At 71.8% G+C, this 56,822-nt stretch carries 51 protein-coding genes and 1 pseudogene (1 of these 52 running past the window's edge); 24 read left to right on the top strand and 28 right to left on the bottom strand.

From position 1 onward, the window contains the following. Positions 1-344, top strand: partial view of a Dyp-type peroxidase gene (locus ACFV2X_RS17635; protein ID WP_385617128.1) — the final stretch only. Its footprint begins 817 nt before the window's first position; only the last 344 of its 1,161 coding nucleotides appear in the window; its start codon lies beyond the left edge, outside the window; the stop codon is at positions 342-344. Here the strand turns inward: ACFV2X_RS17635 and ACFV2X_RS17630 are convergent. After that, positions 337-2,595: a SpoIIE family protein phosphatase gene (locus ACFV2X_RS17630; protein ID WP_385617126.1), complete on the bottom strand. Its 2,259-nt coding sequence runs from the start codon at positions 2,593-2,595 to the stop codon at positions 337-339. The two genes, ACFV2X_RS17635 and ACFV2X_RS17630, sit on opposite strands and share 8 nt — an antisense overlap. Before the next feature lie 131 nt (positions 2,596-2,726). Between ACFV2X_RS17630 and aspS the strand changes: the two genes are divergently transcribed. After that, positions 2,727-4,541 (top strand): aspartate--tRNA ligase, encoded by a 1,815-nt coding sequence (gene aspS, locus ACFV2X_RS17625; RefSeq protein ID WP_385617124.1) that lies wholly within the window; start codon positions 2,727-2,729, stop codon positions 4,539-4,541. A gap of 141 nt (positions 4,542-4,682) precedes the next feature. Continuing rightward, positions 4,683-5,477, top strand: a complete 795-nt coding sequence (locus tag ACFV2X_RS17620; RefSeq protein WP_385617304.1) for a L,D-transpeptidase family protein — start codon at positions 4,683-4,685, stop codon at positions 5,475-5,477. Between the two features lie 132 nt (positions 5,478-5,609). Here the strand turns inward: ACFV2X_RS17620 and ACFV2X_RS17615 are convergent, their stop codons facing one another. The 4 genes from ACFV2X_RS17615 to ACFV2X_RS17600 all read right to left on the bottom strand — a co-directional run bounded on the left by ACFV2X_RS17615 (position 5,610) and on the right by ACFV2X_RS17600 (position 10,789). Next, positions 5,610-6,083, bottom strand: a complete 474-nt coding sequence (locus ACFV2X_RS17615) for a carboxymuconolactone decarboxylase family protein (RefSeq protein WP_385617121.1) — start codon at positions 6,081-6,083, stop codon at positions 5,610-5,612. Between the two features lie 126 nt (positions 6,084-6,209). Then, positions 6,210-6,626, bottom strand: coding sequence for a hypothetical protein (locus ACFV2X_RS17610; RefSeq protein ID WP_014178065.1), 417 nt, complete (start codon positions 6,624-6,626; stop codon positions 6,210-6,212). Positions 6,627-6,774: 148 nt separating this feature from the next. Next, positions 6,775-8,544, bottom strand: a complete 1,770-nt coding sequence (metG, locus tag ACFV2X_RS17605; RefSeq protein ID WP_385617119.1) for a methionine--tRNA ligase — start codon at positions 8,542-8,544, stop codon at positions 6,775-6,777. Positions 8,545-8,749: 205 nt separating this feature from the next. Beyond that, positions 8,750-10,789 carry a vWA domain-containing protein gene (locus tag ACFV2X_RS17600; protein ID WP_385617117.1) on the bottom strand — a complete coding sequence of 680 codons (2,040 nt, stop codon included), beginning with the start codon at positions 10,787-10,789 and terminating at the stop codon, positions 8,750-8,752. A 262-nt stretch (positions 10,790-11,051) separates the two neighbouring features. Here ACFV2X_RS17600 and ACFV2X_RS17595 point away from each other — a divergent pair, with 262 nt between their 5' ends. Further along, complete coding sequence (locus ACFV2X_RS17595; protein ID WP_385617115.1) at positions 11,052-13,127, top strand: PhoX family protein; 2,076 nt, start codon at positions 11,052-11,054, stop codon at positions 13,125-13,127. Positions 13,128-13,528: 401 nt separating this feature from the next. Then, positions 13,529-14,587, top strand: a complete 1,059-nt coding sequence (locus ACFV2X_RS17590; RefSeq protein ID WP_014178069.1) for a LysR family transcriptional regulator — start codon at positions 13,529-13,531, stop codon at positions 14,585-14,587. A gap of 11 nt (positions 14,588-14,598) precedes the next feature. Here ACFV2X_RS17590 and ACFV2X_RS17585 read toward each other — a convergent pair whose 3' ends face one another. Next, positions 14,599-15,666 (bottom strand): endonuclease/exonuclease/phosphatase family protein, encoded by a 1,068-nt coding sequence (locus ACFV2X_RS17585; RefSeq protein WP_385617112.1) that lies wholly within the window; start codon positions 15,664-15,666, stop codon positions 14,599-14,601. Between the two features lie 154 nt (positions 15,667-15,820). On the opposite strand from ACFV2X_RS17585, the gene ACFV2X_RS17580 reads away from it, so the two are divergent. Beyond that, positions 15,821-16,486 carry a 3,4-dihydroxy-2-butanone-4-phosphate synthase gene (locus tag ACFV2X_RS17580; protein ID WP_385617110.1) on the top strand — a complete coding sequence of 222 codons (666 nt, stop codon included), beginning with the start codon at positions 15,821-15,823 and terminating at the stop codon, positions 16,484-16,486. Between the two features lie 31 nt (positions 16,487-16,517). Here ACFV2X_RS17580 and ACFV2X_RS17575 read toward each other — a convergent pair whose 3' ends face one another. Beyond that, on the bottom strand, positions 16,518-18,056 hold the full coding sequence (locus ACFV2X_RS17575; protein ID WP_385617108.1) for an ATP-dependent DNA ligase: 1,539 nt from the start codon (positions 18,054-18,056) through the stop codon (positions 16,518-16,520). A 198-nt stretch (positions 18,057-18,254) separates the two neighbouring features. On the opposite strand from ACFV2X_RS17575, the gene ACFV2X_RS17570 reads away from it, so the two are divergent. Further along, complete coding sequence (locus ACFV2X_RS17570) at positions 18,255-19,454, top strand: PP2C family protein-serine/threonine phosphatase (RefSeq protein ID WP_385617106.1); 1,200 nt, start codon at positions 18,255-18,257, stop codon at positions 19,452-19,454. On the opposite strand, the gene ACFV2X_RS17565 is transcribed toward ACFV2X_RS17570, so the two are convergent. After that, positions 19,441-19,929, bottom strand: a complete 489-nt coding sequence (locus tag ACFV2X_RS17565) for a hypothetical protein (RefSeq protein WP_385617104.1) — start codon at positions 19,927-19,929, stop codon at positions 19,441-19,443. The two genes, ACFV2X_RS17570 and ACFV2X_RS17565, sit on opposite strands and share 14 nt — an antisense overlap. 164 nt (positions 19,930-20,093) lie before the next feature. Between ACFV2X_RS17565 and ACFV2X_RS17560 the strand changes: the two genes are divergently transcribed. The 6 genes from ACFV2X_RS17560 to ACFV2X_RS17535 all read left to right on the top strand — a co-directional run bounded on the left by ACFV2X_RS17560 (position 20,094) and on the right by ACFV2X_RS17535 (position 27,562). Next, positions 20,094-22,868, top strand: a complete 2,775-nt coding sequence (locus ACFV2X_RS17560) for a SpoIIE family protein phosphatase (RefSeq protein ID WP_385617102.1) — start codon at positions 20,094-20,096, stop codon at positions 22,866-22,868. Positions 22,869-23,340: 472 nt separating this feature from the next. Further along, positions 23,341-24,882, top strand: a complete 1,542-nt coding sequence (locus tag ACFV2X_RS17555; RefSeq protein ID WP_385617100.1) for a sensor histidine kinase — start codon at positions 23,341-23,343, stop codon at positions 24,880-24,882. 14 nt (positions 24,883-24,896) lie between these two features. Continuing rightward, a complete protein-coding gene (locus tag ACFV2X_RS17550; protein ID WP_014178078.1) occupies positions 24,897-25,322 on the top strand; it encodes a roadblock/LC7 domain-containing protein in 426 nt (141 codons plus the stop codon). After that, a complete protein-coding gene (locus ACFV2X_RS17545) occupies positions 25,319-25,678 on the top strand; it encodes a DUF742 domain-containing protein (protein ID WP_014178079.1) in 360 nt (119 codons plus the stop codon). Before ACFV2X_RS17550 ends, ACFV2X_RS17545 begins: the two co-directional genes overlap by 4 nt. Beyond that, a complete protein-coding gene (locus ACFV2X_RS17540) occupies positions 25,659-26,291 on the top strand; it encodes an ATP/GTP-binding protein (protein ID WP_385617097.1) in 633 nt (210 codons plus the stop codon). Before ACFV2X_RS17545 ends, ACFV2X_RS17540 begins: the two co-directional genes overlap by 20 nt. Continuing rightward, entirely contained in the window at positions 26,288-27,562 is a 1,275-nt protein-coding gene (locus ACFV2X_RS17535; protein ID WP_385617095.1) for a cytochrome P450, read from the top strand. The genes ACFV2X_RS17540 and ACFV2X_RS17535 overlap by 4 nt, the downstream gene beginning before the upstream one ends. Positions 27,563-27,609: 47 nt before the next feature. On the opposite strand, the pseudogene ACFV2X_RS17530 reads toward ACFV2X_RS17535, so the two are convergent. From ACFV2X_RS17530 to ACFV2X_RS17500, 7 genes and pseudogenes are all read right to left on the bottom strand, one after another. After that, positions 27,610-28,002 (bottom strand): annotated as a pseudogene (locus ACFV2X_RS17530) (helix-turn-helix transcriptional regulator); the annotation flags it as partial. Positions 28,003-28,049: 47 nt separating this feature from the next. Beyond that, complete coding sequence (locus ACFV2X_RS17525; RefSeq protein WP_385617093.1) at positions 28,050-28,460, bottom strand: VOC family protein; 411 nt, start codon at positions 28,458-28,460, stop codon at positions 28,050-28,052. Positions 28,461-28,603: 143 nt separating this feature from the next. Then, entirely contained in the window at positions 28,604-29,347 is a 744-nt protein-coding gene (locus ACFV2X_RS17520) for a DUF305 domain-containing protein (protein ID WP_385617091.1), read from the bottom strand. Next, a complete protein-coding gene (locus ACFV2X_RS17515; RefSeq protein WP_385617089.1) occupies positions 29,344-30,012 on the bottom strand; it encodes a DUF3105 domain-containing protein in 669 nt (222 codons plus the stop codon). The genes ACFV2X_RS17520 and ACFV2X_RS17515 overlap by 4 nt, the downstream gene beginning before the upstream one ends. A gap of 60 nt (positions 30,013-30,072) precedes the next feature. Beyond that, positions 30,073-30,540, bottom strand: coding sequence for a hypothetical protein (locus ACFV2X_RS17510; RefSeq protein WP_385617087.1), 468 nt, complete (start codon positions 30,538-30,540; stop codon positions 30,073-30,075). An 86-nt stretch (positions 30,541-30,626) separates the two neighbouring features. Continuing rightward, a complete protein-coding gene (locus tag ACFV2X_RS17505) occupies positions 30,627-31,265 on the bottom strand; it encodes a DUF305 domain-containing protein (protein ID WP_385617085.1) in 639 nt (212 codons plus the stop codon). A gap of 102 nt (positions 31,266-31,367) precedes the next feature. Next, entirely contained in the window at positions 31,368-31,775 is a 408-nt protein-coding gene (locus ACFV2X_RS17500; RefSeq protein WP_385617083.1) for a DUF6153 family protein, read from the bottom strand. Between the two features lie 138 nt (positions 31,776-31,913). On the opposite strand from ACFV2X_RS17500, the gene ACFV2X_RS17495 reads away from it, so the two are divergent. Beyond that, positions 31,914-32,759, top strand: a complete 846-nt coding sequence (locus ACFV2X_RS17495) for an aldo/keto reductase (RefSeq protein WP_385617081.1) — start codon at positions 31,914-31,916, stop codon at positions 32,757-32,759. Between the two features lie 173 nt (positions 32,760-32,932). Here the strand turns inward: ACFV2X_RS17495 and ACFV2X_RS17490 are convergent, their stop codons facing one another. The 4 genes from ACFV2X_RS17490 to ACFV2X_RS17475 form a co-directional block, all read right to left on the bottom strand. Next, positions 32,933-33,223 (bottom strand): hypothetical protein, encoded by a 291-nt coding sequence (locus ACFV2X_RS17490; protein ID WP_385617079.1) that lies wholly within the window; start codon positions 33,221-33,223, stop codon positions 32,933-32,935. Next, the gene (locus tag ACFV2X_RS17485; RefSeq protein ID WP_385617077.1) at positions 33,216-33,485 is read right to left on the bottom strand and encodes a hypothetical protein; all 270 of its coding nucleotides are present in this window, start codon (positions 33,483-33,485) and stop codon (positions 33,216-33,218) included. The genes ACFV2X_RS17490 and ACFV2X_RS17485 overlap by 8 nt, the downstream gene beginning before the upstream one ends. A gap of 76 nt (positions 33,486-33,561) precedes the next feature. Continuing rightward, positions 33,562-33,720: a hypothetical protein gene (locus ACFV2X_RS17480; RefSeq protein ID WP_385617075.1), complete on the bottom strand. Its 159-nt coding sequence runs from the start codon at positions 33,718-33,720 to the stop codon at positions 33,562-33,564. Next, positions 33,721-33,912, bottom strand: coding sequence for a hypothetical protein (locus ACFV2X_RS17475; protein WP_385617073.1), 192 nt, complete (start codon positions 33,910-33,912; stop codon positions 33,721-33,723). Between the two features lie 341 nt (positions 33,913-34,253). Here ACFV2X_RS17475 and ACFV2X_RS17470 point away from each other — a divergent pair, with 341 nt between their 5' ends. Further along, the gene (locus ACFV2X_RS17470; RefSeq protein ID WP_385617071.1) at positions 34,254-35,090 is read left to right on the top strand and encodes a Scr1 family TA system antitoxin-like transcriptional regulator; all 837 of its coding nucleotides are present in this window, start codon (positions 34,254-34,256) and stop codon (positions 35,088-35,090) included. Further along, positions 35,087-35,296: a DUF397 domain-containing protein gene (locus ACFV2X_RS17465; RefSeq protein ID WP_385617069.1), complete on the top strand. Its 210-nt coding sequence runs from the start codon at positions 35,087-35,089 to the stop codon at positions 35,294-35,296. The genes ACFV2X_RS17470 and ACFV2X_RS17465 overlap by 4 nt, the downstream gene beginning before the upstream one ends. Before the next feature lie 632 nt (positions 35,297-35,928). On the opposite strand, the gene ACFV2X_RS17460 is transcribed toward ACFV2X_RS17465, so the two are convergent. Continuing rightward, the gene (locus ACFV2X_RS17460; protein WP_385617067.1) at positions 35,929-36,438 is read right to left on the bottom strand and encodes a DUF3558 family protein; all 510 of its coding nucleotides are present in this window, start codon (positions 36,436-36,438) and stop codon (positions 35,929-35,931) included. A gap of 310 nt (positions 36,439-36,748) precedes the next feature. Then, positions 36,749-37,240, bottom strand: a complete 492-nt coding sequence (locus tag ACFV2X_RS17455) for an FBP domain-containing protein (RefSeq protein ID WP_385617065.1) — start codon at positions 37,238-37,240, stop codon at positions 36,749-36,751. A 71-nt stretch (positions 37,241-37,311) separates the two neighbouring features. On the opposite strand from ACFV2X_RS17455, the gene ACFV2X_RS17450 reads away from it, so the two are divergent. Together ACFV2X_RS17450 and ACFV2X_RS17445 are read left to right on the top strand one after the other, a co-directional pair. Further along, positions 37,312-37,881, top strand: coding sequence for a TetR/AcrR family transcriptional regulator (locus ACFV2X_RS17450; protein WP_385617063.1), 570 nt, complete (start codon positions 37,312-37,314; stop codon positions 37,879-37,881). Between the two features lie 50 nt (positions 37,882-37,931). After that, a complete protein-coding gene (locus ACFV2X_RS17445; RefSeq protein ID WP_385617062.1) occupies positions 37,932-39,137 on the top strand; it encodes a GDSL-type esterase/lipase family protein in 1,206 nt (401 codons plus the stop codon). A 7-nt stretch (positions 39,138-39,144) separates the two neighbouring features. Here ACFV2X_RS17445 and ACFV2X_RS17440 read toward each other — a convergent pair whose 3' ends face one another. Together ACFV2X_RS17440 and ACFV2X_RS17435 are read right to left on the bottom strand one after the other, a co-directional pair. Beyond that, positions 39,145-41,718, bottom strand: coding sequence for an ABC transporter permease (locus tag ACFV2X_RS17440; RefSeq protein WP_385617060.1), 2,574 nt, complete (start codon positions 41,716-41,718; stop codon positions 39,145-39,147). Continuing rightward, positions 41,715-42,482, bottom strand: coding sequence for an ABC transporter ATP-binding protein (locus ACFV2X_RS17435; protein WP_385617058.1), 768 nt, complete (start codon positions 42,480-42,482; stop codon positions 41,715-41,717). Before ACFV2X_RS17435 ends, ACFV2X_RS17440 begins: the two co-directional genes overlap by 4 nt. Before the next feature lie 110 nt (positions 42,483-42,592). On the opposite strand from ACFV2X_RS17435, the gene ACFV2X_RS17430 reads away from it, so the two are divergent. Both ACFV2X_RS17430 and ACFV2X_RS17425 read left to right on the top strand, forming a co-directional pair. Continuing rightward, positions 42,593-43,795: a sensor histidine kinase gene (locus ACFV2X_RS17430; protein ID WP_385617056.1), complete on the top strand. Its 1,203-nt coding sequence runs from the start codon at positions 42,593-42,595 to the stop codon at positions 43,793-43,795. A gap of 5 nt (positions 43,796-43,800) precedes the next feature. Next, positions 43,801-44,433 carry a response regulator gene (locus ACFV2X_RS17425; protein WP_385617302.1) on the top strand — a complete coding sequence of 211 codons (633 nt, stop codon included), beginning with the start codon at positions 43,801-43,803 and terminating at the stop codon, positions 44,431-44,433. 34 nt (positions 44,434-44,467) lie between these two features. On the opposite strand, the gene ACFV2X_RS17420 is transcribed toward ACFV2X_RS17425, so the two are convergent. Beyond that, positions 44,468-45,526, bottom strand: coding sequence for a Ppx/GppA phosphatase family protein (locus tag ACFV2X_RS17420; RefSeq protein ID WP_385617054.1), 1,059 nt, complete (start codon positions 45,524-45,526; stop codon positions 44,468-44,470). Between the two features lie 310 nt (positions 45,527-45,836). Here ACFV2X_RS17420 and ACFV2X_RS17415 point away from each other — a divergent pair, with 310 nt between their 5' ends. Next, on the top strand, positions 45,837-46,637 hold the full coding sequence (locus ACFV2X_RS17415) for an MBL fold metallo-hydrolase (RefSeq protein ID WP_385617052.1): 801 nt from the start codon (positions 45,837-45,839) through the stop codon (positions 46,635-46,637). A 209-nt stretch (positions 46,638-46,846) separates the two neighbouring features. Next, positions 46,847-49,273 carry a lamin tail domain-containing protein gene (locus ACFV2X_RS17410; RefSeq protein WP_385617051.1) on the top strand — a complete coding sequence of 809 codons (2,427 nt, stop codon included), beginning with the start codon at positions 46,847-46,849 and terminating at the stop codon, positions 49,271-49,273. Positions 49,274-49,392: 119 nt separating this feature from the next. Here ACFV2X_RS17410 and ACFV2X_RS17405 read toward each other — a convergent pair whose 3' ends face one another. The 4 genes from ACFV2X_RS17405 to ACFV2X_RS17390 form a co-directional block, all read right to left on the bottom strand. Further along, positions 49,393-51,318, bottom strand: a complete 1,926-nt coding sequence (locus ACFV2X_RS17405) for a cellulose binding domain-containing protein (RefSeq protein ID WP_385617049.1) — start codon at positions 51,316-51,318, stop codon at positions 49,393-49,395. Positions 51,319-51,556: 238 nt separating this feature from the next. Continuing rightward, positions 51,557-53,413 (bottom strand): asparagine synthase (glutamine-hydrolyzing), encoded by a 1,857-nt coding sequence (gene asnB / locus ACFV2X_RS17400; protein ID WP_385617047.1) that lies wholly within the window; start codon positions 53,411-53,413, stop codon positions 51,557-51,559. A gap of 123 nt (positions 53,414-53,536) precedes the next feature. After that, positions 53,537-53,938, bottom strand: coding sequence for a DUF1992 domain-containing protein (locus ACFV2X_RS17395; protein WP_385617045.1), 402 nt, complete (start codon positions 53,936-53,938; stop codon positions 53,537-53,539). A gap of 28 nt (positions 53,939-53,966) precedes the next feature. Next, a complete protein-coding gene (locus ACFV2X_RS17390; RefSeq protein ID WP_385617043.1) occupies positions 53,967-55,076 on the bottom strand; it encodes a GlxA family transcriptional regulator in 1,110 nt (369 codons plus the stop codon). 71 nt (positions 55,077-55,147) lie between these two features. Here ACFV2X_RS17390 and ACFV2X_RS17385 point away from each other — a divergent pair, with 71 nt between their 5' ends. Then, positions 55,148-56,551, top strand: coding sequence for an APC family permease (locus tag ACFV2X_RS17385; protein WP_385617041.1), 1,404 nt, complete (start codon positions 55,148-55,150; stop codon positions 56,549-56,551). A 110-nt stretch (positions 56,552-56,661) separates the two neighbouring features. Next, positions 56,662-56,822 (top strand): putative T7SS-secreted protein (locus ACFV2X_RS17380; protein WP_385617300.1); only part of this gene is annotated, 161 nt, incomplete at its 3' end.

The raw sequence follows: 56,822 nt of genomic DNA, 5'->3' as shown, positions 1-56,822 counted from the left end.
GCGTGCCCCTCTCCGGCGGCACCATCGCCTCGGGCCCGGACCTCGGCGCCAAAACGCCGGACGGACGCTACCTCGTCCCGGCAGACTCCCACGCCCGCAGAGCGCACGCCACCGCGGTCGGCGTCGGCCTCATGCTCCGTCGCTCCTACAGCATCGACGGACCCGCCCCCGGCCTGCTCTTCATAAGCTTCCAGAACGACATACGGACCTTCACCAACACCCTCACCCGTATGGACAATTCGGACGCCCTGCTGGAATACACGACCACGACCGCCAGCGCGACCTTCCTGATACTCCCCGGTTTCGACGAACAACACCCGCTCGGTTCCGGGCTCTTCAGCTGAGACCGTCCGGCCTCGCCTCGTGCAGCTCGTACCAGATGCACTTGCCGTCGCCGCGTGGGTCCACCCCCCACGCGTCGGCGAGCATTTCCATCAGCATCAGCCCGCGCCCCGAGGACGCCAGCTCGCCCGGGCGGCGGCGGTGCGGGAGTTCGTCGCTGCTGTCGGCGACGTCCAGGCGCAGTCGTCTGGCGCCGACCCGTCCGCTGACCTCGGCGACCAGGAGGGCGTCGCCGTCGGTGTGCACCAGGACGTTGGTGACCATCTCGGAGAGCATCAGCACCGCCGACTCCACCTGGTCGTGGTCGGTCCAGTCGTGGAGCATGTCGCGCAGCTGCTGCCGGGCCTCGGCTATGCGCTCCGGTTCGGCCTGGGCGACCGTGGCGGCGGTACGCCGCACCGGGGCCGAGCCGGGGCCGACCAGGCACACCTCGGCGTCGCGCCGGATCAGCAGCAGGGCTATGTCGTCCTGGCGGCGGTCGGCGAGACGGCCGGTGGTGTGGTGGGACGGCGGCCCGTGCACCGCCTGGACCAGGGCCTCGGCGAGCGCGTCGAGATCGTCGGCTTCCAGCGCGGCCAGGGCGGCGGGAGAGGCCGAACCTGCCGACGCGTCCACGGCGGCCGCGATGTCCGTGGCACACGACTCGCCCGCAGCGCCTGGGGCGTCCGGGGTGGCGGCACGGTCCGGGGTGGTGCGCTCGAAGACCGCCCGGATCCGGTCCCAGCCCGACTCCACATCGTGCCCGCCGGTCTCGATCAGCCCGTCCGTGCACATCAGCAGCGTCTCGCCGGGCTCAAGCACCACCCGGGTGGTGGGGTAGTCGGTGTCCGGGTCGACGCCCAGCGGCAGCCCGCCCGCGGTGGGGCGGATCATCATGGTGCCGTCGGCGAGCCGTACCGCCGGATCGGGGTGGCCCGCGCGGGCGATGTCCAGCGTGCCGGCGACCGGGTCCACCTCCATATACAGACAGGTCGCGAAGCGCGGATCGTACGGGGCGTCGCCGCCGGGGCCCGGCGGCTCGGTGAGCCCGGCCAGAAAACGGGAGGCGCGGGAGAGCACCGAGTCGGGGTGGTGGCCCTCGCAGGCGTATGCGCGGACCGCGATCCTGAGCTGCCCCATGATCCCGGCGGCGCGCACATCGTGGCCCTGGACATCGCCGATGACCAGCGCGGTACGCCCCGAGGGCAGCCCGATCACGTCGTACCAGTCGCCGCCCACCTGCAGTCCGCCGCCCGTCGGCACATAGCGCGCGGCCACCGTGAGACCGGGGATGGCCGGTTTGTCGGCAGGCAGCATCGAGCGCTGGAGGCCGTCCGTCAGCTCGCGCTCCGTCTCCTGGAGCGAGGCCCGCGACAGCGCCTGGGCGAGCATCCGCGCGACCGTGGTGAGCACCGAGCGCTCGTCGGGCGAGAAGGACACCGGGTGCGCGAAGCTCGCCATCCACGCGCCGATCGTGCGGCCCGCGACGATCAGCGGCAGAAAGGCCCAGGCCCGGCGGGCGACCGGCCGGGTGCGCGCCCAGGAGCCCGGGAACCGGTCCCGGTAGTCGTCCGGGCCCGGCAGATAGATCGCCCGGCCGGTACGGATCACCTCGGCGGCCGGGCAGTCGGCGTCCAGCGGCTGAGCGGGGCAGGGGGCCTCGTCCCCCGCCAGGTTCCCGTGGCGGCCGATCAGCGAGATCCGGTCGCCCTTGACCCCGAAGACCGCGAGCCCGTCCGGCGAGAAGCCCGGCATCGACAGCCCCGCCGCCACCCGCAGCACCTCGGCGGTCGAGGGCGCCTCGGCCAGCGCGCGCCCCGCGTCCAGCAGAAACGCCTCGCGGTTGCGCCGCCAGTCGCCGGTGACCGGGGTCAGGGCCGCCGCGGAGGTGCCGGGCAGCGTCTCGGGCACCTCCTGGAGGGTGCCGACCAGGTCGTAGCCGTTTTCCGCGCCCCGTCTGCTGGGGTCGCCGCCGTGTATCACGGGCCGGCAGCGGCTGCGCACCGTACGCAGCACCCGGCCCTTCTCGTCCACGACCCGCACCCGGGCCTCGGCGAGGGTGCCCTCGGCCACCGCGAGATTCACGATCGCCTTGACCTCCACCCAGTCCACCGGGTGGAAACAGGCGCGGGCGGCGGACTCGGGGAGGGTGACGGGCTCCGCGGGCAGCCCCACCAGCCGGGCCGCCTCCGCGTCGTAGCTCACGGCGCCCGAGACTGTGTCCCAGCGCCACAGGCCGGTCGCGAGGGCGGCGAGCAGATCCTCGGTGCGCATTAGGCCACCATATGGGGATATGCGGCGGCCTTACCAGTGAGGGGCGCGGCGCCGGTACGCTTGCCGAGAAGCTTTTCGAGGGTGCGTACGCTTCCCCGACCCAACGACCGCCCAAACGACTTGGATGAACGATGCATCGGTACCGGTCCCATACCTGCGGCGAGCTCCGCGCCGCTGACGTCGACACCGACGTGCGGCTCTCCGGCTGGCTGCACAATCGGCGGAACCTGGGCGGCATCCTCTTCATCGATCTTCGCGACCACTATGGCCTGGTCCAGCTGGTCGTCCGCCCCGACACCCCGGCGAACGACGCGCTGAGCTCGATCTCCAAGGAGACCGTCGTCCGCGTGGACGGCAGGGTCATCGCCCGTGGCGCGGAGAACGTCAACCCCGACCTGCCCACCGGCGAGATCGAGGTCGAGGTCACCGACGTCGAGGTGCTCGGCGGCGCCGACCCGCTGCCCTTCACCGTCTTCCCCGAGGACGGGGTCAACGAGGAGCGGCGCCTGGAGTACCGCTTCCTGGACCTGCGCCGTGAGCGTATGCACCGCAACATCATGCTGCGCTCCGCCGTGATCTCCGCGATCCGGCAGAAGATGACCGCGCAGGGCTTCAACGAGCTGGCGACCCCGATCCTGTCCGCCACCTCGCCCGAGGGCGCCCGGGACTTCCTGGTGCCCTCCCGGCTGCACGCGGGCAAGTTCTACGCGCTGCCGCAGGCCCCGCAGCAGTTCAAGCAGCTGCTGATGATCGCGGGCTTCGACCGCTACTTCCAGATCGCGCCCTGCTTCCGCGACGAGGACGCCCGCGCCGACCGCTCGCCGGGCGAGTTCTACCAGCTCGATGTCGAGATGAGCTTCGTCGAGCAGGAGGACGTCTTCCAGGTCATCGAGAAGGTGATGACCGAGCTCTTCGAGGAGTTCGGCGGTGGCCGCCATGTCACCTCGCCGTTCCCGAGGATCCCGTTCCGCGAGGCGATGCTGAAGTACGGCTCCGACAAGCCGGACCTGCGGGCCCAGCTGGAGCTGGTGGACGTCAGCCATGTCTTCGCCGACTCCGGCTTCAAGGCGTTCGCGGGCAAGCATGTGCGCGCGCTGGCCGTGCCGGACACCGCGGACCAGCCGCGGAAGTTCTTCGACCAGATGGGCGAGTTCGCGGCTCTGCAGGGTGCGAAGGGGCTGGCCTGGGTCCGGATCGGCGAGGACGCCAAGCTGACCGGGCCGATCGCGAAGTTCCTCACCGACGAGGACGTCGAGAAGCTGATCGCCGAGGTCGAGGGCAAGCCGGGCACGGCGGTCTTCTTCGGCGCCGGGGAGTTCGACGAGGTCTCCAAGATCATGGGCGCGGTGCGGGTCGAGGCCGCGCGCCGGGCCGGACACTTCGAGGAGAACGTCTTCCGCTTCTGCTGGATCGTCGACTTCCCGATGTTCGAGCGGAACGAGGACACCGGCCAGATCGAGTTCTCGCACAACCCGTTCTCCATGCCGCAGGGCGGCCTGGAGGCGCTGCGGACCAAGGACCCGCTCTCCATTCTGGCCTGGCAGTACGACATCGTCTGCAACGGTGTGGAGCTGTCCTCGGGCGCCATCCGGAACCATGAGCCGGATGTGATGTACCAGGCGTTCGAGATCGCGGGCTACTCGCGGGAAGAGGTGGAGCGCGAGTTCGGCGGTATGCTGCGCGCCTTCCACTTCGGCGCGCCGCCGCACGGCGGTATCGCCCCGGGCGTGGACCGCATCGTGATGCTGCTGGCCGACGAGCCGAACATCCGCGAGACCATCGCCTTCCCGCTCAACGGCAACGCGCAGGACCTGCTGATGGGCGCGCCCAGCGAGGTGGACGAGACGCGGCTGCGGGAGCTGCACCTGTCGATCCGCAAGCCGCAGATCAAGCAGGCGGCGGAGAAGGCCGGGGACAAGCCTGCGGAGAAGCCCGCCGGCGAGTGACGGAAAGTAGCTGTTCTGGGCCCCGCTTCCGCTTCCGGCGGAACGCGGGGCAACCAGGTGCCCATGCCAACGGGTTCCCTGAATGTGAATGACAATCTGAGTGTCGTATCGGTACGAGCGGCCCGGCCCGCCCGCAGGGCCGTGGCCTTCGCCGCGGCGGCCCTCGTCATCGCCGCGCTCGCCGGATGCGGGGCGTCGGCGGACGGTCCGGCCGGCGGCCCCGAGCCCAGAACCGGCGCCACCGACGCCGCCGCCGGACAGGGGAGCGCGGCACCCGGCCCCGGCACCACGGCCCAGCGGCCCGCCACCGCCGCGCTGCGCAAGAACCTGCCCGGGCTCGGCCCCCGTACGCTCGCCAAGGTGCCCGAGAACGCCCGCCAGGTGGTGGTCGTGACCGGCGAGGGCCGTGACTCCTCCCGCGCGACCGCGGTGGTCTACCAGCGGCGCGACCCCGACGGCGACCCGGACATGGCCGCGGGCGCCGACTGGCGGGCCGTCGCCACCTGGGACGCGCACAACGCCCGCAGGGGCTGGACCGACCACCACGTCACCGGCGATCTGCGCTCCCCGATCGGCGTCTTCCCCCTCACCGACGCGGGCGGCCGCCTCCCGAACCCCGGCACCCGGCTGTCGTACGACCAGTCCAGCGGCTTCACCATCGGCGGCACCGGCTTCGAGGGCGAACCGCTCGCCGGGTCCTTCGACTACGTCGTGGCCATCAACTACAACCGCAGGGCGGGCACCTCCCCGCGCGACTGGACCAGACCGCTGGGCCAGAAGCGGGGCGGCGGCATCTGGTTCCATGTGGACCACGGCGGGCCCACGCAGGGCTGCGTCAGCATCTCCAAGAAGCACATGAAGAAGCTGCTGCTCATCCTGGACCCGGAGCGGCACCCCGTCGTGGTGATGGGCGACTCGGCCTCGCTGGCCCGCTGAGCCGGTTTCTGCCCGCACGGGACCCAGGGCGGGCTGCTCACCCTGAAGTACCGCTGCTGAACCGCCGCCCCCGCGCTGTCCGGCTCAGCGGCCCACCTGCGATGGGCGAGCCGGACAGCGCGCGGCTGGGGATCAGCCCCACTGGCCGGGCTGGTAGTCGCCCGCCGGCTGCTGGATGATCACGTTCATCCGGTTGTAGGCGTTGATCAGGGCGATCAGGGACACCAGCGCGGCGAGCTGGTCCTCGTCGTAGTGCTTGGCGGCGTTCGCCCAGGCCTCGTCGGTGACACCGCCGGCCGCGTCGGCGATACGGGTGCCCTGCTCGGTCAGCTCCAGGGCGGCGCGCTCGGCCTCGGTGAAGACCTTGGCCTCCCGCCAGGCCGCGATCAGGTTGAGCCGTACCGAGGTCTCGCCGGCGTGCGTGGCGTCCTTGGTGTGCATGTCGGTGCAGAAGCCGCAGCCGTTGATCTGGCTGGCGCGGATCTTCACCAGCTCCTGCGTCGCGGCCGGCAGGGTCGAGTCGCCGACGACCTTGCCCGCGGAGTTGATGTACTTCGCGAACTTGGCCGCGACGGAGTTGCCGTAGTAGTTGAGACGGGCGTCCATGGTGATCTCCTCGCCGTGTTGTCGTTACACAGCACTGACGGAGCGGCCCGGCGAGATGTGACGGCCAGCCGGCCAATTGAGTGTGACCTGCGTCTCACCACTCGTATGTATCCGATGTACCCGAAACTAGTACACGAAGTGCTCGGTCAGCCGCTGGTCCACACCGCACGGATCCGTCCGCTCAGCGCGGGCGGCCCGGTGTACGGCGCGCAGCAGACGTCTCGGCGTGGCCCGGTGCTGCCACAGCACGGCCCGTACGCCGTACTCCACGACCGTCATCAGCTCCGTCTCGCGCAACTCGCCCGTGACCAGCACCACCCGCTGCTCACCGCCCCGCACCAGACGGCGCAGCTCGGCGCCCGCGCGGGCGTCAAGGCGTTCGGCGAGCATGATGGCGACGGTGCCGCGCGGCTCGTCGCTGAACGGACGCGGACGGTGGATCAGTTCGACGGTGGGCTGGTGCCTCAGATGACGCACGACCCCGGCCCGCGAGAGCGGGTCGGGGCCGTGGACCGTCACTGTGACACGTGGTGCGTCGGGCACTGCGCTCCTCGACTTCCCTAAGGATGGACTCCACAGGTTGGTCGAACGCGCTAAACGAACGGTTGTCGAGCGATCAACGGCACGAAGGGGTGGCGGGCCCGGCCCGCCACCCCTCCGTCGTTACGCGTCGTTACGTCGTTACTCGTTGCTAGTCGATGGGTTTGCCCTCGGTCTCCACCCCGGCCGGCGCCCCGCCGCCCGCCTGCTCCGGCGCACCGCCGAAGCGCACCCGGTACGACTCCAGGTCCTCCTCGGTGATCTTGGCGAAGAGCACCGGCGGCACGGTGAAGGCCGTACCGGCCGGGACGGAGGCCAGCGCCTTGGCCTCCTCCTGGCCCACCCACGGCGCCGTGTCGTCCGCCAGCGCGAACGCCGACCGCATGGCCCGCGCGGAGGCCGGGATGAACGGTTCGGAGACGACCGCGTACAGGTGGATCAGGTTCATCGCCGTACGGAGCGTGAGGGCCGCGCCCTCCTGGTCGGTCTTGATCTCCAGCCAGGGAGCCTTCTCCTCCAGGTAGGAGTTGCCCGCGCTCCACAGGGCGCGCAGCGCGGCCGCGGCCTTGCGGAACTGCAGCGCGTCCATGTGCTCCTCGTACTCCGCGAGCAGCCGCGCGATCTCCTCGCCGAGGCGCGCCTCGGCCTCCCCCGTGGCCTTCCCGGCCGGGACCTCGTCACCGAACCGCTTACGGGAGAACGACAGCACCCGGTTGACGAAGTTGCCCAGGGTGTCCGCCAGGTCCTTGTTCACCGTGGCGGCGAAGTGCTCCCAGGTGAAGGACGTGTCGTCCGACTCCGGCGCGTTCGCCATCAGGAAGTAGCGCCAGTAGTCGGCGGGCAGCAGCTCCAGCGCGGCGTCGGTGAACACCCCGCGCTTCTGGGACGTCGAGAACTTGCCGCCGTAGTACGTCAGCCAGTTGAACGCCTTGACGTAGTCGACCTTCTTCCACGCGTCCCGGGTGCCCAGCAGCGTCGCCGGGAACATCACCGTGTGGAACGGGACATTGTCCTTGGCCATGAACTCGGTGTAGCGGACCGTCGGGTCCACGTCGTACCACCACGACTTCCAGTCGCGGTTCGCCGGGTCCAGGTCCGACCACTCCTTCGTCGCACCGATGTACTCGATCGGGGCGTCGAACCATACGTAGAAGACCTTGCCCTCGGCCGCGAGATCCGGCCAGGTGTCGGCCGGCACCGGCACGCCCCAGTCCAGATCACGGGTGATCGCCCGGTCCTGCAGCCCCTCATTGAGCCACTTGCGGGCGATCGACGACGCGAGCGTCGGCCAGTCCTTGCCGTGCTCGTCCACCCACGCCGCGACCTCCCCCGCCAGCTTCGACTGGAGCAGGAACAGGTGCTTGGTCTCCCGCACCTCCAGATCGCTGCTGCCGCTGATCGCCGAGCGCGGATTGATCAGATCCGTCGGGTCCAGCACGCGGGTGCAGTTCTCGCACTGGTCGCCGCGCGCCTTGTCGTACCCGCAGTGCGGGCAGGTGCCCTCGATATAGCGGTCGGGGAGGAAACGGCCGTCGGCGTTGGAGTACACCTGGCGGATCGAACGCTCCTCGATGAAGCCGTTCGCCTTCAGCTCGCGCGCGATGGTCTGGGTGATCTCCACGTTCTGCGCGGAGGAGCTGCGGCCGAAGTAGTCGAACGCCAGGCTGAAGCCGTCGTAGACCGCCTTCTGCGCGTCGTGCTGCTGCGCGCAGAACTCGGCCACCGGCAGACCCGCCTCCTTGGCGGCCAGCTCGGCGGGGGTGCCGTGCTCGTCGGTGGCGCAGATGTACAGCACGTCATGGCCGCGCTGGCGCATATAGCGGGCGTAGACGTCGGCCGGGAGCATGGACCCCACCATGTTGCCCAGGTGCTTGATCCCGTTGATGTAGGGAAGGGCGCTGGTGATGAGGTGTCGAGCCATCGCGGGCTGCTCCCGGGTCGATGCAGTGGGTGACATGTCGCTCTGCGAGCGCTCTGTGAACTATGTGCCGAGCTGCTCTGCGAGTCGTCAATATCGTATCTGAGCGGTGAGGGCCACCTGCGCGGCGATTTTCGTGCCGCGCGGGTGGCCCTCACGTAGTCGGTGCGTATCCCGGGGGTCTCCTGATCCTGCCCCGGGGGTCGGCTCAGCTCAGCACGCCGGCCTCACGCGCCTCCCGCAGCCACTCCGGGAACTCCACCATCAGCTGCCCGTACAGCTCCGCGTTCGACAGCGCGCGCGGGTCCTGGCCCGCGTGGAAGAACCCCGCGTTGTCCACCACCCGCTTGTCCGGCACCGCCAGCTCATCCAGCTTGCGCAGGAAGTCGAACCCCTTCGCCGCCGGGTCCCCGAACCCGATGAACTGCCAGAAGATCGGCAGCCGCGCCGCCTCGCACAGCGCCTTCTCGGCGGCGGCCTTGCTGGTGGGCGCGCCATCCGTCTGGAAGATCACGAACGCGGGGTCGGTGGCGCCGGACGCCTGGTAGTGGTCGATGACCGCCTTGATCGCGTGGTGGTAGTTGGTACGGCCCATGTGGCCGAGCGAGGAGTGCAGCTCCTCGATCCGGCCGCTGTAGTTCGCCAGGTCGACGTCCGCGGTGCCGTCGATGTCCGTGGAGAAGAACACGACCGGGACGGTGCCGTCGTCGTCCAGGTTCGCGGAGAGGGCGAGGGCCTGCTCGGCGAGGTGCTGGACGGTGCCGTCCTTGTAGTAGCTCCGCATCGACCCCGACCGGTCGAGCACGAGATAAACGGCGGCCCGCCGCCCCACGAGCCCCTTCTGCGCCAGCGCCTCGGCGGCGCTCTTGTACAGACTGACGAGCCCGGGCGCGCGGGTCTCGACGTCGCTGAGGGGGATGGCGGAATCTCCTTCGTCGGTGGCCTTGGCGTCGGCGTCGGCCGCGGGGGCGGTCTCCTTCGCCTCGGCGGCGGCTGCCTGCTCCGGTTCCGTTTCGGCTGCGGCCGTCGTGTCGGCACCGGCCGGGGTGTCGCTCTCGGCCTTCGGCGCGGGGCTGTCGGCGACCTCGACCGTGACCTCGGTCGTGTCCTTGTCCGCTACGGGCTCGGCGTCGGCCGTCGCGTCCTTGGCCGGTTCGGCGGGCTCGGCCGCGTCTTCCGCTTCCGCCTCGGCCGGGGTGTCGCTCTCGGCCTTCGGCGCGCTTTCGTCGGCGGGAGTGGCCTCCGCGTCGGCCGTGGCCTCGTCGGCTACGGGCTCGGCTGTGGCTGCCTGCTCGCCGTCAGCTGCGGCCGGTGCGGCCTCCGCTTCGGCGGCGGCCGTCGGCTCGGCCGGAGCGTCGGCATCGCTGGTGGCGGGCTCGGCGTCTGCGGCGGGCTCGGTTGCGGCCTCGGCCGGGGCGTCTGCCGCGTCGGCCTCGGTCTTCGGCTCGGCGGTCGGCGCGGGGGCTTCGGCGTCGGTCGTGGCCTTCTCCGCTACGGGCTCGGCCGCTTCCTGGCCGTCCGCCTCGGCAGCGGGCGCGGCGTTCGCTTCGTCGGTGGCGGAGGCGTCGGCGTCGCCAGTGGTGGCCTCGGCGTCGGCGACGGGCTTGGCTGCGTCGGTCGCTGCGGACGTGGTTGCGGCCTCGGCCGGGGTGTCCGTTGCTTCGGCTTCGGCTTCGGCTTCGGCCTTCGGCTCGGCGGCCGGCGCGGGGTCGTCGGCGGCGGGGGCTTCGGCGTCGGCCGTGGCCTCGTCCGCTACGGGCTCGGCCGCGGCTGCCTGCTCGCCGTCAGTCGCGGCGGGCGTGGCGTCCGGAGCGGCGGCGTCGCCGGTGCCGGCCTTGGTGTCGGCGGCGGGCTCCTCCTCGGCCGCCTCGGCCGTGACCGGCTTCGTCTCGGCCGACTTCGCGGGCTGGTCCTTCTGCCCTGCCTCCGGCGCGGGTCGCGCGTCAGGGGCGTCGGAAGATTCCAGGATCTCGTCCAGCGTCTTGAGCGGTTCGGTCAGCGAGGGGTGCTGGGCAGCTGCCTCCTCGTCGTCCGTCGTTCCCTCGCGCGCGGGGGACGCGGCCGCGGGCTTGGCGGCAGGCTCAGAAGCGGGCGCCGGCTCAGCCGCGGCCTCAGACGCAGGCTCAGGCGCGGGGGCGGGCTGCTCCTGGGAGTCCGGGACAACTGCCGCCTCCGGCGCAGCCGAAGCGTCGTCCCGCGGCGTGCGGGAGCGTCCGAAAACTTTGCGCAGTAGGTCCCGTATGGCCATGGGAGATACCTCATCACGTGTCGAGTCCGGGGCATGGCGGTACATGTCCGTGGTGCGGAAAGGCTAGCGGGCCGATCAGCAGTACTCAGCTGCCGATTCCGGTTACCCGCCGTTCACTCCCGATTCAGGCGACGGTCGCCGGTCCGCGGCTCTACGCCCATAGCTTCGCCCCGGATGGGGTCCCGACACCGTGTCGGCGCGGGTTGCGCGCTGGACGGTCCTACGCGAAATCCATGCGTGCAATCCGTACGGAGGGTAAGACGTGCGCAAGCTCCTGCCGCTCATCAACTCGCACCCGGGCGGTCGTTCCGCCCTGACATGCCGGTACCGCTGTGGCGACGCCTGCTTTCACGAGGTGCCGAACACCAGCGACAACGCCTACATCGGTGAGGTCATAGCCGGTGCGCTGTCGCGCCGTTCGGTGCTGCGCGCCGGTGCGGTGGTTTCGGTCGCGGCCGCGGCCGGGGTGACCGCGGTGGGGCGGGCGCCGGAGGCCGCGGCGGCCGAGAGGGCCGCCGCGGCGACCGCCGCCGACAAGGGGGCGGGCAAGGCCGCCCGTGGCCTGCGCTTCTCGCCGGTCGCACCGAACACCACCGACGCCGTCGTGGTCGCCGAGGGCCACGACCAGAACGTGGTGATCCGCTGGGGCGACCCGATTCTGCGCGGGGCGCCCGCGTTCGACCCGGCCAATCAGTCGGCGAAGGCGCAGGCGGGCCAGTTCGGTTACAACAACGACTACATGGCCGTGCTGGACATCCCGCAGGAGCGCGACCGCCAGCTGCTCGTGGTCAACCACGAGTACACCGACGAGGTGCTGATGTTCGCCGGGTACGACGCGGCGAACCCGACCCGTGAGCAGGCCGAGATCGCCTGGGCCGCGCACGGCCTGTCCGTGGTGGCGGCGCAGGAGGACCGCAAGCTGGGCAAGCTGACGGCCGTGTCGCGCCACCGCCTGAACCGCCGGATCACCGCGACCACGCCGTTCGAGGTGACGGGCCCGGCCGCGGGCAGCAAGCTGCTGCGGACCTCGGCCGACCCGACGGGTAAGCGGATCCTGGGCACGCTGAACAACTGCGGTGGCGGCATCACTCCGTGGGGCACGGTCCTGTCGGGCGAGGAGAACTTCAACCAGTACTTCGCCAACGCCGGTGCGGTGACCGACCCGACCACCGCCGCGCGCCTCAAGCGCTACGGTCTGGCGGGCGCGGCCACCGAGCGCAAGTGGGAGCGTTTCGACAAGCGCTTCGACGTGGCGCAGGAGCCGAACGAGACCAACCGCTTCGGCTGGGTCATCGAGATCGACCCGTACGACCCGGAGTCGACGCCGCGCAAGCTCACCGCGCTGGGCCGGTTCAAGCACGAGGCCGCCGAGCCCCGGCTGACCGACGACGGCCGTCCGGTCCTCTACATGGGCGACGACGAGAAGTTCGACTACTTCTACAAGTTCGTCTCGTCCAAGCGGATGATGACGGGCACCAGCCGGGCCGCGCGTGAGCACAACCGCACGCTGCTGGACGAGGGCACGCTGTACGTCGCCAAGTTCACCGGCGACAGCCCGGCGGCCGAGATCGACGGCACCGGGAAGCTGCCGAAGGACGGCGAGTTCGACGGCTCCGGCGAGTGGATTCCGCTGGCGAGCGGCACGACCTCGTATGTCGAGGGGATGACGGCCGAGGAGGTCTACGTCTTCACGCGGCTGGCCGCCGACAAGGTGGGCGCGACGAAGATGGACCGCCCGGAGGACGTGGAGCCCAGCCCGCGTACGGGCAAGGTGTACGTCGCGCTCACCAACAACAGCGACCGCGGCAAGGCGGGCAAGGCCCCGGCCGACGAGGCGAACCCGCGCAACAGCAACAAGCACGGCCAGATCCTGGAGCTGACCGAGCGCTGGAGCGACCCGGCGGCCCGCCGTTTCAGCTGGAAGCTGTTCCTGGTGTGCGGCGACCCGGCGGACCCGAGCACGTACTTCGGCGGTTTCCCGAAGGACCAGGTGTCCCCGATCTCCTGCCCGGACAACGTCACCTTCGACGCGTACGGCAATCTGTGGATCTCCACCGACGGCAACGCGCTGGGCAGCCACGACGGGCTGTTCGGGGTGGCGACGTCCGGCAGCAGGCGCGGTGAGGTCAAGCAGTTCCTGACCGTTCCGACCGGCGCCGAGACCTGTGGGCCGATCGTGCAGGACCGGCGGGTGCTGGTGGCGGTGCAGCACCCGGGTGAGCTCGACGGCGCGAGCGTGGAGAAGCCCGCGTCCACCTGGCCCGACGGGCCGGGCAAGCTGACCCGTCCGTCCGTGATCAGCGTGTGGCGGCGCGACGGCGGGAACATCGGCGTCTGAAAAAATTCTTCGGAATTGAACTGCGGCGGAATTGTCCCTGCGGCCAATTCAGCTGACGCGCAGATCAGTTGTTGTCTGTGTCGGTCAGCTGTTGTTCGGATGGAAAACCCCGTCCGGAAGGGCCTCGCGGGATAATTCCGCCGCTCGCCGTTGTGGTGCCTGCGGTGTTCACAGTGCCCGCGTTGCCTGCGGGTGAACAGCGCTCGTACCGGTAAATCCGCGCTTATCCGAAATGAGCCCCCGGTGACTTGAGCCCCGTGATCAAGCATCCCGGGGCTAAACTCGTGAGTCCATAAATCGGGCAGAGTTGGGAAGCGAGAGGATTCATGGGCACACCCGGGCCGCTCGGACCACCGACGGCCAACGGGCGAAGCAGACTGCTGCAGAGCCCACTCGCCCTCATGGACACCACGATGGACCAACTACGCACCTTGATCGTGGTCCATGAGACCGGTACCGCGCTGGGCGCCGCACGGGTGCTGGGCCGGGAACAGTCGAGCGTGCAGAAGCAGCTGGACACGATGAACCGCAACTTCCGTGACCTGTGCGGCGAACCGCTCGTCCTCAAGCAGGGGCGCGGCAAGGACGTGCTGTTCACCGGCACCGGCGAGGCACTGGTCGAATTGGCGCGCGGCACGCTGGGCGACTGGCTGGAGGGCATCCACGAATCCCGTCGCCGGCTCGGCAAAACCCTGATGGTGGGCACCACACGCTTCACCCTCGGCTATCTCGCGGGGGCCGGTGAGCGGGTGGCCGAGGAGTTCGAGCAGCGGGGCATCGAGCTCAAGGTCGGGCATGTCCGCACCCGGGACGTGCTGGGCAAGCTGCGCGCCAAGGACGTGGACCTGGTCTGCGGCAGTGTGGTGACCAGCCCGCAGGGGAACGGCGTCGACAACGAGCTGGACGCGTTCGATGTGATGGAGTGGCGCCGCAGCGGGGTGTCGCTGCTGACGAATCTGCCGCACTCCCGGTTGCCCGGCCCGACCGTTACGAGCAGCGAGCTGCGCACGCTGCCGCTCGTCGTCTCGGCCAGCGGGCTGATGGCGGGGGTGCTGCACACCTGGTTCGGCGCCGACTACCGCAACAAGCTGCATATCGCGGCCGAGATCGACACCGTCACCTACGGCTTCGAGCTGCTGCGCTCGGGCCTGTTGCGTGGCTGCATGCTGGTCACCAAGGGTGTCGCCGAGGCGGCCGGCGACCCGCGGGTCGCGTACGGGCGCGGGATGCGGGCCGTCGAGCTGGTCAACGACACCGGGCCGCGGCTCGAGGTGCTGCTCGGCGCCTTCACCCGCCGCGGGGAGCGCGCCCACTACGAAGCGAGCCATCCGCTCAATCTGCTGTGGGACGCGCTGGCGCTGGAGAACGAGCAGTGGCGGCGCGAGCAGCGCTGGCCTACGGAGGGCCTGGAGCCCGACCCCTTCGAGCTGGCCAACTCCTACAACCCCAGCGAGAGCTGAACGTCAAGCGTTCAGTACAGCTCGAGGTCGACCAGCAGCGCCCGGTGGTCGGTGTGCGGCAGATCCAGGAAGCGGGCGGCTCGGGGCCGCAGCGCGTCGCTGACCAGGACGTGGTCGATCTGGGCGCCCAGCGCCGGGGTCGTCAGAGTCGGCCAGCTGGGTGTGCGGGACATGCCGACCGCCCGCGCGCTGTCCCGCATTCCGGTGTCGAGGAGGGAGCGGAAGGCGGCGTGGTCCTGGGTGGCGTTGAAGTCCCCTGCGATCAGGGTGGGTTCGTCGCCCCGGTCGGCGGCGTACGCGCGCAGCCGCCCCAACTCGGTACGCCAGACGTCCAGCTGCCCCGGCATCGGCGGCATCGGATGGGCCACCTGTACATGGAGCCGCCGCCCGGCGACCTGTACGACGGCCCGGGGCATCGCCAGCTTGCCGGAGATCCCGGCCTCGGGGGTGAGCGGGTAGGTGCTGAGGATCGCCGAGCCGTGGGCCGCGTCGCCGGGGACCGTGACGATCTTCCGGTACGGGTAGGCCGCGCGCAGGGCGGCCGAGTCGAGCGCCGCGCCGCAGCGGGTGTCGCACTCCTGGACCGAGACCAGGTCGGGCTTCTCCCGCCGTACCGAGTCGACCAGCCCCTTCGTCGCCCCGCCGAACTCCAGGTTGGCGGTCAGCACGCGCAGCTGCGCCACCACCGGGCCGCGCGGCCGGGGCGCGGGGCCGCCGGGGTCGTACGGCTGAGTGAACCAGCCGGTCACCGAGGCCGCGGCCAGCGCCCAGGCACACCCCAGCGGCCAGCGTGCCGCCACCGCGAGCACCAGGCCGAGCAGCGCGGGGACCAGCAGCCAGGGCAGGAAGGCCAGCAGTTGGGGCACGGGCGTGATCCCGTCGCTGTCCGCCGCCCGGCAGCCCAGCACCACGCTGACCACGGTCAGCGGCAGCGCCGCGCACCACGCGGCCACCTGCCGGGCCCGTCCGCGCGGGCGCCGGGCGAAGCGGCGTACGGGCCGCAGTACGGGCCGTATCAAGCGGCGTACGGGGTGTACGGGCTCGGCAGCCCGGTCCTCCCCGACTGTCGTCGTCTGCACGCGTGCCTTTCTGGTTCGGGGGCCCTCATTCTTCCGTGAGCCTCCCATCGAGCGCGGTCACTCTGGGACGAAGGTCACTGATGGTGCCAAGACCCTTACTTTGTGAGCATTGACACGTCGTCAGGTCCGCTGGCATGTGCCAAAATTCCTCCCCATGGCAGTGGTTGAGCAGACGGTCGCGCCCGAGCGCCTTCTGGCGGTCGAACAGGCGATCGACGCGTTCGCCGAGGGCGGCTTCGTCATCGTCTACGACGAGCTGGCCAAGGAGCATCGCGGCGTTCTGCTGCTCGCCGCCGAGCACTCGCACGAGGGCGCGCTGAAGCAGCTGCTGGACCACACCTCCGGCATGGTCTGCGTGGCGATGCCGGACGGGCACGCCGACCGGCTGCGGCTGAAGCCGCTGACGGTGGACGAGGAGCACCCCACGACGCTGCTCAGCGCTGCCTTCACCGTCCCCGTCGACCTGCTGGGGCCCACCACGACCACCGGCCTGTCCGCCGCGGACCGCTCGCGCACCGTCCAGGCGCTGGCCGATCCGCAGACCACCCCCGACCAGCTGGGGCGCCCGGGGCATGTCTTCCCGGTGTGCGCGATGCCGGGCGGGGTGCTGGAGCGGGAGGGCCATGCCGAGGCGGCCGTCGATCTGTCGCGGCTGGCGGGGCTCTCCGGGGTGACCGCGGTCGGCGCGGTCGTCACGGCGGACTGGGAGCTGGCGGGCCACGAGGATCTGAGCCGGCTCGCGGCCAGCAGGCTGCTGCCGCTGATATCGGTGGCCGACTTGGTGGCGTACCGGCTGGCCCGTAAGGCCCTGGGGCGATAGCGGGGCCGAGACCGGCTCCTCCGTACGGTCCTCACGCGCCGCGCAGCGCCAGCACCGTCTCGACCGTGTCCGCCTCCTCCGCCGGCTTGTCCTCGCGGTAGCGCAGCACCCGCGCGAAGCGCAGCGTCACCCCCTCCGGATAGCGGGAGGACCGCTGGAGCGAGTCGAAGGCGACTTCCACGACCAGTTCGGGCCGTACCCGCACCACCCATCCGTCGTCGCTGACGGCCAGCCGCAGCAGCGCCTCCGTCTGCCAGCCGAGCTGCTTGTCGGTGAGGCCCTTGAAGGTCTTGCCGAGCATGGCGTAGGTACCGTTCGGGCGCCGGGCGCCGAGGTGGAGGTTGGACAGCTTGCCGGTGCGGCGGCCGTGGCCCCATTCGGCGGCCAGTACGACCAGGTCGAGCGTGTGCACCGGTTTGACCTTGAGCCAGCACGCACCGCGCCGGCCCGCGCTGTACGGGGCGTCGAGGGACTTGGCCATGACGCCCTCGTGCCCGCGGGCCAGCGCATCGGCGGCGAACTCGCGCGCCGCCCGCCGGGTCGCCTCGTCCCGCGGATCCTCGGCCACCAGCCTGCGGACCCGCCGTGGCGCGGGCGCCACCCGGGCCAGTTCGGCGTGGCGGTCGCGGGCGGTCAGGTCGAGCAGGTCGCGGTCGTCCACGGCCAGCAGATCGAAGAAGACGGGGTACAGCGGCAGCGAGGCGCTGGCCCCGGCCACGTCGAGCCGTGCGCCGACCCGCCCGGAGATCTCCTGGAACGGCCGGGGCCTGCCGTCGGTGCCGAGGGCGATCACCTCGCCGTCGAGGACCGCCCGCTCCACCGCCAGCTCACGGGCAGCCGCGACCACCTCCGGCAGGCGGTCGGTGATCTCGTCGAGGGTGCGGGTGTAGACGCGTACGGTCTCCTTGTCCCGGTGCACCTGCACCCGGATGCCGTCCAGCTTCTCCTCGACCGCGCAGGGGCCGAGCCGGTCCAGGGCCTCGTCCAGGTCCCGTGCGCTGTGGGCGAGCATCGGCAGCACCGGCCGCCCCACCTCGAGACCGAACTCGGACAGCGCCGGCGGCCCGCTCTCCAGCAGTGCCCGGGCGACCGCGCCCAGCGAGCCGCCGAGCATCACCGCGCGGCGCACCTCGGCGGGGGGCGCGCCGACCGCGGCCGAAAGCCCCTCGACGGCGAGCGCGTCCAGCGCGCCCTGGCGCAGCTCCCCGCCGATCAGCCCGAGCAGAAAGGCCTGCTCGTCCTCGGTGGCGGCGGACATCAGCCCGGAGACCAGCCGCTTGCGCTCGGTGGTGGCGCCGGTGCCGGAGACGGCGGCGACCCGGTCAAGGGCCTGGTGGACGTCGAGCACTCCGAGGCGGGGCCCGGCGGCCGGTTCGGGGCGTACCCGCAGCCCGGCCCAGCCCACCCCGATACGGCGTTGCGGCAGCCTGCCCGCGAGGTAGGTGATCACCACGGGCGCCTCGGCGGGCTCGACGCGGCTGAGCAGCCGGGCCAGGGCCGCGATCTTCTCCGAGCGGGCGGAGGTGGCCGCGACCTCGCGGGAGGTACGGGCGACTTCGGCCAGCAGCATGGCTTCAGCCTCGCCCTTTCCGCCCGCCCGCGCACCCCGGCCGCGTGCGGTGGCCGCGATACCGCCATAGATTGGGCTTGAGCGCGCGGTTCACCCCGCGGGCGCGCGGCGTGGCAGGGCACGAGCAGGGAGCGGGCCACGGGACGGCAGATCGACTATGAAGCGCTGTTCGAGGCCACCCCGAGTCCGAATCTGGTGGTGGGTCCCGATCTGGTGATCGTCGCGGTCAATCAGGCGTATCTGAAAGCCACCCGGACCAGGCGCGAGGATCTGCTCGGCCGCCATATCTTCGACGCCTTCCCCGACAACCCGGCGGATCCGAACGCCACCGGGACCCGAAATCTGGACGCCTCCCTGAGACGGGTCCTGGCGACGGGCGAGCGGGACAGCATGGCGCTGCAGAAGTACGACATCCCCGTCCCCAGCGGCGACGGCGAGAGCGAGGGCAGGGGACGGAGGGACGAGGGGCGGTTCGAGGAGCGGTACTGGAGCCCGCTCAACACCCCGGTCCTCGGCCCGGACGGCTCGGTCCAGCTGATCATCCACCGGGTGGAGGACGTGACGGACTTCGTCCTGGGGCGCGCGCAGGCACCGCTCACCCGCACCGCGGAGATCGACGCCGACCTCCACACCCGTGCGCGGGAGCTGCAGGAGCTGAACGAGCGGCTGCGGGAGGCGCACGCCCAGGAGCGGACGACGGCGCTGGCCCTGCAGCAGGCCATGCTGCCCGCGATCGTCCCCGGGCTGCATCTGCGTGTCGCGGTCCGCTACCGGCCCGCCGTCGGCTCGCTCAATGTGTGCGGCGACTGGTACGAGGTGTTCGAACTGGCCGACGGCCGGATCGCGGCGGCGGTGGGCGATGTGGTGGGCCAGGGGCTTGAGGCCGCCTGTGTGATGGGGCAGCTGCGGAGCGCGCTGAGCGCGGCGATCCGGGTCGTGGAAGGGGCCGCCAAGGCGCTGGAGGCGCTCGGTCTGTACGCGCGCTCCATCGAGGGGGCGCTGGCCGCGACCGCCGTGCAGGTGGTCATCGACCGGTCCGCGGGGAGCATCGTCTACAGCTGCGCCGGTCATCCGCCGCCGCTGCTGCTGCGGGCCGACCGAGATGTCGTACTGCTCGACCAGGCCACAGACCCGCCGCTGGGCGTCCGCTCGGAGCATGTGGACCGGCCCGAGGCCACCCTCCCGTACACGCCGGGCGGCACCCTGGTGCTGTACACCGACGGGCTCATCGAGCGGCGCGGCGAGGACATCGACGTCGGGCTCGGCCGGCTCGCCGACAGCCTGTCCCGGCACGGCGGTCTTGAGCCCGAGCAACTGGCCGACGCGCTGCTGGTCGACCTCGGCGTCACGGGCGGGACCGTCGCGGACGATACGGCGCTGGTGGTCATCGGCTTGTGACCGGCGGGCCCTGCCCCTGTTGTCCCTGCTGTGCCTGCGGCTGTCCCTGCGGCCGTTCGGCCATCCCCGCACACAGCGCCCAGATGACGAGGGCGTCCAGGATGAGCAGCGTCACGGCCCCGACCGGGTAGTAGGGCAGCCACAGGAAGTTGGCGATCAGGCTGAGACCCGCCAGCACCACACCGGTCACCCGGGCCCACATGGCGCCGGTGAACAGGGCCGCACCGGCGACCACGGCGAGGGCGCCGACGATCGCGTGGACCCATCCCCATCCCGTGAGGTTGAACGTGAAGGCGTAGTGACGCGTGACCACGAACACCTGGTCGTGGCGGATGGCCGAGATCCCCTGGCTGAGGGCCAGGAGCCCCGCGAAGATCAGCATGACGGCCGCGAAGACGGCCCATCCGGTCACCGCCGCTCTATGGTGCATACCGGGGGCGGCTTGCGGCTGAACTCCACCGACGTGACTGGCCATTGCGGGCTCCTTCGTCCCTGCCGACTCGACCGCCGAACGGCCGATGAAATACGGCAATTGTGGCTAAATACACCCATTTCAGGTTTGCACAAGTCGCCGAGGTCGGCACCTGCGGAGTCACGGGGGGTTCGCCTTCCGGGGGGACGCGGTGTAGATGTAGGTGTATGGCCCGGTTTAAGGGTCGATCGTGGGTACTGGCTGCCCGTACGTTCCCCGGTCGGCGCCCACGGAGTCGGCGGCGTGAGCGCCCGGAGGCGGCGGGGCGGCGCTCTGGTTCTTGGCTGAGTACGCGCAGCGTCGCCGGCCAGGTCTTTCTGCTGCAGCTGGTGATCGTGCTGCTGCTGATCGCCGCGGCGTCCGTCGCCCTCGTCCTCCAGGTCCGGCACGACGCCACCAACGAGGCCCGGCACCGCTCGCTCGCCGTCGCCGAGACGTTCGCCAACGCACCGGGCATGCCGGCCGCGCTGCGCTCCCCCCAGCCGACCGCGGTGCTCCAGCCGCTGGCCGAAGCCGCGCGCAAGGACGCCGGGGTCGACTTCATCGTGGTCCTGAACACGAAGGGAATCCGCTACACCCACCCCGACACCGCACGGATCGGCCACCACTTCCTCGGCAGCTACCGCCCCGCCGTCAAGGGCCACACCGTCACCGAGACGTACACCGGCACGCTCGGCCCCTCCGTACGGGCCGTGGTGCCCGTCACCGACAGCCGGGGCAAGGTCATCGGCCTGGTGGCCTCGGGCATCACGGTCAGCAAGGTCAGCGGCCTGGCCAACCGCCAGATGCCGATCCTCATCGGCGCGGCCGGCGCCTCGCTCGCCCTGGCCACCGGCGGCACGGCGCTGGTCAGCAGACGGCTGCGGCGGCAGACCCACGGCCTGGACCCGGCCGAGATGACCCGGATGTACGAGCACCACGACGCGGTGCTGCACTCCGTACGGGAAGGCGTGCTGATCGTCGACGGCGGCGGTCGGCTGATGCTGGCCAACGACGAGGCGCGCCGCCTGCTCGACCTGCCCGAATACCCGGAGGGCCGGGCCGTCACCGAACTCGGTCTGGAGCCGCAGATGGCCCGGGCGCTGGCGTCCGGGCAGGTCGTCTCCGACGAGGTGCTGGTGGCCGGGGACCGGCTGCTGGCGGTCAACAACCGCCCCACGGACCGGGACGGCGGCCCGCCCGGCAGCGTGGCGACCCTGCGGGACTCCACCGAGCTGCGCGCCCTGTCGGGGCGGGCGGAGGTGGCGCAGAAGCACCTCAAGCTGCTGTACGACGCCAGTGTGGAGATCGGCACCACGCTGGACGTCGGCCGGACCGCCGAGGAGCTGGCCCAGGTCGCGGTGGGGCGGTTCGCCGACTTCGTCACCGTCGACCTGGCGGAGCCCGTGCTGCGCGGCGAGGAGCCGCTGGCGGTGGGCGGTATCGAGATGTGCCGCGCGGCGGTCCGGGGCATCAGCGACGACCACCCCTTCTACCAGGTGGGCACCCGCTTCTCGTTCGTCTCCACCACTCCGCAGGCCCGGGGCTTCGCCAGCGGGCAGGCGGCGGTCGAGCCGGACCTGAGGGAAGCCCACGGCTGGCGGGCCCAGGACCCGGAACAGACCGGCCTGGCCATCGACTACGGCGTCCGGTCGCTGGTGACGGTGCCGCTGCGGGCCCGGGGCGTCATGCTGGGCATGGTCAGCTTCTGGCGCATGGAGAAGAACGCCCCCTTCGAGGAGGACGAGATCGCCCTCGCCGAGGAGCTGGCCTCCCACGCCGCCGTCTGCATCGACAACGCCCGGCGCTATACGCGCGAGCACACCATGGCGGTGACGCTGCAGCACAGCCTGCTGCCCCGCGCCCTGCCCGAGCAGAGCGCGCTGGATGTGGCGTACCGGTATCTGCCCGCGGAGTCGGGGGTGGGCGGCGACTGGTTCGATGTGATTCCGCTGCCGGGGGCCCGGGTGGCGCTGGTGGTGGGCGATGTGGTCGGGCACGGACTGCACGCGGCGGCCACGATGGGGCGGCTGCGCACCGCCGTGCACAACTTCTCCACCCTCGATCTGCCGCCCGACGAACTCCTCTCCCACCTCGACGATCTGGTCGCCCGGATCGATCAAGACGACGGCGCTGCCGCCGTCGCCATCGGCTCGGAAGGTGCCGAGGGCGGCGGCGCGGGGATCACCGGGGCCTCCTGTCTGTACGCGATCTACGACCCGGTGACCCGGCGCTGCGCCATGGCCCGCGCCGGACATCCGCCGCCCGCGGTGGTCGCCCCCGACGGCTCCGTGGAGTTCGTCGACCTGCCGGCCGGGCCGCCGCTGGGCCTGGGCGGCCTGCCCTTCGAGACGGCCGAGCTGGAGCTGGCCGAGGGCAGTCAGCTGGTGCTGTACACCGACGGGCTCATCGAGGACCGCAGACGGGAGATCGACGCCGGGCTCGAGCTGCTGCGCGAGGCCCTCGCCCACCCCGGCCGTACGCCCGACCAGACCTGCGCGGACGTGCTGGACGCCGTGCTGCCCGCGCGCCCCACCGACGACATCGCGCTGATCGTGGCCCGCACCCGGGTGCTGGGATCCGACCGGGTGGCGAGCTGGGACGTCCCCTGCGACCCGGCGGCGGTGGCCGAGGTGCGGGCCGCGGTCATGGGGCAGCTGGCGGAGTGGGGGCTGCCCGCGGCGGCGCCCGACATGGCCTTCACCGCGGAGCTGGTGCTCAGCGAACTGATCACCAATGCGATCCGCTACGCCGCCGGTCCGATCCGGGTGCAACTCATACGCGATCGCAATCTCATCTGCGAGGTGTCCGACACCAGCAGCACCTCGCCGCATCTGCGGTACGCGGCGACGACGGACGAGGGGGGTCGCGGGCTGTTCCTGGTCGCGCAGTTCGCGGAGCGCTGGGGGACCCGCTACACGGCCGACGGCAAGGTCATCTGGGCGGAGCTGGCCCTGCCCTGAGATATGCCCCCTTCCCCGTGCGCCCCTCGCACCGATCGGCCCCAGGGGGCCTCACGGGCTTCGGGACGCTGCGCCGGACTCCGTCCGCCGGCCTGGGGCCTGCCCGTTGGCGGCGTGCTCGTTCGCGTTCGCGATGTTCGGTGGATGACATACCTTGATTCCAGCAACGCTAGGAGATCTAGCGTCGAGAGAGATCGCGCCATGTGGGTGGACGTACGGACCGGAGCGGCTCATTCTGTTTGCTGGTGTTTGACGGGGGTTCAGTGGTCGACACGCAGGGGTCATCCGGCGTTTGTTCCGCAGTGCTGACGGGGTGTCAAGGTCCGATTGGCGAGCGAGCCGGTCAAAAGCCTGTGTGCGGTACTACGATGTGCCGCCCATGGCTCGAAACCGCCCTCAACCCTCGATCGCGCCCCTGAGGACCTGAGAGATGTCAGCACATATATCCAGCCAACCCGTCAAAGGGTTCCCCATGACGCGGCAGGCCCTGGCCGTACCGCTGCTGGCCGCCGTGGTCGTCGGCGGTGTGGGCGCTTGGGTGACGGCCGAAGTGCCCTCCGCCCACCGGGCGTCCGTCGGCCTGTTCTGCGGTGTGGCCGCCGTTCTGCTGTGTGTGGTCGCCGCGTTCGCCTCGGCCCGCGCGCAGGCCGTACGGCAGCTCCAGGCGCGCCTGACGGCCGTGGAGGCCGACGCCGCGCGGCGTACGGCGGCCATGCAGGCCGAAGTCACGCGGCATACGGCGGTGATGGAGGCCGAGGCCGCGAAGCTCGCTGATGAAACGATTCCATCTGCGGTGGGGCAGCTGCGCGAAGGCGAGACGGTGGACACCGTGCTCTCCACGCTGCCCGCGCCCGCCAGCGGGGCGCACGACCGGGTGCTCAAGATGCTGGTGCGGGAAGTCGCCACCGGTGAGCGTATGCGCGCCTCGGCCATGGCGGCCTGCGCCAACGCCGCCGGCCGGGTGCAGGCGCTGGCCACCAGCATGCTCGCCGACCTGCGGGAGATGGAGAACCGGCACGACGAGGCCGTCCTCGGCGATCTGCTGAAGCTCGATCACACCACCGCCCAGGCAGGCCGCATCGCGGACAGCATCGCGGTCCTCACCGGTGCCCGCTCCGGGCGCCGCTGGACCAAGCCGATCGTCATGGAGAGCGTGCTGCGCGGCGCGGTCGGCCGGATCAGCGCCTACCAGCGGGTCCGGATCCACTCGGCCAGCACCGCCGCGGTCGCCGGTTACGCCGCCGAGGGTGTCATGCACGCCCTCGCCGAACTCATGGACAACGCCGCCACGTTCTCGCCTCCCACCGAGGAGGTGCATGTGTACGTCCAGGAGACGCACACCGGCGTCGTGGTGACCGTCGAGGACGGCGGTCTGGTCATGGGCCCGGCCGCCCTCGCCCGCGCCGAGAAGGCCGTCTCCTCCGACCCCCTGGACCTGACCACGCTCTCCGGGACCCGGCTCGGGCTCGCGGTCGTCGGGCAGCTGGCCCGTAAGCACAACCTGACGGTCTCCTTTCGGCCCTCCTCGCGCGGCGGCACCGGCGTCGTCGTCCTGATCCCGCAGCAGCTGATCACCCATGTGAGCCAGGACGCCGCGACCAACCCGGCCCCGGCCACCCGCTCCGGTGCGGCCCGTCCGGCCACCACCCAGGCCGCGAACCGCTCCGCCGCCCCCACCGCCTCCGCCACCGCCGCCCCCACCCGGACGGCCGCCCCCGCCCCGGACCCCGGTCCGGCGGCCGCCCCGCAGCCCACGAGCGCCGAGTCGACCGGCGGACTGCCCAAGCGCCGCCGCGGTGAGACGCTGGCCGCGGCCTCCCGGACCGCCGCCCCCCAGGAGCGCAAGGCACCCTCCGACCGGCCGCGCCCCGACGCCACCCGACTCGGCGCCTTCCGCCAGGCCGCCCGCGGCGGCGCCCCCTGCCCCGGGGCCGAGCCGGCCCCGTGCGCCGACGGCCAGGCGGCCGAAGCCCACGCCACCCCCGAGACGTCTCCCGAGAACGACCAGCCGTGACAGAAGGAACCCCGATGAACACCACAGATCGCAGCTTGGACTGGTTGCTGGAGAACCTGCTGAAGAAGACCCCCGGCGCCCGCCACGCGCTGGTGCTCTCCAGAGACGGTCTCAAGCTGTGCCTCACCTCCGGCCTGTCCCTCGACCAGGCCGACCAACTGGCGGCCATCGCCTCGGGGATCCAGAGCCTGTCGCACGGCGCGTCCATCGAGTTCGGCGACGGCAGCGGCGGCGTCCGGCAGTCGATGACGGAGTTCCACGGCGGCATCCTGTTCATCGTGGAGGCCGGTGAGGGCGCCCACCTCGCGGTCATCGCGGAGGACGAGGCCGACGTCGGCATCATCGGCCACAACATGAACGAGCTGGTCGAGCAGATCGGCGACCATCTGCGCGCCGCGCCCCGGGTGGCCGCGGGTGACGGCGGAGGGGCCACGGCATGATCCGAGGGGCCGTCGACAGCGAGGATCCGGACCGGCTGTACACCGTCACCGGTGGTCGCAGCCGGGTGGACGAGAGCGTGTTCGACATGGTCACGCTCATCGTCAGCGAGAGCGAGCCCAGCCCGGGGATGCAGTCCGAGCACGCCAAGATCCTGCGGATGTGTCACCGTCCGCTGGCGGTCGTGGAGATCTCCTCCTATCTGGGCCTGCCGGTGAGCGTGGTGAAGATCCTGCTCTGCGATCTGCTCGACACCGGAAAGATCACCGCTCGCCACCCCCAGGTGGTCCGCTCCGACAGGCAGCTGCCCGAACCCGAGATGCTGAAGAAGGTGCTCGTTGCACTCCAGAACCTCTGACCGCCCCGAGGGCGCGCAGCTGAGCGAGAGCGCGCGGGACGGCCTCAAGATCGTGATCGTCGGGGGCTTCGGGGTCGGAAAGACCACCATGGTCCGGTCCGTCAGCGAGATCCGCCCGCTGAGCACCGAGGAGACCATGACGCAGGCGGGCGTCGGGATCGACGACGCGTCGCAGGTACAGGACAAGACCACCACGACCGTCGCCTTCGACTTCGGCCGCATCAGCCTGGACGAGCAGATGGTGCTCTATCTGTTCGGCGCCCCCGGCCAGGAGCGGTTCTGGTTCCTGTGGGACCGGCTGTTCATGGGGACCTTGGGCGCGGTCGTCCTGGTGGACACCAACCGGCTCTCCGACTCCTGGTACGCCATCGACCGGCTGGAGCACCACGGCACGCCGTTCATCGTCGCGCGCAACAACTTCGGCGAACCCAAGCACACGCTGGAGGAGGTGCGCGCGGCCCTCGACCTGCCCGCCGACATCCCGATCGTCGACTGCGACGCCCGGGAGCGCGACTCCAGCAAGGCCGTACTGGTCGCCCTCGCGCGCCATCTCTACTCCCTCTCCACCTCCTCTTCCGTACTTTCTTCCGCCGCCCAGGAGAGCACCGCGTGACCACCCCGGACCCCACGCTCCCCCCTGAGGAACCCGACCCCTCCGCCGCGCCGCTTCCGGGCTGGCCGGAGCAGCCGGACGCCGTACGGCTGCAGGCCGAGGACTTCACCAAGAGCCAGGAAGACCTCTACCGCCGGCTCCGCCGCGACCACGGCCCCGTGGTACCCGTGCTGCTCGACGGCCAGATCCCCGTCTGGATGGTGCTCGGCTACCGGGAACTGGTGCGGGTCACCACCGACCCCAACGTCTTCGCCCGCGACTCGCGCCGCTGGCACTCCTGGGACAAGGTCCCGCCGGACTGGGAGCTGATGACCTTCGTCGGCTACCGGCCGACCATGCTGTTCACCGAGGGCGCCGAACACGAGCGGCGGGCCGAGGCGATCATCGACAGCATGGAGATCGTGGACCCGTTCGAGCTGCGCGCGCTGTGCGAGCGCGTCGCGGACGGTCTGATCGACACCTTCGCGGGCCGCGGCCACGCCGATCTCATCGCCGACTACGCCTGTCAGATCCCGCTGCGCGTGCTCAACCGCATGTACGGCATGAACGAGGCCGAATCCACCGAACTGCAGCAGATCACGGTCGACCTGGTCAGCGGGAAGGGCGGACCCGAAGCGCACCAGAACATGGTCGACCGGATGGTGTCGCTGATGGAGCACGCCCGGGCGACCCCGGACCGTAAGAACATCTCCACGGTCCTGGTGAACCACCCGGCGGGCCTCACCGACGAGGAGATCATCAACGACCTGCTGGGCAACGTGTACGCGGCCCACCAGCCCACCACCGACCTGATCGGCAACGCGCTGCGGCTCATGCTCACCGACGAGCGGTTCGCGGTCACCATGTCCGGCGGGCGGCGCAGCGTCGGCCAGGCGATCAACGAGGTGCTGTGGGAGGCCACCCCGGTCCCCAACTGGGTCGGCCGCTGGGCAGCCGAGGACACCATGCTCGCCGGGCGCCACATCAGGAAGGGCGACTGCCTGATGCTGGGCCTCGCCGCCGCCAACGCCGACCCCGACGTACGGCCGGACTTCCGCGCCGGCGCGGCGGGCAACCAGGCCCATATGGCCTTCAGCCACGGCACCCACGGCTGCCCCCCGGTCGCCCGCGAGCTCGCCGAGGCCATCGCCATGGCCGCGATCGAGGTCCTGATCGACCGCCTCCCGGACGTGACGCTGACCGTCGCCCCCGAGGACCTGGAATGGCGCTCCAAGCTGATGATGCGCGGCGTGTCGGCCATACCGGTCCAGTTCACCCCCACCTCCCGCTAGACCGCCCGGGCCCGCGCGGCCCGGGCCCGGTCCGCCTCCGGCAGTCAGGACGGCGCAGAACCCGCGCCGTGCGCCGCCCGGCGCCGGAAGGCCCCTGGCGACATGCCGACCAGCTCGGTGAAGCGGGTGGTGAACGTGGTCAACGACGCGCAGCCGACCGCGAAGCACACCTCGGTGACGCTGAGGTCCCCCCGCCGCAGCAGCGCCGCCGCGCGCTCGATACGACGCGTCATCAGGTACGCGTACGGCGACTCACCATAGGCGACCCGGAACTGCCGGCTGAGGTGTCCGGCGGGCATGGGCACGTCGCGGGCGAGCGCTTCCACGTTCAGCGGCTGCGCGTACTCCCTGTCGATCCGGTCGCGCACGCGGCGCAGCCGCGCGAGATCGGTCAGGCGCTGCGCCTGGACGCGTGCGCGCCCCCATTCAGGCCGACACATGAGAACCCTCCTCTTTTCTCGTCCGGTTTTCCCGTCCGATCAGCCGGTCAGCGAAGCTCCTGGACGCGGACCAGATTGCCGGCGGGGTCGCGGAACGCGCAGTCGCGGATGCCGTACGGCTGCTCGGTCGGCTCCTGTACGACCTCGGTGTCACCGGCCCGCACCTTCTCGAACGTGGCGTCGAGGTCCGGGGTGGCCAGCAGGATCCAGCCGTAGGTGCCCTTGGCCATCATCTCGGCGATGGTGCGGCGCTCGTCCTCGGTGATCCCCGGGTCGGCGGCCGGCGGCGCCAGAAGGATCGACGTATCGGGCTGACCGGCCGGGCCGACCGTGATCCAGCGCATCCTGCCCTGCCCGACGTCGCTGCGGACCTCGAAGCCGAGGACGTCGCGGTAGAAGACGAGCGACGCGTCCGGGTCGTTGTGCGGGAGGGAACTCGTGTGAATGGTGATGTCCATGACGGCAGGTTAGAGGCGGCTCCCTGAGCCGCGCTTCTCGGTTCCTGACCGTCCCGGCCGGCGCCCGGCCCCGTCCCTTGCGGACAAGCACAAGGCGCCTCTCCGGGAGGAGAAGCGCCTTGGGGGATTGCCTGAGCGGCGGGTTACTTCACGGGGTCGGCTCCGCGCTTCTTGAGCATGTCGTTCATCAGCTGGATCTCCGACTGCTGGCTGTCGACCATGCCCTGCGCCAGCAGCTTGACCGTCGGGTCCTTGGCCAGCTTGACCGCTCCCTTGGCCATGTCGATCCCGCCCTTGTGGTGGGCGATCATCAACCGCAGGAACATCACCTCAGCGGCCCGGCCCTTGGCCTTGCGCAACTGGTCCAGCTGGGTGTTGGTGGCCATACCGGGCATGAGGGACCCGTCGTGCGGCTTGTAGGTGCCGTCGTGGTCCATCGAGTCCATCGAGTCGTGGTCCATGGACTCGCCCGACTTGCCTGACTTGTTCGAGGAGAGGTCCTTCATCCATGTCATCGGGGGGTCCTCCGAGGTCGCGGAGAGCCCCCACAGGTCCAGCCAGCCCAGCATCATCCCGCGCTGATTGGCCTGGGTGTTGATGATGTCGTACGCGAGGCGGCGCACATCCTCGTCGTCGGTGTCGTCGCGCACGATGAACGACATCTCCACCGCCTGCTGGTGGTGGACGGACATGTCCCGGGCGAAGCCCGCCTCCGCGGAGGCTTTGGTGGGCTTCGACGGCCCGGTCGAGCCGTCCGAGCGGTCCGCCGTGAGCCACAGGACGCCCACCGTCACCAGCGTCAGCAGTGCGAGCGCGGCTGAGATACCCGCGATCAGCGGCTGGCGCCCCGCGCGGCCGGTGTCCGCCACCTGGCCGGTGTCCGTCATTCCGCCTTACCTCCGGTGCACGCGGCGCCCTTCTCGGGGGTCTGCTTGCCCTGCACATAATCCTCGAAGAACTTCGCCACGCGCGGGTCGTCCGCCGAGTCGACCTTCAGCTGGGTGCCCCACGCGTTGAGGAGTATCGGGGCGTCCTGGTCCTGGTAGGGGCTCATCAGGGAGTACGGGGTGGCCTTCACGCGCTTCTCCAGTGCGGTTATGTCCTTGGCCGCCGCCTTGTCGGTGTAGGTGACCCATACGGAGCCGTGCTCCAGGGAGTGCACCGCGTTCTCGTTGGCTATCGGCTTGTCGTAGACGTCGCCGTTGCAGTTCTGCCAGACCTGGTTGTGGTTGCCGCCGACCGGCGGGGACATCGCGTAGTCGACCTTGCCGTCGACGTGGGTCCGGCCGAGGTTCTTCCAGGTCTTCATGCCCTTGAAGGTGCCGGACTTGACCGTCGTCATCGTCACCGCCTTGGCCTTCTCGTCCTTCTCCTTGGTGGCGTCGATGATGAAGTAGCCGCCGACGACCAGCCCGACGACGATCACCGTGCACGAGACGATCGTGATGATGCGGTAGCGGCGGTCGCGCGCCCGTTCGGCGCGGCGCAACTCCTCGATCTTCTCGCGGCGCGCGGCGGCCGCGTTCTTCGTCTTCGATCCCTTGGAAGCCATGGTTTGTCCTTGTCCTTGCACTGGAGGAATGAATGATGTGCGGATCCGGATACCGGCGGCCTAGGTGCGAAGCACTTGGAGCTGGTGGAGGCCGGGGGCGCGGACGGCGGGGCCGGGCGGGGCCCGGGTGGCATCCGTGTCGTACGGGCGGTCGCGCGGGAGCAGCCCGGTGAGCGCGGGCGGGGGGACGGGCGCGGGCACCACGCCCTGGCTCACCCCCCAGGGACCGGCGACGCAGTTGTCGCCGGCGCCGCCCGCGCTGTCCGTCCAGGGCGCCTGGACCGTGTGCCGGCCGGACACGAGTTCCGGGCACGGCGGGGCGAGTGTGGCCATGGCGGGGCGGGGCGGAGTGTGCGCCGAGCCGGAGGCGTGCGCCGCGGCGGGCGCGTGCTCCATGGCCGGGTGGAGGAACGACGGCGCCAGCCAGAGCGCGACGGTGAGCAGGGGGACGGCACAGCGGAGCACCGAGAGCACGGTGGCTCGCACCATGCCGCCCGGTATTCGGCTCGCGTCGCGCTGTCTACTCATCGCGCCAGATCGTAACCACTGGGCCTGCCGCGGCTGAATGGGCAAAGGCCCGGCGGGGTGCCGGTGCCTTTGCCGCAGCCCTTGCCTCAGCTCTTACCGAGGAGCTTGTTCATCTCGGTGATCTCCTCGTTCTGGGTCTTGATGATGTCGTCGGCCATGGTCTTGGCGGGGCCGTACGCACCCTTCTGCTTCTCGGTGCCGGCCATGTCCACCGCGCCCATGTGGTGCTGGACCATCATCTTCAGGAACGCGGTGTCGAAGGCCGCGCCCGACGCCTTCTTCAGCTCCTCCATCTCCTTGGAGCCCATCATTCCGGGCATGCCCTCGTGCTGGGAGTGGTCCATGCCGGGCATCGCCTCCGGGACCTTCTCGCCCCAGGTCTTCAGCCACCCGGACATCGTGCGGATCTCCGGGTCCTGCGCCTTCTTGATGTCGGCGGCCAGCTTCTTGACCTGGGCGGACGAGGCCCGGGTGGGGGCCAGATCGGCCATCTCCACGGCCTGGCGGTGGTGGGGGATCATCCCCTGCGCGAAGCTCACATCGGCCTCGTTGTGCTTGCCGGCCGGGGCGGACGTGCCCGCGCTCGCGGTGGCCTTCGACGTCGAGTCGTGGCCGGAGTGGCCGCTGCTGCCGCTGTCGTCGCTGCCGCAGGCGGTGAGGGTCAGAGACAGCGCGGCCGTGGCGGCCGCGGCGACGAGCGCCGTACGGCGGGTCAGGGAACGCATGGGGGAACTCCTGAGGAAGTGTAGAGGGTATTTCTGGACATACCGGACTGGCGCCGAACCCGACCCGGATCGGGAGGGGCGGCGGCGCCGCGAGGGCGTGTCCTATATCCGCAGGAGCTGGAGTTCGGCCAGGGTGGGCGGCGCCCGGCCGTCGGCCGGGGACGGCGCCGTACCGGACCGGGCCGCCACGAGGTCATGGCCGCAGTCGGCCACGGGGGACGACGGGGGCGCGGACAGCGTGGGCCCACCGCCGAGCGCGGGTGACGCACAGGTCGGATCGGCGTGGTGGATATGCGAGCCGCCGCACGCGCCGCCGCAGCCGCTGTGGGCGGAGGGGGCGGTGGTCATGGTGGTCGCCATGGCGGCGGGACGCTCATGGGCGCCCGGCATCAGACCGCCGGCGGGCCCGAGGGCGTGCATGCCCAGCAGCCCGGCCAGCACCCCGAGCACGAGCAGCGCTCGCCACCGCCACACGGGCGGCGACGGACGGCACTCGGCAGGGCTCGGCACGAGCCCATGCTAAAGGGGCGGGCGGGTCGGTCGTGGCGGGGGATGCCGCACCCGCCATGCACCGATCATCGCCGACCCATCACGCAGTGACGGAGCTGTTAGCGTGCGATCGTCGAGCGATGGGGGCGGAGACAGCAGATGGCATCGGACACGTTCCAGATCGGCGGGGACCTGGAAGTACGGCGGCTCGGGTTCGGGGCCATGCACCTGCCGACCGAGCCCGCTGCCGACCGCGAGGCGGCCATCGCGGTCGCCCGGCGAGCCGTCGAGCTCGGCGTCACGCTGATCGACACCGCCCATCTGTACGGCGGCGGAGCCAACGAAGAACTCCTCGCCGAGGCCCTGCACCCTTACCCCGCCGGGCTGCTCATCACCACCAAGGTCGGCGTCGCGCGGACGGGCCCGGGCGGCGAGTGGCGGCTGGAGGGGCGTCCGGCCATCCTGCGCGACCAGGTCGAGCAGGCCCTCCGCCGGCTCCGGGTCGAGCGGATCGAACTGCTCCAGCTGCACCGTATCGACCCGGAGACACCGCTCGCCGACCAGCTCGGCACGCTGCGGGAGCTCCAGTCGGAGGGCAAGGTCGGCCGACTCGGGCTGTCCGAGGTCACCGTCGCCCAACTCGGCCAGGCGCGGGAGATCGTCGATGTCGTCAGCGTCCAGAACCGCTACAACCTGCTCGACCGCGAGCACGAGCCGGTGCTCGAGGCGTGCGCGGCAGCGGGGATCGCGTTCCTGCCGTGGCGGCCCGTCGCGACGGGGGCGCTGGGGGCCAGGGCGGAGATCGCCGCCATCGCGGCCGAGCTCGGCGCCACCCCCACGCAGGTCTCGCTCGCGTGGCTGCTCGACCGCTCGCCCGTCGTCCTCCCGATCCCCGGCACCGCCCGGATCGCCCACCTGGAGGAGAACCTCGCCGCGGCGCGTCTGGATCTGCCCCCGGCTCACCGCGAACGCCTCGACCGGCTGGCGCCCCGAGCGCGTGAATGAGCCCCGCCAGTCCGCCACCTGGACCTCCGTGAACGTGGAGGCCGGCCAGCAAACCCAGTTCACCCTCAACCTCGCCCTCACCAAGGAGGAAGAGGGCTTCTACCAGCCGGCCTGGGTCGAGATCACCCCGCCCCTTCCGCTTCACTGTCCGCGCCCTGAAGACGTGCTGACTGCTACGGGGCGAAGCGAACCGTCACGTTCGCCCAGCCGTCCGGGCTCGCGTAGCCCCAGGTGCCGGTTTCGTCGGCCGAGAGCATGGCTTCGGAGTACAGGGATGCGACGAGGAGTTTCCAGGGCTCATCTCTCTTGGCGGTGCCGGTGCGCGCCAGATCACGTAGCGACTTGTCAGCGGCTTTGAAGATGGCGGTGCGGATATCGAAGTACCGTGCGTGGTCGGCTGTTCCTGTGGTGACGCCGGATGTGCTGATGAACGTCCATGTGGCGTGCCAGGGTCCGTCAGCCACGGGGGATCACCTCGGCAGGGGCCATGCCTCGCTGGCGCTGGACGTGAAGCCGGGCGATGGCGCGCAGCTGTCGCCGCTCGTACGCTGTGGCGGGTCGCACCGAGGCACAGTGCGACTGCCATTTGAGGCCAGTGGGGCGGGCGAGGCAGACCATCGGCCCGTCGAAGTCGGCGATGGTCCCGGGCATCTCGCAACGCCGGTCGTAGACCACCATGCCGACCGCAAGACTGGGCAGGATGCTGGTCCAGTGCGCGCCCTTCACTGCTTCCCCTTGGCGTGGCAGCGGGCACAGGGGAACGGGGCGCTGAGGGCGTCGACGCTGGTGGCTGGTGCGTGGTTCACTTCGCCCCCCGCCCCAGATGCTGAGCGATCTGTTCGGCAAGGGCTACCGATTGCTGCCGCAGTTCCTCCAGGGTCGGGCGGTCGCCGCCGCCCTGCTGCCCCTGTTGCTGCTCGCCCTGTCCCTGCTGCGGCGGGGGCGTCGTCGGGGCGCTCATCTACGCCACCACCTTTACGCCGTGGATGACGCGCGGGCCGATGTCGATGCCGTACGCGGCCAGTCGCAGTGTCCGCCGACGCTGCCGCCGCAGCCGACGCTGTTCGCACGCGACGACGTACGGCCGCTCCATGGCCGCCTCGTGGTCGTCCGGCGGCCCGGACACCGGGCCCCACGCGAGGGCGTAGACCATGCCTATCAACCTCCTGCGGCCGAGGCCACGAACCCGGGCCGGTCATGCCGCTCGGGGGGCTCGCATGTGGCCTGCTTCTGTGGCGCCCCGCCCGGCCGGCGCTTAAGGAAGCCAGCCGTGATCGCGGCCATCTCGCCTGTCATCCGGATGAGTTGATTGAGCGGCAGGTCCGGTCAGCTTGGGCCACGGGTCCAAGCTCTGGCATGCCTGGCGGTTTTGGGGTTCGCCAGCCACCGGCCGCTCCTCTCCGTAGTGCTGTCACTACCAAGTGCGTTCGGCGTGGCCTACAGGCGAGACCCGTTCAACCTGTTGGCTAGGGATGAAAGGTCGGTGAAAGTCCCTTGAACCGGAAAGAGTTGGAGCCGGACAGCTCACCTCAAGCAGCCTACGGGGCGTATCTGCGCAGCTTGCGGGAGGCGCGTGGCTGGACTCAAGATGATCTCGCCGTGCGTATGGAATATTCCAGCGTGCATATTTCAGCGGTTGAAACTGGTCGGAAGCCTCCAACTCTTCGTTTCTCGCGTAGTGCGGACCGCGTCTTCGGTATCGAGGGAAGCACAGACTCGTTCGAGTGCCGGTTCCGCGAACTTCGGCACGGCTCATTACTGGAGGGCTTTCCGCAGTTCGTTGACTATGAGGGGCGTGCGGCGGAGATCCGGCTGTATGAAGTGGGCGTCATCCCCGGTCTGCTCCAGACACCGGAGTACGCGGCGCTGCTGGCGGACAGCGCCGTCCAGCGGGGAGCGATCACGACCGAGCAGGCACAGGAGCGCGTGGCGCTCGTCGCGGAGCGACAAGCAGCCCTCGTCCGGACGCCCCCGCCGCTGGTCTTCGTGGTGCTGGACGAAAGCTGCATCCGACGGCCCATCGGCGAGCCCGCCGTCATGGACGCGCAGTTGGCGCGGCTGGTCGAGTTCGCCGCGCTGCCGAACACCATGGTCCAGGTCGCCCCGTTCGAGATGGGGCTTCGTCGGCCGTTCAACCTGCCGATCGCCGTGCTGACGATGGCGGACCGCTCGCTCATGTCGTATGCCGAGTCCGCCCAACGGGGGCATCTCGAGCGGGACAACAGGTTCGTGCTGCCCATGCTGACGGCCTACCATCAGCTACAGGCCGAAGCGCCCTCTCAGACAGAGTCTGTGGCCGTGATCAACCAGCTGCGAAAGGGCACCCCGTGACGACGGAATCCCCCCGTTGGTTCAAGTCCTCGTACAGCGACAACGGCGGCCAGTGCGTCGAGGTCGCCGCCAACCTCGTCGCCTCGCGCGGCGTCGTCCCCGTCCGTGACAGCAAGGAACCGCACGGCCCGGCGCTCACCTTCGAGTCGAGTGCCTGGTCGTCGTTCGTCGCCGCCGTCAAGGGCGGAGAGTTCCCCGCCACCTGACCACGACGCAACCAGCCATCGAAGCGACCGGCGGGACCGGCCCTCTCCCCCCACCCCCTCTGAAAAAATCGCTTGATGCAGTACTTGATATAAAGCAAGCATTTTTTTAAGAGCAGGTGGGGGGAGGGCCCCAACCGGACCGGCCTCCAACGCTTCCGACGACCATCCGCCGTCCCCCGCCCGCCAACCGATGCCGACCCATGGGGCCGGACGGCGACGATGCCTCCGGCGTCTCCTCTGCTTCCCGCTGTTGGCCGCTGTGCGCCGAAGGCGCGAGACGATGCCCGACGCGGCGTTAGGACCATGCCGTCCAGCGGTCGCCGGCCCGTTCGTCGCGCTCGCGCGCCCCCGGCCCAGCGCACCGCTGGACTGACCGGCTTGGTCACCGCGCGGCAGCAGCTGCGGCGGAGCGCAGCGGAGCCAGCCTTAAGCTCAGCCACCCACCAGGCCGGCGAACCGGAACAACGGGCCAGCCGCCCCCTTCCCCCTTCTCGCCGGCGCTTTGGACCCGGAGGGTCCGAGACGAAACCCGCACCCGTCCGAGCCGAATGCCGCGAGACGGCGCACAGGCGCAGGCGCAGCGCAGCGGAGCCCACGTGAAGCGCAGTGGAGCTCACGCGCACGCTGAGACGTCATCGAATGTGGGTCAGGGCAGTGGCGGCGACCGACGCCCCCGCGGGACACGTTCCATCCTGCGCTACCCCGCGGTCCGGAATGGTCGTGGTGCCGACCAAGTGGTCTGTGTCGTGCAGTGCGACGAAGATGAAGCAGATCCTCTGGAATTCGGCCTGCACGGCTTGGTGCTGCCCCACCGGCACCTGCGTGACGCGCCCGTTCTTGGTCATGGTCTTCGCGTAGGACAGTGGTAGATCCAGTGCGAGGCTGACGTTCTGGCCCGCCAACTTCCACGCGCACGCTGCCCCGTGCTTGCCGTACTCCTGTTTCCCCTCGCCACTGATTCTGAGGGCGGCGAGGTCGTGCCCGTCGAGGGCGAGGCACGGCCGCGATGCCAACTGCGCCTGGGTGTACTTGCTCGGCCGCGGTGCGGCTGAGGGCGAGGCGAAGGACGAGGGCGAGGCGGAGGCGGAGGACGAGGCGGAGGACGAGGTGGCGGACGAGGCGGAGGCGGAGGTGGAGGACAAGGCGGAAGACGAGGATGTCGGCCGGGGGGACGATGGCTGCGACGCGCCCTGCCCGCTCGAACACCCGGCGCTGAGCATGCTTACGGCAAGTACAAGCACAAGGCCGCCTGTTCGGCGGGACCGCCCGCCCCCGGAACGCTGATCGAGATCGAATCGCGGCATATCGGGACGGTAGTGGCGCTGTGCCGGGACCGGTCCCGGCGGTGACCGCCCGGGCCGGATTGGCCTCGTAACGCCCGCGCAGGCCGCCGCTTGGCCAACCCCACCTCGAAGCACGCCGCAGACTTTCCGCAGGCCCGGGTCCGTGTAGTCAACCGGTCACCTTGGCGAAGAACGCGGCGACGTTCGCGACAGTCCGCGCGACCTTCTCCTCCAGCGTGAGCGATTCCTGGATCCGCCCGTCCGCGCCCGCGTCCTTCTTGCCCCGTACGTACAGCGAGCAGGCGAGGTCGCTGCACACGTATGTGCCGACCGAGTTGCCCTGCTGTCCGGCCTGCCGGGCCTTCGGGGCGACCATCAGGGAGACGCCGCCCGTGTGGGAGGTCAGGCATATCGAGCACATGCCGCGCCGGACCTGCCAGGATGCGGGGCTGGGGCAGCGCAGCTGGAGGGCTTTGGGGCGGCCGTCCAGGGTGGTGACGAGGTAGGCGCGCTCGGGGGCCTGGGGGTCTCGCCAGCCGAGGAAGTCCAGGTCGTCCCAGGGGCGGTCGGCCAGGTCGCGGGGGATGGAGAGGCGCTTGGCCTCGCCCTTGGTGCAGTTCACGAACGCGGTACGGATCTCTTGCTCGGTCAGTGGCCTCATGAGAGCCAAGCTAATTTGCCTAATGCTCCTAGGCAAATTAATAATGCGTTCTGTCGAATGAGGGGAAGGGTATGGCAAACGAAGGACTCACCATGGAGCGTCTGATCCAGGCGGGGGCGGTCCTCGCCGACGAGGTCGGATTCGAACAGGTGACCGTTTCGGAGCTCGCCCGGCGGCTCGACGTCAAGGTCGCGAGCCTGTACTCGCGGCTGAAGACCTCCCAGGACCTCAAGACCGGGATCGCCCTGCTCGCCCTGGAAGAACTCGCCGACCGCGTGGCCGCCGCCCTGGCCGGACGGGCCGGCAAGGACGCCCTGGCCGCCTCCGCCAACGTCTACCGCGACTACGCCCGCGAGCACCCCGGCCGCTACGCAGCCACCCAGCTCAGACTCGACTCCAAGACGGCGGCCGCCAGCGCGGGCGTCAGGCACGCGCAGATGATGCGGGCCATCCTGCGCGGCTACGAGCTGACGGAGCCGGACCAGACGCATGCGGTCCGGCTGCTGGGCAGCGTCTTCCACGGCTACGTCAGCCTGGAGCTGGGGGGCGGCTTCAGCCACAGCGCCCCCGACACCGAGGAGACCTGGTCGCGGATCCTGGACGCGCTCGACGCTCTGCTGCGGCACTGGCCCGCGCCCTGACCAGCCAGAATCCACGTACTGAGAGCAACGGAGAGCGACAGGTCGAGACGATGCCCACCACCGACCACGACTGGATCACCACACCCGTCACCGCGGACCTGCTGCGCGGCGCCCTCGATCTGGAGCGCACCGCGCACGGGCTGCTGCCGCACCGGCTGCCCGCGCGGGCCCGCGCCCAGTGTGCGGATGGGCAGCTCGCCATGGTGGAGTCCCAGCCCTCCGGCGTACGGCTGGTCTTCCGGACCGGGGCCACCGCCGTCGAACTGGACACGCTGCCCACCAAGCGGATCTACGCGGGCGCCCCGCCCCGCCCGGACGGCGTGTACGACCTGCTGGTCGATGGCCGTCTGGCCGGGCAGGCGAGCGTGGCCGGCGGCAACACCCTGACCCTCGACATGGCCACCGGGGCCGCCGAGCACCGGCCCGGCCCGGTCGGCACGCTCCGGTTCACCGGACTGCCCGACGGCGTCAAGGACGTCGAGATCTGGCTGCCGCACAACGAGACCACCGAACTGGTCGCCCTGCGCACCGACGCCCCCGTCGAGCCCGCACCGGACCGGGGCCGGAAAGTGTGGCTGCACCACGGCAGTTCGATCAGCCACGGCTCCGATGCCGCGAGCCCCACCACGACCTGGCCCGTGCTCGCCGCCTCCCTCGGCGGTGTGGAACTGATCAACCTGGGCCTGGGCGGCAGCGCCCTGCTCGACCCGTTCACCGCCCGCGCCCTGCGGGACACCCCCGCGGACCTCATCAGCCTCAAGATAGGCATCAATCTGGTCAACGCCGATCTGATGCGGCTGCGCGCCTTCACCCCCGCCGTCCACGGCTTCCTCGACACCATCCGCGAAGGCCACCCCACCGCACCGCTGTTGGTCGTCTCGCCGATCCTGTGCCCCATCCACGAGGACACGCCCGGCCCCACTCTCATGGACTTCACCGAACTCGGCGCCGGACGACTGCGGTTCCGGGCCGCGGGCGATCCGGCGGAGCGGGCGAGCGGGAAGTTGACCTTGGGCCTCATCCGGGACGAGCTGGCCGGGATTGTGGCGCGGCGGGTGGCCGAGGACCCGAATCTGTACTACCTCGACGGCCGTGATCTCTACGGCTTGGCCGACGCCGCCGAACTGCCGCTGCCCGACGAACTCCACCCGGACGCCGCCACCCATCGGCGTATGGGCGAGCGCTTCGCCGAACTGGCCTTCACCGCCGACGGCCCCTTCGCGGGCGGCGCCGTCCTCACGGACGGCGCCGCCTGAGCCGACCTCAACCCGCCCCGGCGCGCGCCGTTTTGGCGAGCGCCGCCCGGGCCGGCAGCACGCTCGCCGCGAGCGCAAGCACCAGGCAGCCCGCCACCGCCGCCGCGACGGGCGCGGCGGGCACGATCAGCCGGACCGGGACACCGAAGGTGCCGCTGAGGCCGGCGCGGACGCCGAGCAGGGACGGGAGGGCGGTCAGGGCGCCGAGGACGGAGCCGAGGGCGACCACGAAGGTGGTCTCCGCCGCGACGGTCCACAGGACTTGGCGGAGCGTCGCGCCGGACAGGCGCAGCAGGCGCAGATCGCGCAGCCGGTCGGCGGTGGACATCAGGAGGGTGTTGGCGACGGCCACGCCCGTGCACCCCGCCGACATGGCGACCAGCAGCAGGGTGAAGACCTCGACCAGACGGTCCTCCTCGGCGTCCGCGCGGCGCGCGTAGTCGGCCACGCCCACCTCCTCGGCGCCGAGCCCCCGGAGCGCGGCGGACGACGTGGCCGGGCCGGTGCGGTAGACGACATCGGTGAGGGCCGAGGGGTCGTGGGCGCGGACCGTGGCCCGGGGGAGCAGCGCGGTGTACGGGGTGGGGGCCGTACGGTCGGCGAGGACCGCCACGATCCGCAGCCTCTCGGTGCGGCCGTCCTCGAAGGTGACCTCGGCGGAGGTGACCTCGGCCGTGGTGTGTCCGCCCAGCGTGGTCAGCGCCGACTCGGTCACGGCCACCGTCCCGGGGCCGCGCAGCCGGGCGAGCGATCCGGAGACGGTCCGCAGCCGGTGGTGGACGTCGGCGAAGGCGCCGGGGTCGATGCCCGCGGCCTCCATGGGGGTCTTCGCCGCGCCTCCGTAGACGGTCGTGGCCAGCAGCCCCGTCCCCGGGACGGATCCCGCGGCGGCGTCGGACAGCCCCGGGGTGCCGTCGCGGGCGACGACGGCGGCCTCGGCCCGTACGGAGGCGGTGTCGCGGGTGGCGTAGGAGTGCACGGAGGTCTGGGTGTTGCCCGTGATCAGGACGACGAAGCCGACGGTGGCCAGGACCGGGGCGGTGGTCGACGCCGTACGCCGCACCGCCGTCAGCATCCCCTCGCGCACCAGCATGCCGAGCGCGCCACGGCGGCGGGCGAGGGGCCAGGAGACGGCCCGTACGAGGGGCGGGACCACGGCGGGGACCAGCAGGGTCACACCGGTGATCAGCCCTACGGCCGTGCAGAGGGCGAGCGTGGTCATATCGGTCGGGTCGGCGAAGGCGGTCCCGGCCGCGGCCGCGCAGCCCAGGGCGGTGAAGGCGATACCGGTCAGCGCGCGGGCGCGGGTCATCGGGCGGTCGTCCGCGGCGGCCTCGCGCAGCGCCTCCAGCGGACCGGTCCTGGCGGCCCGGCGGGAGGCGGACCAGACGGCGGTCAGCGCGACGGCCAGACCGGCGGCGAACGTCGCGGCGAGCACCCAGGCCTGACGGCGGACCGCGAAACCGGGTGGCAGGAAGCCCGCGTCGGTGAGCACCGAGCCCAGCGCGGGGGCCAGCGTCGCGCCGAGCAGGGCCCCGGCCGCCGCGCCGGCCGCGCCGACGGCGAGCGCCTGCCCGTACAGCAGACGGCGCAGCTGGCGTCCGGTGGCGCCGACCGCGCGCAGCAGGCCGAGTTCGCGGCGGCCCCCGGCCACGCTGAAGGCGAACGTCGAGGCGACGACGAAGACCGTCGCGAAGGCCGACAGCGCGCCCATGGCGGTCAGCACCTGGCCGCCGATCCAGCGCGTCTTGGCGTCCCGTACGGGGGCCAGTTCGCTCCGCGCGGCGCCGTCGAGCACCGTGCCCGAGCCCGTGGCCACCGAGCCCTTGACCACCGAGTCCTTGACCACCGAGCGCGCCGCCGCCGCGACCGCGCCGGGGTCCGCGCCCCGCTCGGTCAACAGCCCGATGACCCGCACCCCGCCGGACAGCTCGGCGGCGCGCTCGTCGGTCAGGTAGTAGCCGGGCCCGTCGACCGTGCCCGAGACGGTGAACCGCTCGGGCCCCGCCGCGGTCAGCAGCGTGATCCGCTCGCCCGGCCGGGCCCCGAGGGAGCGGTCGAGGGCCACCTCGTCGGACCGGTGCGGCGCGCGGCCCGCGGTGAGCCGGTACGGGGCGAGGGCCGCGCCGGACCAGCCGTGGCCCAGCCGGTCCCCCTTCCGCTGCTCGGCGTCGCGTGCGGGGCCGCCGTCCGCGACCGCCTGCGCGTAGAAGGACCGGTCGGGCACCGCGCGCCGCACCCCGGGCACGGCGGCCAGCGCCCGCGTCAGCTCCTTCGTCTGCCGGGCGGACCAGGGGGCCCGCTCCAGGAACACCCCGTCGGGGCCGGTGCCGCCCTGGGCGCTCCGTACGAGCACGGGGGCGCCCGCGTACCGGCCGGGCACCCCGCCGTCCCCGGACAGCAGGATCAGCGCGCTCATGGTGAGGACAGCGACGCCCAGGCACAGGGCGGCGAACGAACCCGCGAAGGCCGTGCGGCGCGCCCGTACGGTGGCGACGGCCAGGCCGAGCATGCCGCCGCCCCGGCTTCCCCTTCCGGCCCTCGTGCCGCCGCGCGTACGGTCGCTGTTTCCCACCCTCATGCCGCCGCCTCCAGCACCGACATCCGCGCGGCGATGTCCGCCGCCCCGGGCCGGTCCGCCAGCTCGTCGGCGACCCGCCCGTCGGCCAGGAAGACGACCCGGTCGGCCCACGCGGCCGCGGCCGGGTCGTGGGTGACCATGACCAGCGTCTGCCGGTGGCGGTCGACCAGGCCGCGCAGCAGGCCGAGCACGGCGCGCGAGGTGGTGATGTCCAGCGCGCCGGTCGGCTCGTCGGCGAAGAGCACCGCGGGGCGGCTGATCAGCGCCCGTGCGATGGCAACCCGCTGCTGCTGGCCGCCGGAGAGCCGGTCCGGGCGGTGTCCGGCGCGGTCGGCGAGACCGACCTCGGCGAGCGCGGCGGCCACTTGGGCGGGGTCGGGGCGGTGGCCCGCAAGACGCAGCGGGAGGGCGACGTTCTGCTCGGCGGTGAGTGCGGAGACCAGGTTGAAGGACTGGAAGACGAAGCCGATCCGCTCCCGGCGGAGCAGGGTCAGGGCCGTCTCGTCCAGTTCTCCGGTCTCCGTGCCGCCGATGACGACGCGCCCCTCGGTCGGCCGGTCGAGCCCCGCCGCGCAGTGCAGCAGCGTGGACTTGCCGGAGCCGGAGGGGCCCATCACGGCGGTCATGGTGCCCTCGGCGAAGTCGAGCGTGACCTGGTCGAGGGCGGTGACGGCCCGCTCCCCCGTCCCGTACCGCCGGGAGACGGCGCGCAGTTCTACGGGGTGAGGGGCGGGGTGGGGCAAGGGGGTTGTGGTCGTGGGCATGGCGCCGAGTGAACCGGCGCGGGGCGGGGCGGCACACGGGTGGCCGGGCTAGTCCCGATACTCCATCTGGCACTACTGTCCGCGGCCCGCCGCGCGGCTACGGTCGAGCGGTGATCCCCCGAGACCCATTGGAAGCGCTGACCCGCGGGCCCGCCGCCTTCCTCCGCTCCTCCTGGCCCTGGCGGTCCGCCGGCTATCTGCTCGCGGGCGGGCTGCCGGGTGTCGCGTGCGGGCTCGCGGTGGCGGGGGTGGCCGCGTCCTGGGCGCGGATCGGCGCGGCGACGGCCGTGCTGTGCGCGCTGCTCGTGCTGGGCTGCGCCACCGCAGCGGCCCGCCCGTGGGAACGGCGGCGGCTGCGCCTGGTCGCGCCCCGCACCGAGCTCCACCCCAAGCCGTACGCCCAGCCCCTCGCCACGTCGTACGGACAGCCGTACGCGCGCGAGATCGGCCACGGCGCGCTGTCCGTCCTCGCCCTCGGCTGGGTCGATCTGGCGGTGGTCCTGGTGTCGTTGGGGATCCCCGGCGCGCTGCTGGCCGCGCCGCTGCAGCCCGAGGCCCCGCCCTGGGCCCGGCTCGGCGGCCCGCTCGCGGGTGCGCTGCTGCTGCCGGTGGCCGCGTATCCGATCGCCGCCTGGGCGGGGGCGCGGGCGGCCGTATCGCTGGCCGTACTGGCGCCCGGCGACGCGGAGCTGACGGAGGTACGGCGGTCCCGGGCGCGCCTGGTGGACGCGTACGAGGCGGAGCGGCGCCGGATCGAGCGGGATCTGCACGACGGGGCCCAGCAGCGCCTGGTCGCGCTGACCATGAAGCTGGGCCTGGCGGGGCTCGACCTGCCCGCCGGGTCGCGCGCGGCGCGCGAGGTGGCGGAGGCGCACCGGATGGCCAAGGACGCGCTCGCCGAGCTGCGCGAGCTGGTCCGCGGAGTGCATCCGCAGGTGCTGACCGAGCGGGGGCTGCCCGCGGCGGTGCGGGACGTGGCGACGCGCTCGCCGATGCCGCTGGACCTCGATATCGACCTGGAGCGGCGGCTCCCGCCCGCCGTGGAGGCCGCGGGCTACTTCGCGGTGTGCGAGGCACTGGCCAACGCGGCCCGGCACAGCGGCGCGGCCCGGCTGCGGGTCGGCGGGCGGCTGCGCGGCGGGGTGCTGGTGCTCGAGGTGACCGACGACGGGCGCGGGGGCGCGGACCCGGCCGCCGGGACCGGGCTGACCGGGCTCGCCGACCGGGTCGCGGCCGTGGACGGCAGAATGCTGCTGTCCAGCCCGGTCGGCGGGCCGACCCGGCTGCGAGTGGAGATTCCGTGCGGCGGTTGAGCGTGGTGATCGGGGAGGACGCCGTACTGCTGCGCGAGGGCCTGGTGAGCCTGCTGGAGCGGTTCGGGCACCGCGTCCCGGCGGCCGTCGGCGACGGCCCTTCGCTGGTCGCGGCGGCCCTGGAGCATGAGCCCGACGTCGTGATCGCCGATGTGCGGATGCCGCCCGGCTTCACCGACGAGGGGCTGCGGGCGGTGCGCGAACTCCAGGCGCTGCGGCCGTCCCTGGCCGTCCTGGTGCTCAGCCAGTACGTCGAGCAGACCTTCGCCGAGGAGCTGCTGGCGGCCCGGCGCGGCGCGGGCACCGGCTATCTGCTCAAGGACCGGGTCGGCGATGTCGCCGAGTTCACCGACTCGCTGGCGCGGGTGGCCGACGGCGGTACGGTCATCGACCCCGAGGTGGTGCGGCAGCTGCTGGCCCGCGGGAAGGACCCGCTGCGCCGCCTCACCCCGCGTGAGCGCGAGGTGCTGGCGCTGATGGCCGAGGGTCGCTCCAACTCCGCGGTGGCCCGGGCCCTGGTGGTCACCGAGGCGGCGGTCGCCAAGCACATCGCGAACATCCTGCTCAAGCTGGATCTCCCGCCCGCCCCGGACGACCACCGCAGGGTGCTGGCGGTCCTGGCGTATCTGCGGGGCTGAGGCGGGGGCGGGACAAAGGCCGGTACCTGGCGGTTCAGGTCCAGGGAATGGTGGCGGTCTGGAGCCGCCCGGACCCGTACCGGCCGCGGCCCGTCGGCAGAGCCACGACGGACGCGCCCACGGGGGCGCCCGCGACCTCGCGTGAAGGGCTGGGGACCGGGTGTGTCTCCAGCTCCCGGAGCCGGTCCAGCAGGACCCCTTCGCGCAGCGCCCAGGGGCAGACCCGCAGCTGTTCGATGCCCAGGACGTCCATCGCGGCCTCCGCGACGACCGCACCGGCCAGGGCCTGGTGGGCGCGGGCGGCGGAGATGCCGCGCAGCCGGGCGCGCTCGGCCGCGCTCCTGGCGGCCAGCCGGGGCACCCAGGCCGCCAGCCGGTCCCGGTCCAGGACCCGTTCGGCGTACGGCCCGGCCTTGGCCTTCGGCGCGCCGGTCAGCCGGGCCAGCTGGGCGAAGGTCCTGGAGCTGCCGACGTGGGTCCGTGGCTCGGGCTGGTCGAGCAGCCCCTCGGCCGTCTCGCTGATGACGGACCGTACGAACTGGCGCAGCGCCTTGACGTCCCCCTTCTTCACCGGCCCGGTCTCGGGCAGATGATGGCGGGTCAGCCGCCCGGCGCCCAGCGGTACGGACAGGGCGACGGCGGGCTCGGCGCGGCTGCCGCAGGCGAGCTCCAGGGAGCCGCCGCCGATGTCGAGCAGCAGCATCTCCCCGGCCGACCAGCCGTACCAGCCGCGCGCCGCGAGGAAGGTGAGCCGCGCCTCCTCCTCGCCGGTCATGAACGTCAGCCGGATCCCGGTCGCGTCCTCGACCTCGGCGAGTACGGTCGGCCGGTTGGCGGCGTCGCGGATCGCGGAGGTGGCGAACGGCACCATCGTGTCGACGCCGTGGGCCTCGGCGACGGCCGCGGCCTCGGTCACCGCGGCGACCACCCGCTTGATCGCCTCCTGCTCGATCACGCCCTGCCGGTCGGTGGACTCCGCCAGCCGCACCGGCCGTTTGAGCGAGGTCACCGGCTCGGGCGGACCGCCCGGCGTGAGGTCGGCGATACCGAGATGGGCCGACTGGGAACCGATGTCGAGCACTCCGAGACGCATGTCTGCTGACTGTCCGTTCCCTGGAATTTCACTCATCGTTTCCTTTCCGTCGGAAGGTTCCCGGCCACCCGACCTGTGATGCCGGGCTTGATGCGGGTCGGCAGGAAGGTGTCACCAGGGCGGGTGATACGCACCGGCCCTGCTCATGGGCCGCCGACACCATCCCGGCGGGGCCCGTGTGCCGGTTGACAACGCGTCCGGGCCCGGAATCAATGGGGGGATTGGGCCGGATTCACGCTGTGCCTACGATCATGGACAGGACCGTCATGGTGAGCGGCACCGTCACAGTGAGAGGCAGCGGGACACAGCGATGAGCGAGTCGATTTCTCCGGGAGCCTTGGCCGTGCGCTATCTGGGAGGGCCCACTGCGACCCTCGACATCGGTGGCGTACGACTGCTGACCGATCCGACCTTCGACCCGCCCGGGGACTATCCCATCGGCGAGCGCAAGCTCGTCAAGACCGCGGGCCCGGCCGTCGCGACCTCCGGCCTCGGCCCCGTCGACGCGGTGCTGCTCTCGCACGACCAGCACCCGGACAACCTCGACCGGGCGGGCCGCGCCTACCTCGACCACGCGGACCTGGTGCTCTCCACGGCGTCCGCGCGGGAGCGGCTGGGCGCGACCGTGACGGCGCTGCCGAACTGGGAGACCTTCGAACTGCCGCGCCCGGCCGGCGGCACGCTGCGGATCACCGGCGTGCCGGCCCAGCACGGCCCGGACGGCACCGAGCATCTGGTCGGCGAGGTGACCGGTTTCGTGGTGTCGGGGGGCGGGCTGCCGACGGTGTATGTGAGCGGCGACAACGCCTCGCTGGACGTGGTGCGCGCGATCGCCGAGCGGATGGGGCCGGTGGATGTGGCCCTGCTGTTCGCGGGCGCCGCCTCGACCCCGCTGGTCCCCGGGGGCTTTCTGACCCTGCCCAGCGATCAGGCCGCCCAGGCGGTGGAGATCCTCGGCGCGCGGCAGGTCGTACCGCTGCACTTCGAGCACTGGGGGCATTTCACCCAGGGCGCCGACACGCTGGTCGACGCCTTCGAGGCGGCGGGTCTGACGGAGCGGCTGCACCTGCTGAAGCCCGGCGAGCGGATCGAGCTTCAGGACCATTCCTGAGGGCGCTCGGCGCCTTCAGGAACCGGCGTCGAATCGGCGTTTTCACGCAACGTTTGCCGACCGGCAGGCCCAGGGCCTTGTCGGTCCATATCTACGCGCGTATTTTTGGCCCGGATTCCAAGTCGTCGCATTTCCCGCGCATTTCTTCCGCTTCTTCCCCGACTCTTCCCCGCGTCCCGCCATTCCCTCGTGCGAGAAAGAGCTTCATCGTGCCCGAACACATACCCGCGGCCCTGCGTGGCCGTGGTGTCAAGGCGGCCGTCCTCGTAGCGCTTCCCGTCGGCCTCGTCGGATCGCTCATCGCCCTCCCCCTCACCGCCCAGGCCGCGCCGTCCGCGGACGCCGTCATCTCCGAGGTCTACGGAGGCGGCGGCAACTCGGGCGCGTCCCTCACCCATGACTTCATCGAACTGGGCAACTCCGGCACCGGGTCGTTCGACCTGAGCGGCTGGTCCGTCCAGTACCTGAGCGGTTCGCCCAGTTCCTCCAGCAAGTGGCAGGTGACCCCGCTCACCGGCGACATCCCCGCGGGCGGCACCTACCTGGTCCAGGAGGCCAAGGGCTCCGGCGGCGACACCGCCCCGCCGACCCCCGACGCCACCGGCACCATCGCCATGTCGGCGACCAGCGGCACCGTGGCGCTGGTCCACTCGACCACCGCGCTCACCTGCCTGACCGCCGAGGACTGCGCGGCGGACAGCGCCGTCAAGGACCTGGCCGGCTTCGGCACCGCCGTGGTCCGCGAGTCCGCTCCCGCCACCGGCGCGGGCAACACCACCGCTGTCTCGCGCGACGCCGGATTCCACGACACCGACAACAACGCGGCCGACTTCACCGGCTCCGCCCCGAGCCCCCGCAACACCACGGGCACCGGCGGCACCCCGACGCCCGAGCCCACCCCGGAGCCCACCGACACCAACCCCGGGCCGCTGCGCGTCCACGACCTCCAGGGCACCACCCGGATCTCCCCGCAGAGCGGCAAGACCGTCACCAATGTCCCCGGTGTGGTGACCGGCGTGCGCTCCACCGGCTCCAAGGGCTACTGGATCCAGGACCCCGAGGGCGACGGGAACGCGGCCACCAGCGAGGGCGTCTTCGTCTTCTCCGGCTCCGCCACCCCGCAGGTCGAGGTCGGCGACTCGGTGCTGGTCTCGGGCAAGGTGAGCGAGTACTACCCCGGTGGCAAGAGCAACGGCGTACAGTCCGTCACCGAACTGACCGCACCCACGGCCGTGGTGCTCTCCTCCGGCAACAAGCTGCCGGAGGCGGAGGACGTCGACCCGGCCACGCTGCCCGACGCCTACGCGCCGCAGGCCCAGGGCGGCGGCATCGAGTCCCTGGAGCTGAAGCCCGACGCCTACGCGCTGGACTGGCTCGAGGCGCACGAGGGCATGCGGGTGCGGATCGGCGACTCCCGCGTGGTGGGCGCCACCAACAGCTACGGCGAGACGTGGATCACCACCAAGCCGCGGCAGAACCCGACCCCGCGCGGCGGCACCGTCCTCACCGGCTACGACAACCCCAACTCCGGGCGCCTCCTGATCGCCTCGCTCACCGGCGACCAGCGGGGGGCCAACGTCGGCGACACCCTCACCGGCACCACCGAGGGCCCCGTGGATTACGCCAACTACGGCGGCTACAACATCCAGGCGACGATCCTCGGGAAGGTCGCCTCCGGCGGGCTCACCCCGGAGGTGACGAAGAAGGGCAAGGCCAACGAGGTCTCCGTCGCCACGTACAACGTCGAGAACCTCGACCCGACGGACCCGCGGAGCAAGTTCGACCGGCTCGCCGAGGGCGTCGTCAAGAACCTGGCCGCCCCGGACATCGTGAGCCTGGAGGAGATCCAGGACAACAACGGTGCCAAGGACGACGGCACGGTCGCGGCCGACAAGACCATCGCCCAGTTCATCGACGCCATCAAGGCGGCCGGAGGCCCCACCTACGACTGGCGCTCCGTCGACCCGGTCAACGACGCGGACGGCGGCGAGCCCGGTGGCAACATCCGCAACGTCTTCCTCTTCAACCCGCGGCGCGTGAGCTTCGTGGACCGTCCGGGCGGCGACGCCACCACGGCCGTCGAGGCGGTCGGCGACGGCAACAAGGGCGCCAGGCTGTCGGTCTCGCCGGGCCGGATCAACCCAACCTCCGACGCCTGGAAGAGCAGCCGCAAGCCGCTCGTCGGCGAGTTCACCTTCCGCGGCGAGAAGCTCTTCGTGGTCGGCAACCACTTCAACTCCAAGGGCGGGGACCAGCCGGTGCACGGCGCCTTCCAGCCCCCGACGCTCGGTTCCGAGACCCAGCGCACGGCCCAGGCCAAGGAGGTCAACACCTTCGTCTCCGGCCTGCTCGCCAAGGACGCGAGGGCCCGGGTCGTGGTCCTCGGTGACATGAACGACTTCCAGTTCTCCAAGCCGCTGGCCACGCTGACCGAGGGCGGGGTCCTCACGGACCTGATCAACACCCTTCCGGTCGGCGAGCGGTACAGCTACGTGTACGACGGCAACGCGCAGACGCTGGACCACATCCTGGTCTCGCCCGCCATCAAGAAGCCCGAGTACGACGTCGTCCACATCAACGCCGAGTTCTCCGACCAGAGCAGCGACCACGACCCGCAGGTCGTCCGCTTCAAGTAGGCGACTTCAAGGAGAGCGGCGTTCAGCGACGTTTCGTGTGGCGTGCACACCATGTGCACGCCACACGTGCGTTGTGGGGGCGGTGCTGAGGGGCGGTGCCGGGGGGAAGCCGACGCCGCCTACCGGGTGTCGCAGCGGCGCCCGTTGAGCGCGAGGTCGGTGGGCGCGGCGTTTCCGGCGTCCCAGGAGCCGAGGAAGCCCACCTCAAGGGCCTCCCCGCCGCGGGCGGTCTCGTTGTAGTCGGCCGGGGTGACGGTCACCTTGCGCCCGTGCTGGACGAATTCGCCGTTCCACATCTGGGTGATCTGCTGTCCGTTCTCGAACTCCCAGCTCAGCCGCCACTCGTGGACCGTCTTACGGGGTGTGAGGGTGACCTTCGCCTGGAAGCCGTCCGGCCACTGGTTGTCCAGGCTGTAGCGGGCCGTGCAGGTGACCCCGACGGGCTCGGCGTGCTCGGGGGGATGCGTCTTGGACGGCTTGTCCGGGGACGAGCCACCGCTCGGCGACGGCGTCTTGGCCGGGGACTTCGTCGGGCCGGGCTGGTGGCCGACGGCGGTCGTGTCGGACGCGGGCGGGACGGGCGACTGGGTGGTGGGGGCGCCCTTGGACGGGAGGGTGGGGCCGACCGTCGGAATGGTGTCGGGTCCCATGCCGCCGTCGGGCGGGAGCCCGTCGTCCCGGTTCCCGTCCGTGCTGGTGTAGGCGATGACGGCGATCACGGAGACCGCGGCGGCTGCCGCGAGGATCCCCGCCGCCCTCGTCCTGCCGCCCTTCCGTGGCCTGCGCCGCCGGCCCCCGCCGCCCAGCCTCCGGCCCGGCACGCCGTGCCCGCGGATCACCCCGGTCGCGGCCGTCGCGCCGACCGCGGCGGCGGCGCCGAAGGCGCCGGTCGTACGGGCCGCACCGGCCGTGTCGGCCGTGCTGGTGGTGGCGAACGGGTCGGTGGTGCCGGTCGTGCCGAAGGGGTCGAACGTCTCGAACCCGTCGACCGTGTGCGCCGTGTTCTGGGCACCGGCGACCGTGCCGAACGGGTCGAACGCGTCGAAGGTGTCGTCCATACGCGGCGTGTCGGCCCCATGAGTCCCATGGCCCGCATGGGCGTTGCGGGCCTCATGGGCCGTACGAGCCGCCGGGGCCACCCCCGGGGCCTCCGCGACGCCCGCCCCGGTCGAGCGCCCCGTACGGGACTTCCCGCGCCCGCCCCGTATCCCCTTGACCCGGTCCCACAGCGGCGGCCCCACGCTGCGCGCGAGCGTCTGCAGCCGCTTGCCGCCGGTGTGCTCGGCCGCGACCCTGCGCCGCCGCTCCAGGTAGGGCAGCCCGCCCCAGCCGAGGACGCCCCCGGCCAGGGCGCCGGGCAGCCCGCTGCCGTGCAGATACAGGCAGGCGGCGGCCTCCTTGCAGTGCACACAGCGGGCGAGGTGCTGCCACAGGTCCTCGGGCGCGGCGGCGTCCGGTGAGCGGGTCGCGGCGTCCAGCAGTCCGGCGTAGCTGCGGCACTCCTCGTCGTTGAGCGTGTCGACGTGGTTGCGCTGGCACAGCTCGCGGTACCGGGCGCGGACCCGGGCGATCTCCTCGTCCGCGTAGGCGGTGTCCCAGCCCAGCCGACGGGCCACCGTGGTGAGGGACTGCGACTCGACTTCGACGGACCACAGCAGATCGGCGTCGGCCTCCGGCAGGTCGCATAAACCGCGCAGCGCGAGCGGCTGTTCTCGCCGTGGTGTGGCGTAGCGTCTGGCCCGGTCGGAGGTCAGCCAGATGCGCAGGGCCGGGTCGAGCCGGACGCCGGCCTGCCGGGCCTGCCAGTCGGCGGCCGTCTTCCGTACGGAGCTCAGGAGCAGTGGGAGCCAGGGCAGACGCGGCCCCCATGCCCGCGTCCGCGAGGTGCGGGTCTCCCGGATGCCGCGCCGGAACGCCTCGGTGGCCAGCCGCATTCCGTCCTGCGGGCTGGTGGTGCACAGGTTCGCGTAGTCGAGTACCGCGTCCCAGTATTCGGAGAGCAGAGCAGTCTCGGATATGGCGTCAGGAGATGACTCGTGGGGCATGGAGGGTTTCCTCACTGACGAAACAAAAGGCGCCCCCGCCGGGCAACACTCTTATCAGGCCGGGCAGAGGATGGCCAAGAGGTCAGTGTTTTTCTCGGAGTTGAGGGATGTTCCACTGTGGGGCCGCCCGAGCCTTTCACGGTTTCGACACAAGTGGCAAGACACCAAAACCCCCGGCCGGGCCGGGGGTTTTGGTCTATACCTGACGCTACGTCAGGGCTCGTTGGCGCAGTGTATGTCAGAGCGCCGGCTCGACCTCGTACTGGCGCAGCCACGCATTCAGACCGAGGACCATTTCGATCGGTTGCCGGGCGTCCTGGCTCGCCGCGTCCGCCGCACGCCGGGCGGCGGCGATATCGAGCAGCGGGCGGACCGGAGCGTCGTCGTCGGCCAGCAGTTCGCGCAGCTCGGCCCGGACGGCGTCGGCGTACCGGGGGTCCTGGGTGCTGGGGTACGGGCTCTTGACGCGCTGGGCGACGGAGTCGGGGAGGAGATCGCGGGTGGCGGCGCGCAGCAGGGACTTCTCGCGGCCGTCGAAGGTCTTCAGCGACCAGGGCGTGTTGAAGACGTACTCGACCAGCCGGTGGTCGCAGAAGGGCACCCGCACCTCCAGGCCCACCGCCATGCTCGCGCGGTCCTTGCGGTCCAGCAGGAACTGGACGAAGCGGGTCAGGTGCAGATAGCAGATCTCCCGCATCCGCCGCTCCGTCGCCGAGTCGCCCTCGCGGTACGGGACCTCGGACAGCGCCTCGCGGTAGCGGTCGGCCTGGTACGCATCGAGGTCCACCTTGGCGAGCAGCCCCGGGTGCAGCAGCGCCTCCCGGCGGCCGGTACGGCTGCCGGTGAAGCCGAAGTCGCGGAACACCGCGAGCCAGGGGAAGGTGTCGGCCGCGACCGCCCCCGGATCGTGGAACCAGGAGTAGCCGCCGAAGACCTCGTCGGCCGACTCCCCGGACAGGGCCACCGTGGAGCGGTCGCGGATCGCCTTGAAGAGCAGATACAGCGAGGTGTCGCTCTCGCCGGAGCCGAACGGCAGATCGCGGGCGGTCAGCGTGGCCCGGCGGTGGGCGGGGTCCATCAGGGCGGTGGTGTCCAGGACGATGTCCTGGTGGTCGGCGTTCACATGCTCGGCGAGGGCGTGGGCGTACGGGCCGTCGGGGGTGGCGCGCAACGCGTCGGCCTTGAAGTTCTCGGTCTGGCCGACGAAGTCCACCGCGAACGAGCGCACCGGCCCTTGTTTGTTCTCCGCCAGCCCGCGGGCGGCCAGCGCGGTGATCGCGGAGGAGTCGAGCCCGCCGGACAGCAGGGTGCACAGGGGCACATCGGCGATCAGCTGGCGGGTCACGATGTCGTCCAGAAGCTCCCGCACCCGGCGGACGGTGGTGGCGGGCGCGTCGGTGTGGTCGCGGGCCTCCAGGCGCCAGTAGCGGTGTTCGGCCAGGCCCTGGCGGCGGACGCGTACGACATGGCCGGGGCGCACCTCGTACATCCCCCGGTAGACCGCGTGGCCCGGGGTCTTGGTGAAGGCCAGCAGCTCGGCCAGGCCGTCGATGTCGACGGCGGGGCGTACGGCGGGGTGGGCGAGGATGGCCTTGGGCTCGGAGCCGAAGAGCACACCGTCGGGGGTGGGGTAGTAGTACAGCGGCTTGATGCCCATGCGGTCGCGGACCAGCAGGAGCTGCTGTTCGCGCGGGTCCCACAGGGCGAAGGCGTACATGCCGTTGAGGCGGTGGGTGAAGTCCTCGCCCCACTCCAGGTAGGCGTGCAGGGCCACCTCGGTGTCGCTGCTGGTGCGGAAGGCGTGGCCGCGGCCGATGAGCTCGGCGCGCAGCTCGCGATAGTTGTAGATCTCGCCGCTGTAGGTGGTCACCAGCACCGTGCGGCCGTCGCGCTCGACGGACATGGGCTGTTTGCCGCCCTCGATGTCGATCACGGCCAGCCGGCGGTGGCCGAGGGCGGCGTGGGTGTCCGTCCACAGGCCCGCCGCGTCGGGGCCGCGGCAGGCCATGGTCGCGGTCATGGCGGCCAGGGTGTCGCGCTCGCGCTCGGTGGTGAGGTCCTGGTCGTACGAGATCCATCCGGTGATGCCGCACATCGTTGTGTCGCTCCCTCCGGTCGGGTCGCCCCGGCGGCCACCGTACGCCGAAGTGATTGCATCGACCACCGGTAGCCTGAGGCAACGAAAAGTTCCGGCCAGCGACTAGCGGGCGGGGCTCCCTCAGCCGGTCCGGCTCTCGCGCCACTCCCGTACGACCCCGTCCACGTCGAACGGCACCAGATTCAGCGGCGGACCCTCGGGCGGCCGGCGCAGCGCCTCGCGGATCTTGTCGTTGATGTCCGCCAGGATCCGCCGCACCTCGCCCTCCGACCCGGCCGCGTGCGCCGCGGCCAGCGCGTCCTCCGCCTCCTTGCGCAGCACGAGCGCCGGGGGCAGGTAGGACAGGCCCTCGCGCCGCATCTTGTCCTTGACCCACCACATCGCGTCGTACGGCCTGTCCAGGCCCTGCAGCGGCTTGCCCCGCCCGGGCAGATCGTCGAAGTCGCCCCGCGCCTCCGCCTCGCGGATCTGTCGGTCGGCCCACGTCTCGAAGCTGATGCCGGGCGGCTTGCGTTCGGTCACGGTGTGCTCCTCGTTCAGGTGCCCGCGGTTACTCCCATGGTGCCGAACGGGGTGCCGAACGTGGCGCCCAACGGGGTACCGAACGTGGCGCCCCGGGCGGTATCGACCGCGACCGGAACACCTGGCGGTAGGTCTGCGGCGAGACGCTGGTCAGCCGCCGGAAGTGGTGGCGGAGATTGGGCGCGGTGCCGAAGCCGGTGCGGCGCGCCACGCTCTCCACCGGTTCGTCGGTGGTCTCCAGCAACTCCTGCGCCAGCCGCACCCGCTCCTGAAGGATCCACTGCAACGGCGTGGTCCCGAGGGCGTCGCGGAAGCGGCGCGCGAAGGTGCGCTCGCTCATATGGGCCGCCGCGGCCAGCCCGGCCACCGTCAGCGGCTCGTGCAGCCGCTCCCGCGCCCACTGCAGCACCGGCGCAAGCCCCTCGCCCCCGCCCGCCCGCGGCCGGACCGGGAGCTTGGCGTACTGCGTCTGCCCGCCCTCCCGGTGCGGCGGTACGACCATCCGGCGGGCCACCTCGTTGGCCACCGCCGCGCCATGGTCCTGGCGCACCAGATGCAGACACAGATCGATCGCGGCCCCGGTGCCGGCCGAGGTGAGGATGGAGCCGTCCTCGACGTACAGGGCCGTGGGGTCGAGGTCGACCTCCGGGAAGCGGAAGGCGAAGTCCGCGGCGTTCATCCAGTGCGTGGTCGCCCGGCGGTCCGCCAGCAGCCCGGCGGCGGCCAGGACGTACGCGCCGCTGCAGATGGAGACGATCCGCCGGCCCAGCTCATGGGCCTTGCGCACGGCGGTGACCAGCTCGGGCGGCGGGGCCAGCTGGACGGCCCGGGGGCAGGCGGCCACCACCACGGTGTCCGCCTCGACGAGGTCGTCGAGGCCGTACGGGGTGGGGATGCCCAGGCCGGCCGAGGTGCGCAGCGGACCGGGCTCGGCGGCGCACAGCCGCAGCTCGTACCACGGGTCGACGATGTCCGAGCGGTCGATACCGAAGACCTCGCAGGGGACGGCGAGCTCGAAGATGGGGGCGCCGTCGGCCACGGCGACGGCGACGATGTGGCGGGGCGTGCCGGCGGGCTGAGACGTGTTGGCGGGGCGGGGGACGTCGGCGAGGCGGGGCGTATCGGCGGGACGGGCCATGGCGGGAATTTAGCGCACCATGGCATTTCCGCCGATGGTCGGCGGGTGGCGCATCGGCGAGGCTGCCGGGCATGAGTGAACCGGGCATGAGTGAACTGGGCATGAGCGAACCGCCACCAGCGTCACCACCGTCACCCCACCGCCCCGCGCCCGCCGGGCGGCTCACCGCGCTCCAGGGCACCGCGCTGTACGTAGGGGCGGTACTGGGCACGGGCGTCATCGCGCTGCCCGCGCTCGCGGCCGAGACCGCGGGCCCCGCCTCGTTGCTGGCCTGGCTGGCCCTGGTCGTGGTGTCCGCGCCGCTGGCCGCCACCTTCGCGGCGCTCGGCGCCCGCTACCCCGACGCCGGGGGCGTGTCCACGTACGCCCGGCTCGCCTTCGGCGAGCGGACCGCGGCGGTGGTCGGCTGGTGCTTCTACCTCGCGGTGCCCCCGGGCGCGTCCGCCGCCGCGCTGTTCGCCGGCTCGTACACCGAGGCCGCCGTGGGCGGCGGGACCGCGACCCGTACGGCAACGGCGGTGGTGCTGATGGCCATCGTCACGGCCGTCAACACCGCCGGGCTGCGGGTGACCGGGCGGCTGCAACTCGCGCTCTCGGGGCTGCTGATCGCCTTGCTGCTGGGCGCCGTCGCGCTGTCCCTGCCGCAGGCGCGTACGGAACACCTCGAGCCGTTCGCCCCGCACGGCTGGGCCGCGATCGGCTCGGCGGCGGCGCTGCTGGTGTGGAGCTTCGCGGGCTGGGAGGCGATCACGCACCTCGCGGCGGAGTTCCGCGACCCGGCCCGGGACCTGCCCCGGGCCACCGCGGCCGCCGTCGTGATCGTCGGGGTGCTGTATCTGGCCGTGGCGTTCGCCGTCGTCGCGGTGCTCGGCACGGGCGCGGCCGACGCCGACGCCCCGCTGGGCGAGCTGATGGCCCGGGGCATGGGCGGCAACGCCCGGCTGCTCGCCGCCGCGGCCGCGCTCCTGCTGACCCTCGGCACCATGAACGCCTACTACGCCGGCGCGGCCAAACTCGGCGCGGCCCTCGGCCGGGACGGCGCGCTGCCGGGGTGGCTGGGACGCGGCGGCAGCGCGGGCGAGGTCCCGCGCCGCAGCCTCGGGTTCGTCTCGTCGCTGGCCTTCGTCAGCCTGCTCGTGGTGACCGCCGCCCACACGGACGCCCGGCCCCTGGTGCTGCTCACCACGGGCTCCTTCGTCACTGTGTACGCGATCGGCGTCGCGGCCGCGCTGCGCCTGCTGCCCCGCCGCGGGGCGGTCCGCGCGGCGGCGCTGGCGGCGCTCGTCGCGGTCGCCGCGCTGCTGGTGATGTCGGGCCGGTATCTGCTGTGGCCGCTCGGCGTGGCCGGTGCGGCGCTGCTCTACCAGCGGCTGAGGGGGCGGGTGAAGGTCGGGCGGGGGAAGACCGGACGGGTGAAGGTCGGGCGCGTCCGAGAGCAGTCGGACACCCCCGTCGAAGTGGCGGAAACGGGCTGAACGCCCCCAGTCGTCGGCCCCCCCGGTGCCCCGCGTTCCGGTTGGCGGGTACGGTGCCGATCAACGGCCGGAGGCAGGCCGCTGCGACTGTTGCACGGGGGTAACTGCGCGTGGGTATAGGGGATTTCATCCCGGATGGGGTGGAGGACTGGGTCGAGGACCGGGTCGAGGACGTCGGTGGGGCCATCGACGTCGCGGGGGACTGGACGGGCGACCGGCTGGATGACGTCGGCTGGGAGGGCGGTGCGGACTGGGTCCGGGACAAGTCGGA

The organism is Streptomyces sp. NPDC059679, assembly GCF_042734105.1.
Classification (GTDB): domain Bacteria; phylum Actinomycetota; class Actinomycetes; order Streptomycetales; family Streptomycetaceae; genus Streptomyces.
Note: the sequence above shows the minus strand (reverse complement) of the source record. Positions and strands in the feature narration are given on the sequence as shown.

Coding starts and splice junctions, on each gene's coding strand:
- ACFV2X_RS17630 (WP_385617126.1), bottom strand. CDS start 2,595: ATGCGCACCGAGGATCTGCTCGCCGCCCTCGCGACCGGCCTGTGGCGC.
- aspS (WP_385617124.1), top strand. CDS start 2,727: ATGCATCGGTACCGGTCCCATACCTGCGGCGAGCTCCGCGCCGCTGAC.
- ACFV2X_RS17615 (WP_385617121.1), bottom strand. CDS start 6,083: ATGGACGCCCGTCTCAACTACTACGGCAACTCCGTCGCGGCCAAGTTC.
- metG (WP_385617119.1), bottom strand. CDS start 8,544: ATGGCTCGACACCTCATCACCAGCGCCCTTCCCTACATCAACGGGATC.
- ACFV2X_RS17600 (WP_385617117.1), bottom strand. CDS start 10,789: ATGGCCATACGGGACCTACTGCGCAAAGTTTTCGGACGCTCCCGCACG.
- ACFV2X_RS17590 (WP_014178069.1), top strand. CDS start 13,529: ATGGACACCACGATGGACCAACTACGCACCTTGATCGTGGTCCATGAG.
- ACFV2X_RS17580 (WP_385617110.1), top strand. CDS start 15,821: ATGGCAGTGGTTGAGCAGACGGTCGCGCCCGAGCGCCTTCTGGCGGTC.
- ACFV2X_RS17575 (WP_385617108.1), bottom strand. CDS start 18,056: ATGCTGCTGGCCGAAGTCGCCCGTACCTCCCGCGAGGTCGCGGCCACC.
- ACFV2X_RS17565 (WP_385617104.1), bottom strand. CDS start 19,929: ATGGCCAGTCACGTCGGTGGAGTTCAGCCGCAAGCCGCCCCCGGTATG.
- ACFV2X_RS17560 (WP_385617102.1), top strand. CDS start 20,094: ATGGCCCGGTTTAAGGGTCGATCGTGGGTACTGGCTGCCCGTACGTTC.
- ACFV2X_RS17555 (WP_385617100.1), top strand. CDS start 23,341: ATGACGCGGCAGGCCCTGGCCGTACCGCTGCTGGCCGCCGTGGTCGTC.
- ACFV2X_RS17550 (WP_014178078.1), top strand. CDS start 24,897: ATGAACACCACAGATCGCAGCTTGGACTGGTTGCTGGAGAACCTGCTG.
- ACFV2X_RS17545 (WP_014178079.1), top strand. CDS start 25,319: ATGATCCGAGGGGCCGTCGACAGCGAGGATCCGGACCGGCTGTACACC.
- ACFV2X_RS17525 (WP_385617093.1), bottom strand. CDS start 28,460: ATGGACATCACCATTCACACGAGTTCCCTCCCGCACAACGACCCGGAC.
- ACFV2X_RS17520 (WP_385617091.1), bottom strand. CDS start 29,347: ATGACGGACACCGGCCAGGTGGCGGACACCGGCCGCGCGGGGCGCCAG.
- ACFV2X_RS17515 (WP_385617089.1), bottom strand. CDS start 30,012: ATGGCTTCCAAGGGATCGAAGACGAAGAACGCGGCCGCCGCGCGCCGC.
- ACFV2X_RS17510 (WP_385617087.1), bottom strand. CDS start 30,540: ATGAGTAGACAGCGCGACGCGAGCCGAATACCGGGCGGCATGGTGCGA.
- ACFV2X_RS17505 (WP_385617085.1), bottom strand. CDS start 31,265: ATGCGTTCCCTGACCCGCCGTACGGCGCTCGTCGCCGCGGCCGCCACG.
- ACFV2X_RS17495 (WP_385617081.1), top strand. CDS start 31,914: ATGGCATCGGACACGTTCCAGATCGGCGGGGACCTGGAAGTACGGCGG.
- ACFV2X_RS17480 (WP_385617075.1), bottom strand. CDS start 33,720: ATGAGCGCCCCGACGACGCCCCCGCCGCAGCAGGGACAGGGCGAGCAG.
- ACFV2X_RS17475 (WP_385617073.1), bottom strand. CDS start 33,912: ATGGTCTACGCCCTCGCGTGGGGCCCGGTGTCCGGGCCGCCGGACGAC.
- ACFV2X_RS17455 (WP_385617065.1), bottom strand. CDS start 37,240: ATGAGGCCACTGACCGAGCAAGAGATCCGTACCGCGTTCGTGAACTGC.
- ACFV2X_RS17450 (WP_385617063.1), top strand. CDS start 37,312: ATGGCAAACGAAGGACTCACCATGGAGCGTCTGATCCAGGCGGGGGCG.
- ACFV2X_RS17445 (WP_385617062.1), top strand. CDS start 37,932: ATGCCCACCACCGACCACGACTGGATCACCACACCCGTCACCGCGGAC.
- ACFV2X_RS17440 (WP_385617060.1), bottom strand. CDS start 41,718: ATGAGGGTGGGAAACAGCGACCGTACGCGCGGCGGCACGAGGGCCGGA.
- ACFV2X_RS17435 (WP_385617058.1), bottom strand. CDS start 42,482: ATGCCCACGACCACAACCCCCTTGCCCCACCCCGCCCCTCACCCCGTA.
- ACFV2X_RS17420 (WP_385617054.1), bottom strand. CDS start 45,526: ATGCGTCTCGGAGTGCTCGACATCGGTTCCCAGTCGGCCCATCTCGGT.
- ACFV2X_RS17415 (WP_385617052.1), top strand. CDS start 45,837: ATGAGCGAGTCGATTTCTCCGGGAGCCTTGGCCGTGCGCTATCTGGGA.
- ACFV2X_RS17405 (WP_385617049.1), bottom strand. CDS start 51,318: ATGCCCCACGAGTCATCTCCTGACGCCATATCCGAGACTGCTCTGCTC.
- asnB (WP_385617047.1), bottom strand. CDS start 53,413: ATGTGCGGCATCACCGGATGGATCTCGTACGACCAGGACCTCACCACC.
- ACFV2X_RS17390 (WP_385617043.1), bottom strand. CDS start 55,076: ATGGCCCGTCCCGCCGATACGCCCCGCCTCGCCGACGTCCCCCGCCCC.
- ACFV2X_RS17385 (WP_385617041.1), top strand. CDS start 55,148: ATGAGTGAACCGGGCATGAGTGAACTGGGCATGAGCGAACCGCCACCA.